This is a genomic window from Chromobacterium sinusclupearum, assembly GCF_002902845.1.
Lineage (GTDB): Bacteria > Pseudomonadota > Gammaproteobacteria > Burkholderiales > Chromobacteriaceae > Chromobacterium > Chromobacterium sinusclupearum.
In genome coordinates, this window is sequence record NZ_PPTF01000019.1 from 171,133 (window position 1) to 219,092 (window position 47,960).

Here is a 47,960-nt window from a genome sequence, read left to right on the forward strand (position 1 = left end):
TGTTGACCAGCGTTTCCGCCGCTACGCGGGCGTGCTTGTCCTCGCGCAGGATGGCGTCGAGGATGGCATCGGAGATCTGGTCGGCGACTTTGTCCGGGTGGCCTTCGGATACGGATTCCGAGGTAAACAGGTATTCACTCATTTATTCTGCGTTCCCAAAAAATACAAAACCCTGTGGTGATAAAATAGGCCGCTTTCAGACCCAGACTGCTGAGCTCATGTCCAAGCTAGTCCATTTACTACTGTCTGTCCTGGCGCACCTCCCCTTATCCTGGCTACAAGGTTTGGGTGCCGCTCTGGGGCGACTGACTTATCTCGCGTCCCCCGGCTTCGCCGCTAGGCTGCGGGAGAATCTAAGTTCTAGTAAAATCTTCGAAAATTATCCGGTTTTACCAGCCAAAGTCAAACAAAGCGCGGCCGAAACCGGCAAGGGGGCGCTGGAGCTGGCCATCGCCTGGTGCCGCAGCCCCGAAGACATCGCCGGCATGGTCAAACGCTGCGAAGGCTGGGAGCATGTGGAGCAGGCGCTGGCGCTCGGCAACGGTATTATATTCGTAACTCCGCACTTGGGCAGCTACGATATCGCCGGGCGTTATATCAGCTCCCTCCTGCCCTTCCCGCTGACCGCCATGTATCGCCCACCGAAGCTGCAGTGGCTGGAGCCAGTGATGCAGGCCGGACGGGCCCGCGGCAAAGGCAAAACCGCTCCGGCCACGGCCTCCGGCGTGCGCGTGCTGATGAAAGCCTTGAAATCCGGCGAAGCCACCATCATTCTGCCCGACCAAGTGCCCGGCAACGGCGAAGGCATCTGGGCGCCGTTTTTCGGCCGGCCGGCCTACACCATGACGCTGGTGCCGCGCCTGGCGCAAATGAGCGGCGTGACCACGCTGTTCTTCGTCGGGGAGCGGCTGCCCGGCGGGGAGGGCTTTGCCGTGCATATCGAGCCATTGGCGCAACCGTTCACCGGCGACAAGGAAACGGATTGCGCGCAGATGAACGCCCAGGTGGAACAACTGATCCGCCGCTTCCCCTGCCAGTACCTGTGGAGCTACAACCGCTATAAATGCCCGCCCGGCGTCAGCCGGCCGGACGCAGAACAAGGATTCGCATGAAACTCGCTTTTGCCCTGCTGTGGCTGATCCGCCTGCTGCCGATGCGCGCGATCGGCCTGCTTGCCGCCGGCCTAGGCAATCTCGCCTACCTGCTGGCTCGCGGCCGCCGCCGCGTCGGTCTGATCAATCTGCGGCTGTGCTTCCCGGACATGCCGCACGCTGAACGCCGTCGGCTGATCCGCAAGAACTGCCAGCACATGATACGGATGGTGCTGGAATATGGCGTGTGCTGGTGGAGTTCGGCCAAGCGCATCGACGATCTGGTCAGCATCAAGAACCTGCATTACGTCACCGATCTTCGCGACAAGGGCGAGGACGTGATCCTGTTCTATCCGCACTTCGTCGGCTTCGAGATGTGCGTCTACGCGCTGAACCAATACATCCCGCTGGTCAGCGTTTACTCGCACCAGAAGAACGAGGCGCTGGACCAGCAAATCTACGCCGGCCGCCAGCGCTACAACAACGCCTACATCGTGTCCCGCCAGGAAGGCCTGCGCCCCATCATCAAAGCCATGCGCAAGGACCATGCGCCTTTCCTGTATTTGCCGGATCAGGACTTCGGCGTGCGCGACTCGCTGTTCGTCGACTTCTTCGGCGTCAAGGCGGCCACCATCACCGGCATGGCGCGCATCGCCAAGCTGGCGCGCGCCAAAGTCGTGCCGGCCATCGCGCGTCGCGTCGGCGACCGTTTCGAACTAGAATTCTACCCGGCCTGGGACAACTACCCGAGCGAAGACATCGAGGCCGACACCCGCCGCATGAACGCCTTCCTGGAAGACCGCATCCGCGAAATCCCGGATCAGTACTTCTGGCTGCACAAGCGCTTCAAGAGCCGTCCGCAGGGCGAGGCGCGCTTTTACTGATCCATAGGGGCTGTTGACGTTTGCCGAGCTGCCGCGCCCAGCCTGGCTGGGCCAGCGCTGTTCAGTTAGGAATCCATATCGGCCCATAGCAGGAATCAGACGCCCCCGCTCCCTCCTGCTGCCACAAGGAAGCCTCAGCCGGAAAAGCATTCACCTTTTGCGCGGATATCTGGATTTCCAGGCTGGTCAAGACATTGCGCTGCTGCGTATCGCGCAGGCAGCGCAAGCTCAACGCCGTTCCGCTGGCTGCGCCAAAAGCCTGGGTAAAGGCCTGCCGCACCGTATTCGGATCGACCATCGACCCTTGCTTATTCTTCAGATAGCTGCCAAACGAGCTATCCAGCACCGACTGCCGCAATTGCAGCGCTTTCGCAAAATAATCATTGCCGGCAAAACCGAAGCATTGGGCATGTTTGACGAACTCGCTGCTGATCAGATCGTCATCCAATAATTTGGGAACCGCCCTGGCAAGTCGAGCCTGCACCTCATCGGAGAGCTGCGGATCATCAATGCTATGGCTGAAGTAGAAACAGCTTTTGACTCGCCAACTCTCCTCGGTGACGCCTTGTTCCCGCAGGCTGGCCGGCAAGGAAGGCCACAGGCCCAGCAGGCCTAGCGCCCCATCAGAATTCAGCGGCATTTGACAGGACTGGCTCAACTTGCAAAAGCCTGGTTGCCAGGCCAGCGCCAATGTGTAATGGGAAAAATCGCCATTCCTGCTGGCCTGCAGATTGCTTGCCATAGCAGGCAATGATGTGATCAAAATGATGAGCACCAGACGGATCCGTGCAAACATTCCCGCTCCCTTTGGACTAGATTGTCAAAAGCTGTTTCGCCAGCGGATGCCGGCAATACGGCACTCAGCTGCTCGAATCTACCTTAAGAAGCGAGAATGCAAGCCACACTCTCAAACTAAATTAATCAATATTTACAAATATTGAATATTTCACGCAAGTAACATCACGCATTAAGAATTTGAAATACAAGGGTTAATGCAGGCCATATGCGTACCCCGCCGCCGGTCTGAGCCAGGCTGACTGGCCGAAAGAACTGTCGTACTCCCAACACAGCCCGGCTGCAGTAACGACGGCCACATGCGAAGCAACATATCGCCTACGTCGCAATGCAATGCCAGATAGCCGCCTACCAGCCAGGCAAAACAAACGGCTCCGCGCAGCTATCCTCGTATTCGCCGTCAGGCGTATCCACAAAGCTCTCCGCGGCGGGAAAGCTCGCCAGCTTGTCGGCCTTGAGCGTGAACCAGAATTGCGTCAAGACATTGCGGCCTTGTTTGTCTTTGCCGCATTGCAATTGCAGCGAGCGCCGCTGATCGGTGCCGAAGGCTTTGGCGAAAGCGTCCTGCAACTCCTGACGCGTGCGCGTCTGCCCCGCTTGCCCCAACAGATAATCGCCGAAGCCGCCATCCACCACGGCCTGGCGCATCTTCAGCGCCGTCTCGAAAAACTGCTGCGCCGGATAGCCAAAGCACTGAGCATGCTTGACGTACTCATGCAGCAGCAGGTCGTCCTTCAGCTGCGGCATCACCACTTTCAATTCGTCACGCGTTTCCGCAGGCAAGGCCGGCACCGCATGCACATGCGGGAAAAAGGCGCAGCCCTTGGCCCACCATTGCTGAACCGGCACATTCTGGGTGATCAGGCTCTGCGGCTCCGACGGCCACAGCCCATGCAAACCGATTTGCACTTCATGCGATTGCTCGGGCAGGCACCCGTCCCCTGTCGAACAGAACCCAGGCTGCCAGGTCAGCGCGTAGGTATAGCGGGGAAAATCGGCATGCTGGGCCGGCTGCAAGTCGGCGGCGTGGGCCGCGCCGGTGAAGGCCAGCGCGGAGATCAGACAAGAGATGGTTTTCTTCATATCGCCTCAGGATAGCGGGATCAAGATCAAGACATGCAAATGTCAATTCTTTATCACCATAAGGCAATCCATGGCAATACAACTTAACAAAAAAGCACTGCCGTGGCAGTGCTTTTGAGCGCGTGTCGGAAGCAGGCTAGTGAGCCGGCCGGTGCCAGAAATAGCGGTAGACGAAACCTGGGAAGGCCGCCACCAGAAACAAGGCAAGCGTCGTCACGTAGAACTGCCAGTGCTGTTCGTGCACCGGCATCTCACGCGCCTCCAGCAGCCGAGCCAGGCCGCCCACCAGGGCGAACAGCACCGCCAACTCCAGCGCATGCCAGCCGAAATGCTTGCGCGCCACCTTGAAGAAGCCGGCGACGCGATCGCTGGCGAACGGCAGGTTGGCGGCCACAACGGCCAACACCAGCAGTATGGTGATGCTGCTATCCATGGCCGCTACCTTAGATCATGCCCAGCGATTGACGCATCGCCTGCACGCACAGTTCCAGCAAGGATTGCGGCAGCACGCCGACAACCAGCAGCGCCAGCGCGTTCAGCGACAGCACCAGCTTCATGTCGGCGCGGACGGCGATCGGAGCCGTATCCTGCGCCTCATCAAAGTAGATGGCCTTGACCACGCGCAGGTAGTAGAAAGCGCCGATCACCGACATCAGTACCGAGAACACGGCCAGCTTGACCATGCCGATGTCCAGAATGGCCTTGATCACCACGAACTTGGCGTAGAAGCCCAGCAGCGGCGGGATGCCGGCCATCGAGAACATGGCCAGCAGCATCAGCAAGGCGTACCAGCTGTTGCGGCTGTTCAGGCCCTTCAGGTCGTCGATGTTCTCGCACTCGAAACCCTTGCGCGACAGCGCCAGGATAATGCCGAAACCAACCATGGACATGGCCACGTACACCACGGCGTAGAACAGCGCCGCGGCGTAGCCCTGCTGGGTGCCCGCCAACACGCCCAGGAGCAGGAAGCCCATGTGCGAGATGGTGGAGTAAGCCAGCATGCGCTTGATGTTGGTCTGCACGATGGCGGTGATGTTGCCGATGGCCATGGACAGCACGGCCACGATCGCCAGCATGGACTGCCAGTCGCCCACCAGCACGTCCAGGCCTTGGGCCAGGATGCGCAGCACAAAGACGAAGGCGGCCAGCTTGGGCGCGGCGCCGACCATCAGCGTGACGGAAGTCGGCGAGCCCTGGTACACATCAGGCACCCACATATGGAACGGCACGGCGCCCAGCTTGAAGCTGAGGCCAGCCACGATGAACACCAGGCCGAAGATCAGCAGCACCGGGTTGGCGGCGTGCGACTTGATGGACTTGGCGACGGTGGCCAGCTCCAGCGAGCCGGTGGCGCCGTAGATCATCGAGATGCCGTACAGCAGCAGGCCGGAAGCCAGCGCGCCCAGCACGAAGTACTTCATCGCCGATTCGGTGGCCGGGATCGAATCGCGCTGCAGCGCGATCAGCGAGTACAAGGCCAACGACAGCAGCTCCAGGCCCATGTACAGGGTCAGGAAGTGCGAGGCGGACACCATCAGGTTCATGCCCAGGAGCGCGAACAGCGACAGCGAGAAGTATTCGCCCTTGAACAAGCCGCGGTCGGCCGTGTACTGGCGGCTATACACCAGCACGATGGCGGTGGCGCCATACATCGCCAGCTTGACCAGGGAGGCCAGCGGGTCGGCCACGTACATGCCCGAGAAGGTATGCACCGGGTATGGGGTAAAGGTGTAGACCTGCGCGACAGCGGTGCCGGCCAGCGTCAGCAGCGTCAAGCCGTAGGTGATGCCGCGCTTTTCATCGGAGATGAAAAGATCCAGCATCAGCACTACCAGCAAGGCGCCGATCAGGAACAGCTCCGGCATCGCGGGTATCAGGTTGAGATCAGCCCAATTCATTTGTATGTATTCCTTCCGCGCTTACAGCTTGCTCTGCGCAACATGCGTGATCAGGTCGTTCACCGCCAGGTGCATCTTGGAGACGAAAGCCTCGGGGTACAGACCCATGCCCAGCACCATGACGGCCAGGATGGCCAGCACCAGGAACTCGCGCTTATTGACGTCGGACAGTTCCGCCACATGACTGTTACCCACATCGCCGAAGATCACGCGCTTGTACATCCACAGGGTGTAGGCGGCGCCGAAGATCAGGGTGGTGGCGGCCAGCGCGGCGTACCAGAAGTTCACCTGCACCGAACCCATGATCACCATGAATTCGCCGACGAAGCCGGAGGTGGCCGGCAGGCCGGAGTTGGCCATGGCGAACAGCATCATGAAGGCGGCGAAGATAGGCATCTTGTTGGCCACGCCGCCGTAGTCGGCGATGTTGCGGCTGTGCACGCGGTCATACATCACGCCAATGCAGAAGAACATCGCGGCGGAGACGAAACCGTGAGACACCATCTGCACCAGCGCGCCTTCCACAGCCCACTGGTTCATTTCGTTGCCGGCGAACAGGAACATGCCCAGCGTCACGAAGCCCATATGGGAGATGGACGAATACGCCACCAGCTTCTTCATGTCCGACTGCACCAGCGCCACCAAGCCGATGTACACCACCGCCACCAGCGACAGGCCGATGATGATGGGCGCCACTTCGCGCGAGGCGTCCGGCAGAATCGGCAGCGCAAACCGCAGGAAGCCGTAAGCGCCGATCTTCAGCGTGATCGCGGCCAGCACCATGGAGCCGCCGGTCGGCGCTTCCACGTGGGCGTCCGGCAACCAGGTGTGCACCGGCCACATCGGTACCTTCACCGCAAACGACAGGAAGAAGGCGACGAACAGCAGTATCTGCACCGTCAGCGGAATCTTGGCGATGGCGTGGAAGGCCAGGATGTCGAAGCTCTTGCCAGCCTGGAAGTACAGGTAGATCAGCGCCACCAGCATCAGCAGCGAGCCGAGCAGCGTGTACAGGAAGAACTTGATCGACGCGTAGACGCGACGCGGACCGCCCCAGACGCCGATGATCAGGTACATCGGAATCAGCATGCCTTCGAAGAAGACATAGAACAGGATGGCGTCCAGCGCGGCAAAGGCGCCGTTGATCAGGCCGGACATGATCAGGAAGGCGGCCATGTACTGCGCCACGCGCTTCTGGATCACTTCCCAGCCGGCGATCACCACCAACAGCGTGGTAAAGCTGTTCAGCACCACGAACAGCATCGAGATGCCGTCCACGCCCAGGTGGTAGTTGATGTTGAGCGCGGCGATCCACGGCTTCAGTTCTTCGAACTGCATGCCGCCGTTGAGGTTGTTGAACTCGGTGAACAGCGGCACCGACAGCAGGAAGCCCGCGAGGGCCCCTGCCAAGGCCAGCCAGCGCGCCAAGGGCGCGCGCTGGTCGCCGCCGGTGGCCAGCACCACGAGGCCGGCCAGGATCGGCGTCCAGATCACCAGACTTAGCAGATTTGTGGACATAATCAAACCTATATTGTTATTTCAATCCCGGAGGCCGGACTCAACGCAAAATCAACGGCAGGAACCACCAGGTCATCAGACCCAGCACGCCGATGATCATGGCGGTGGCGTAGCTGTAGATGAAGCCGGTCTGCATGCGGCGGATCACGCTGGAGAACCAGCCGATCAGCTTGGCCGTGCCATTCACCAGCAGGCCGTCGATCAGCAGCATGTCGCCCACCTTCCAGAAGAAGGTGCCGATGGCGCGGGAACCCTTGGCGAATACGGCGAAGTAGATCTCGTCCAGGTAGTACTTGTTTTCCAGCAGCGCGTTGATCGGCGCGAACTTCTGCTTGATGGCGGCCGGAATGTGCGGCGCCTTCATGTAGAAGTACCAGGCGGTCACCACGCCGGCCAGGGCCAGCAGGAACGGCAGGCTGGTGAACGAGTGCAGACCCATGGCGACAGCGCCGTGGAACTCATGCGCCAGTTCTTCCATTGCCGGGTGCGCTTCGTTATTGACGGCGATCACGCCCTTGAAGAAGTCGCCAAACACCAGCTTGTCGATGCCGAAGTAACCGACCAGCACCGACGGAATCGCCAGCAGCACCAGCGGCAGAGTCACCACCCACGGCGATTCGTGCGGCTTGTCGTTCGGACCCAGGCCATGGTGATGGTCGTGGGACACTTCTTCCTCATCGCTGTCGCCATGGTGCTCGTGGTGCGAGCCATGGTTCTGCATCCAGCGCTCCTTGCCATGGAAGACCAGGAAGTACATTCGGAATGAGTAGAAGGCGGTCACGAACACGCCGGCGATCACCGCGAAGTAGGCGAAACCGGCCGCGGACAGATGCGAGGCGGCGACCGCCTCGATGATCGAGTCCTTGGAGTAGAAACCGGAGAAGAACGGCGTGCCGATCAGCGCCAGCGAACCCAGCAGCGAGGTGATCCAGGTGATGGGCATGTACTTGCGCAGGCCGCCCATATTGCGCATGTCCTGGTCATGGTGCATGCCGATGATCACGGAGCCGGCCGCCAGGAACAGCAGCGCCTTGAAGAAGGCGTGGGTCATCACGTGGAACATCGCCACCGAATAGGCCGACGCGCCCAGCGCCACGGTCATGTAACCCAGCTGCGACAGCGTGGAGTAAGCCACCACGCGCTTGATGTCGTTCTGCACGATGCCGAGGAAGCCCATGAACAGCGCGGTGATCGCGCCAGCCACCATCACCACGTTCAGCGCGGTGTCGGACATCTCGAACAGCGGGCTCATGCGCGACACCATGAAGATGCCGGCCGTCACCATGGTGGCGGCGTGGATCAGCGCGGAGATCGGCGTCGGACCTTCCATCGAGTCCGGCAGCCACACGTGCAGCGGGAACTGCGCCGACTTACCCATCGCGCCGATGAACAGCAGGATGCAGGTGACCGTCATCAGCGACCACTCGTGGCCCGGGATGATCTCGATGGTCTTGTGCGCCAGCGCAGGAGCGGCGGCGAACACGTCGCTGTAGTTCAGCGAGCCGCCGAAATAGGCCAGCACCATGCCGATGCCCAGCAGGAAGCCGAAGTCGCCCACGCGGTTGACCAGGAAAGCCTTCAGGTTGGCGAACACCGCGGTCGGCCGCTTGAACCAGAAGCCGATCAGCAGGTAGGACACCAGACCCACCGCTTCCCAACCGAAGAACAGCTGGACGAAGTTGTTGCTCATCACCAGCATCAGCATCGAGAAGGTAAACAGCGAGATGTAGCTGAAGAAACGCTGGTAGCCCGGATCATCCTGCATGTAGCCGATGGTGTAGATATGCACCATCAGCGACACGCTGGTGACCACCACCAGCATCATCGCGGTCAGCGAGTCGACCAGGAAGCCGACCGCATACTCGTGGCCGCCGACAGTCAGCCAGGTGTAGACCGGTCCATTGAACACTTCCGCGCTTCCGTTGAGGAAACCCAGGAGCACCTTGAACGACAGCGCGGCGGACACCGCCACGCCGGCTATCGTGACGACGTGCGAAGCGCGCCGTCCGATCGCCCATCCAAACAGGCCTGCAATGATGGAACCCGCCAGCGGAGCGAGTGCAATCAGCAGGTATAAGCTCTTCATATCCATGCTTTTGTGCTTTAGTTGTGGTTCCGGTTTGCCTTAGCCCTTGAGGCTGCCCAAGTCTTCAACGTTGATGCTCTGCAGGTTGCGGAACAGCACCACCAGAATCGCCAAACCAATGGCGGACTCTGCGGCGGCAACCGTCAGGATGAAGAACACGAAGATCTGCCCCGCAGAATCCGACAGGTAATGCGAGAACGCGATGAAGTTGAAATTCACCGCCAGCAGCATCAGCTCGATAGCCATCAGCAGGATGATCAGGTTCTTCCGGTTCAGGAAGATGCCCAGCACGCTGATGGCAAACAGGATAGCGGCCAGCACCAGAAAGTGAGTCAGTGTCAGCACGTTTCCTCCCTTGTGGTTGATTGGCCGTCAGGCCTGTTGCTCACCGGAATCGGCCGCTTCGGCCTCTTCCACTTTTTTCACGGCGTCCATCTTGACGATGCGGACGCGGTCTTGGCTGCGCACCTTCACCTGGACGGCCGGATCGATCACCTTGCTGTCCTTGCGCGTACGCATGGTCAGGCCGATGGCGGCGATCATCGCCAACAGCAGCACCACGGCGGCGATTTCGAACGGCAGCAGATAGGTGGTGTACAGCTGGCTACCCAGCAGCTTGACGTTGCTGAAGTCGGCAGCCAGCGGCGCGGCGGCCTTGAACTGGCTGAGGCCGGCCTGCGGGCTGACCAGGATCAGCGCCATCTCGAACACCATGATGGCGCCGACCAGGGCGGCCACCGGCAGGTTCTTCCAGAAACCCGCGCGCAGCTGCTCGATATTGATGTCCAGCATCATCACCACGAACAGGAACAGCACCATCACCGCGCCGACGTAGACCAGCACCAGGGTGATCGCCAGGAACTCCGACTCCATCAGCAGCCAGTGGCCGGCGCTGGTGAAGAAAGCCAGCACCAGATACAGCGCGGCGTGCACCGGGTTCTTGGCCGTCACCACGCGCAGACCGGCGAAGATCAGGATGGCGGACAGAACGTAGAAAATTACCGTAGTTAGGTTCATGGCCTCCCCTTAGCGATACTTGGCGTCAGCCGCCTTGTTGGCGGCGATCTCGGCCTCGTACTTGTCGCCCACAGCCAGCAGCATCGGCTTGGTGTAGTAGAGGTCGCCACGTTTTTCACCGTGGTATTCGAAGATGTGCGTTTCCACGATGGCGTCCACCGGACAGGCTTCCTCGCAGAAGCCGCAGAAGATGCACTTGGTCAGGTCGATGTCGTAGCGCGTGGTGCGGCGGGTGCCGTCGTCGCGCTGTTCGGACTCGATGCTGATGGCCATCGCCGGGCACACCGCCTCGCACAGCTTGCAGGCGATGCAGCGCTCTTCGCCGTTGGCGTAGCGGCGCTGCGCGTGCAGGCCGCGGAAACGCGGCGAAATCGGCGTCTTCTCTTCCGGGAACTGCACCGTGATCTTGCGGGCGAAGAAGTAGCGGCCAGTGACCATCAGGCCCTTGACCAGCTCCACCAGCAGGAAGGTCTTGAAAAAGTTGCGGATCGAATTCATTTTTTCACCTATCCCCTGTCTCAGTGCCAAATCGACAGCGGGGTAAACATCCACACGCCCACCACCAGAATCCACACCAGGGTCACCGGGATGAACACTTTCCAGCCCAGGCGCATGATCTGGTCATAGCGATAGCGCGGGAAGGTGGCGCGGAACCACAGGAAGCAGAACAGCACCATCGACATCTTCACGGCCAGCCAGAAGAAGCCGCCGGCGCCCAGGATGCCCCAGGAAGCCGGGAACGGAGACAGCCAGCCGCCCAGGAACAGCAGGGAGGTCAGCGCCGCCACCAGAATCATGTTGGCGTATTCGGCCAGGAAGAAGATGGCGAAGGCCATGCCCGAGTATTCCACGTGGAAACCGGCCACGATTTCCGACTCGCCTTCCGCCACGTCGAACGGCGCGCGGTTGGTTTCGGCCACGCCGGAGATCAGGTAGACGATGAACAGCGGGAACAGCGGCAGCCAGTTCCAGGAGAACAGCGAACCGCCGGCCATGCCCACTGCCTGCTGCTTGACGATGTCGACCAGATTCAGGCTGCCGGACACCATCAGCACGCCGACCAGGGCGAAGCCCATCGCCAGTTCGTACGAGACGATCTGGGCGGCGGAGCGCATCGCGCCAAGGAAGGAGTACTTCGAGTTGCCCGCCCAGCCGGCGATGATCACGCCGTACACGCCCATCGAGGTCAACGCCAGGATGTAGAGCAGCGAGGCGTTGACGTTGGCCAACACCAGGTGGTCGGTAAACGGAATCACCGCCCAGGCCGCCAGAGCCGGGCCGATGGACAGCACCGGCGCCAGCAGGAACAAGCCCTTGCTGGAGTTGGTGGGCAGGATGATTTCCTTCATCAGCAGCTTGACCGCGTCGGCGATAGGCTGCAGCAGACCGAACGGGCCCACGCGGTTGGGGCCGATCCGGATCTGCATATAACCGATCACCTTGCGCTCGGCCAGCGTCAGATAGGCCACTGCGCCCAGCATCGGCAGAACGATGGCGATGATCTTCAGCAGGGTCCACACCAGGAGCCCCGCGTCAGTGCCAAGAATACCTTGCAAGAACTCCATGGTTTACCCCTGCTTGATCTCGATAGCGTCGAACATGCCGCCCAGCGCCAGCGTTGCTGCGTGCGCGGTGGCGACCCGTACCACGTCGGCCGGCAGGCTGTCGTCGGCCTCGACGCGCAAGCGCGCCTCGCCCGAACCCTGCTTCAGCAGCGCGGTGGAACCGGCGGCGATGCCCAGCTTGGCCAACAGGCTGCCGTGCGCGCGGGCGACGGCGGCGTCCTTGGCTTCGTTGGTTTCCTGCAGCGGCTTGGCGCGGCGGCTGATGGCGTCGGCCTGGTACATCGGCACTTCGCCGACGCGGACGATGCCGGAGGCGACTGCCGGGTTGGCGGCGACCTTGGACAGCGCGTTGTTCAGCTTGGAGGCCAGATCGCCGAACTCGGCGCGCACGTCCTCGGCGCTGTTCTGCTCGAAGCCAGACAGGTTCAGCATATTGCCCAGCACGCGCAGCACCTTCCAGGCCGGACGGGTTTCGCCCAGCGGACGCACCACGCCGTTGAAGGTTTGCAGCTTGCCTTCCATATTGACGAAGGAGCCGGCGGTCTCGGAGAACGGCGCGATCGGCAGCAGCACGTCGGCGTAGTCCAGCAGGCCCTGGCCCTTGTACGCAGTCAGCGCGATCACGGTAGCCGCCTGCTTCATCGCGGCCACGGCGGCCTGCGGATTGTAGCTGTCGAACTCCACTTCGGTGTTCAGCAGGAAGTAGGCCTTCTTCGGCTTGGCGATCATCGCGGCGGCGTTGTCGCCGTTGATCGGCAGCGCGCCCACCAATTCCGCGCCCACGCTGTTGGCGGCTTCGGCCAGGATGCCGAAACGCGCGCCGCTCAAGCGGGCGACTTCCTGGGCCAGCGACAGCAGCTGGCTGTAGGCCGGATGGTGTTGCGCCACGTTGCCCAGCACGATGGACGCGGTTTCCGCGCCAGTCAGGCTGGCGGCGATGCGGCGCGCCTGTTCGGAGACTTCCACGGACGACAGGTCGATCTCAGAGGAACCGGCCTTGATCTCGGCCACGGCCTTCAGCACTTGCGACAAGGCATTGACCAGCGCCTGCGGCGACACGATCAGCTTGCCGTTGATCTTGGTCAGCAAATTGTCGTCGGCGACATGGATAATGTTCAGCTCGCTGCCCTGCTTGACCGAAGCGCGCAGGCGGGCGGCCAGCAGCGGCTGCTCCTTGCGCAGCGACGAGCCGACAACCAGCACGGACTTGGCGTCGCCGAGTTCGACGATGCTGGAACCCAGCCACTCCGCGCCCTGCTTGGCGGCATCGGCGGAGAAGTCGCTGCGGCGCAGGCGGTAGTCGATGGCGTTCACGCCGAAGGCGCGCGCCAGCTTCTGGGCCAGATGCAGTTCTTCGGTGGTGGAGTGCGGGTTCAGCAGGAAGCCGATGGCGTCCTTGCCGTGATCGGCGGATACGCCGTTCAGGCCCTTCACCACGTAGTTCAGCGCGGTTTCCCAGTCGGTTTCATGCCACTTGCCGTCGAACTTGATCATCGGCTTGGTGAGACGCTCGGCGCTGTTCAGGCCTTCGTACGAGAAGCGGTCGCGGTCGGCGATCCAGCATTCGTTGATGGCTTCGTTTTCCAGCGGCAGCACGCGCATCACTTCATTGCTCTTCACCTGGACGATCAGGTTGGAGCCGAGGCCGTCGTGCGGGCTAACCGACTTGCGGCGCGACAGTTCCCAGGCGCGGGTGCTGTAGCGGAACGGCTTGGAGGTCAGCGCGCCCACCGGGCACAAATCGATCACGTTGCCGGAGATTTCCGAATCCACGGTCTTGCCCAGGAACGGCAGGATCTCGGAGAACTCGCTCCGGTTGGCCATGCCGATTTCCTGATAGCCGCCGATTTCCTCGGTGAAGCGGACGCAGCGGGTGCAGTGGATGCAACGGGACATTTCCTCGGCCGAGACCAGCGGGCCCATGTCCTTGCCCACCACCACGCGCTTTTCTTCTTCGTAGCGCGAAGTGGAGTTGCCGTAGCCGACCGCCAGGTCTTGCAGCTGGCATTCGCCGCCCTGGTCGCAGATCGGGCAATCCAGCGGGTGATTGATCAGCAGGAACTCCATTACGCCTGCTTGGGCCTTCTTGGCCAGCGGCGAGGCGGTATGGACTTTCATGCCGTCGGTGACAGGAGTGGCACAGGCCGGCAACGGCTTAGGCGCCTTTTCCACTTCCACCAGACACATGCGGCAGTTGGCCGCGATGGACAGCTTCTTGTGGTAGCAGAAGTGCGGTATGTAGGTCCCAACGGAGTGGGCCGCTTCCATGACGGTGCTGCCCTGCTCCACCGTCAGTTTCTTACCGTCGATTTCGATTTCAAGCATCGCTCAACACCATTTGTGATCCACCAAGGTCTTTCCGTGTTCGATCGCGTACTCGAACTCATTGCGGAAATGCTTGGTGAAACTGCGAACCGGGAACACAGCGGCGTCGGCCAAGGCGCAGATCGTGCGGCCCGCCATGTTGTTGCCCACGGAATCCAGAAGCTCCAGATCGCCCGGACGGCCCTGGCCGTTGGCGATGCGGTGGATGACCTTGTACAGCCAGCCGGTGCCTTCGCGGCACGGCGTGCACTGGCCGCAGGATTCCTCGTGATAGAAATAGGCCAGGCGCTCCAGCGCCTTCACCATGCACACGTCCTCGTTCATCACGATCACGGCGCCGGAACCCAGCATCGAGCCGGCTTTGGCGATGCTGTCGTAGTCCATGGTGCATTGCATCATGATGTCGGCAGGCAGCACCGGCGCGGACGAGCCACCCGGAATCACCGCTTTCAGCTTCTTGCCGCCGCGCATGCCGCCGGCCATTTCCAAGAGCTCGGTGAACGGGGTGCCCAGGGCGACCTCGTAGTTGCCCGGACGATTGACGTGGCCGGAGACCGAGAACAGCTTGGTGCCGCCGTTGTTGGGCTTGCCCTTCTCCAGGAAGGTTTGCGCGCCGTCGCGGATGATGAACGGCACCGAGGCGAAGGACTCGGTGTTGTTGATGGTGGTCGGCTTGCCGTACAGGCCGAAGCTGGCCGGGAACGGCGGCTTGAAGCGCGGCTGGCCCTTCTTGCCTTCCAGCGATTCCAGCAGCGCGGTTTCTTCGCCGCAGATGTAGGCGCCGTAGCCGTGGTGGGCGAACAGGTCGAAGTTGAAGTCGGTGCCCAGAATGTTCTGGCCCAGGAAACCCGCCTTGCGCGCTTCTTCCAGCGCCTCTTCGAAGCGTTGGTAGTCTTCGAAGATTTCGCCGTGGATGTAGTTGTAACCCGCCTTGGTGCCCATCGCGTAACCGGCGATGATCATGCCCTCGATCAGCGAGTGCGGGTTGTAGCGGATGATGTCGCGGTCCTTGAAGGTGCCCGGCTCGCCCTCGTCGGTGTTGCAGACGACGTATTTGTCGCCCGGGAACGAGCGCGGCATGAAGCTCCACTTCAGGCCGGTGGGGAAGCCCGCGCCGCCGCGGCCGCGCAGGCCGGAGTTCTTCACTTCCGCGATGACGTCTTCTTGGGTCATCTTGGAGTCAAGGATGCGACGCAGCGCCTGGTAGCCGCCACGGGCTACGTAAGCGTCCAGACGCCAGCAGTCGGGCTGCGCGGTGTCGACGCCGTCGAAAATCACGCCATTAGCGAAGACAGCCATTATTTCAACTCCGCCAGTTTTTTATCGATTGCTTCGGGCGTCATGAAGCTGCACATCTTGTGGTTGTTCACCAGCAAGACCGGCGCATCGCCGCAAGCGCCCATGCATTCGCCTTCCTGCAGCGTGTACATGCCGTCAGCGCTGGTTTCGCCGATGGCGATGCCCAGCTTCTGCGAGATGTACTCTGCGGCATTGACGCCGCCGGACAGCGCACAGGGCAGGTTGGTGCAGACGGTGATCTTGTATTTGCCCACCGGCTTCATGTCGTACATGTTGTAGAAGGTGGCGACTTCGTAGGCGGCTACCGGAGCGATCTCCAGATAGTTGGCGACGAACTCGATCACGTCCTTATTCAGGCAACGCGCTTCCGGGGTTTCACCGGTGGCGCGCCGCTCTTCCAGCGCGATGCGCAGCGCGCCCATGACGGCGGAGCGCTTCTGGTCGGCCGGGTATTTGGCGACCTCGCGGTCGATCAAGGCTAGCGATTGTGCGGACAGCATCAGCGGTCAATCTCCCCAAACACGATATCCTGCGTACCAATGATCGCCACCACGTCGGCGATCATGTGACCCTTGGCCATCTCGTCCAGCGCGGCCAAGTGGGCATAGCCCGGCGCGCGGATTTTCAGACGGTACGGTTTGTTGGCGCCGTCGGACACCAGGTAGATGCCGAACTCGCCCTTCGGGTGTTCCGTGCCCACGTAAGCCTCGCCTTCCGGCACGTGCATGCCTTCGGTGAACAGCTTGAAGTGGTGGATCAGGTCTTCCATATTGGACTTCATGCCTTCGCGCGAAGGCGGCGCCACTTTATGGTTGTCCGTGATCACCGGGCCAGGATTGGCGCGCAGCCAGGCCACGCACTGCTGGATGATGCGGTTGGACTGGCGCATCTCTTCCACGCGCACCAGATAGCGGTCGTAGCAGTCGCCGCCCACGCCCACCGGCACGTCGAAGTCCATCTTGTCGTACACATCGTACGGCTGGGTCTTGCGCAAGTCCCAGGCGATGCCGGAGCCGCGCAGCATCGGGCCGGTCATGCCCAGATTCAGCGCGCGCTCCGGAGACACCACGCCGATGCCCACGGTACGCTGCTTCCAGATGCGGTTGTCGGTCAGCAGGGTCTCGTATTCGTCGACATAGGTCGGGAAGCGCTTGGTGAAGTCTTCGATGAAGTCCAGCATCGAACCCTTGCGGCCTTCGTTCAGGCGCGCCAGTTCCTTGGCGTTCTTGATCTTGGACACGGTGTACTGCGGCATCGAATCCGGCAGGTCGCGGTAGACGCCGCCCGGACGGAAGTAAGCCGCGTGCATGCGCGCGCCGGACACCGCCTCGTAGCAGTCCATCAGATCCTCGCGTTCGCGGAACGCGTACAGGAACATGGTCATCGCGCCGATGTCCAGCGCGTGGGCGCCGATCCACAGCAGGTGGTTCAGGATGCGGGTGATCTCCGCGAACATCACGCGGATGTATTGCGCGCGCTCGGGCACTTCGATGCCAGCCAGCTTCTCGATAGCCAGGCAATAGGCGTGTTCGTTGCACATCATGGACACGTAGTCGAGACGGTCCATGTAAGGCAGAGACTGGATGTAGGTCTTGCTCTCGGCCAGCTTCTCGGTCCCGCGGTGCAGCAGGCCGATGTGCGGGTCGGCGCGCTGGACGACTTCGCCGTCCAGCTCCAGCACCAGGCGCAGCACGCCGTGTGCTGCCGGGTGTTGCGGGCCGAAGTTCAGGGTGTAGTTGCGGATCTCAGCCACCGTAGCTCTCCTCGCGAATGATGCGCGGAGTGATTTCGCGCGGTTCGATGGTCACCGGCTGGTAGATCACGCGCTGCTGAGTCGGGTCGTAGCGCATTTCCACGTGGCCGGACAGCGGGAAGTCCTTGCGGAACGGGTGGCCGACGAAACCGTAGTCGGTCAGCAGGCGGCGCAGGTCGGGGTGGCCTTCGAACACGATGCCGTACAGGTCGAACGCTTCGCGCTCGAACCAGTTGGCGGCGTTCCAGATGCCGTTGACCGATGGGATAACCGGGAAGGCGTCGTCTTCGGCGAAGACGCGCAGGCGGATGCGGTGGTTCAGCTTGACGGACAGCAGATGGTATACCGCGGCGAAGCGCGGGCCGTCCCACGGCTCATCGCGATAGGCGCTGTAGTCCATGCCGCAGACGTCGATGCACTGCTCGAAGGCGAGATCGGCGTGGTCGCGCAGCGTCTGGGCCACGGACAGCAGATCGGACGCCTTGCAGACGATGGTCAGCTCGTCCAGGGCCAGCGTGCTGCGCACGAGCTTGTCGCCCAGCGCGGCGGCAACGACCGAACCCAACGCTTCCATTTTCTTGGAGGCCATAAGTTTCTACCTTAGCGGGCGATGGTGTTGGTACGTTTGATTTTGTTCTGCAGCTGGATGATGCCGTACAGCAGCGCCTCGGCCGTCGGCGGACAGCCCGGCACGTAGACATCGACCGGCACGATGCGGTCACAGCCTCGAACAACAGAATAGGAATAATGGTAGTACCCGCCGCCATTGGCACAGGACCCCATCGAGATCACCCAGCGCGGCTCGGCCATCTGGTCATACACCTTGCGCAGGGCCGGCGCCATCTTGTTGCACAGCGTGCCGGCGACGATCATCAGGTCGCTTTGCCGCGGGCTGGGGCGGAACACGATGCCGAAACGGTCCAGATCGTAACGCGCCGCGCCGGCGTGCATCATTTCCACCGCGCAACAGGCCAGACCAAAGGTCATCGGCCACAGCGAACCGGTGCGGGTATAGTTGATAAGCTTGTCGGCTGTCGTGGTAACGAAGCCTTTCTCCAGAATCCCTTCTACTCCCATTCCAGAGCTCCCTTCTTCCACATGTAGACGAAGCCGAGCGTCAGCACGGCGAGAAATTCGACCATCACGCCCAGGCCATACACGCCCAAGTCCTTCAGCACCACGGCCCACGGAAACAGGAATGCGATTTCCAGGTCGAACAGGATGAAGAGGATGGCGATCAGGTAGTAACGGACGTCGAACTTCATGCGGGCATCTTCGAAGGCCTCGAAGCCGCATTCGTATGGAGAAAGTTTCTCAGAGTCGGGACGATTGGGCGCGAGCAGTTTGCCCAAGGCAATAGGGCCCACACCGACCAACAGTCCGACAATGACAAACATCAGAATGGGAAAGTAGTTTTGCAGCATTTCCCGTACACCCCCAAAAAAAGAGGGGTCACCCCCTCTTGGCTCCAAATAAAACAGGCCACCGGAGTCCCGGTGGCCTGTTTTTGAATGGTGGTGCCGACAGTGAGACTCGAACTCACACAGCTTTCGCCACTACCCCCTCAAGATAGCGTGTCTACCAATTTCACCATGTCGGCACAGCAAAGCTTTAAATTGTCACTCCGGAATCTTGGAAGCCGTTCCGGAAGCGTTTTTATTAGGCGCGCCTGCCGGGATTTGCGGCGCAACCTGTTCAATCTTTCCACCCATCACACCAAGGTCATGCTTTCCGCCCCCGGAAAGGTATACCAGACCCATGGCTGTACAGAAGAACACTGCCGCGGCGACCGCGGTGGTTCTACTCAGGAAATTCGCAGAGCCAGACGCCCCAAACAGACTGCCGGACGCACCACTACCAAAAGCCGCACCCATATCTGCACCCTTGCCATGCTGCATCAGAACAAGGACGATGATACTCACTGCGGACAGCAGGTTTACAATCCAAATAAGCGTCTTGAGAAGTTCCATACTATATCAATTTTCCTGCGGCTTGGCAAACCACTCTGAATGAATCGGCGTCCAGCGAGGCCCCTCCGACCAATGCGCCGTCGACGTTTTCCGTCGCCAGAATCGCCTCGGCGTTCTCCGCTTTGACACTGCCGCCGTAGAGGACGCGAATCTTATCGGAGCTGCCAATGTTTTGCAAGCACCAGTTTTTGATGAATGCATGAATTTCGGCGATTTGCTCAAGCGTCGCCACCTTGCCGGTGCCAATGGCCCACACCGGTTCGTAGGCGATGACGTAATCACCATCGGTCAATTCCGGCAGGATAGCAAGCTGCGCCGCAATCACCTCCAGATGCTGGCCTGCTTCGCGCTGCTCCAACGTCTCGCCCACGCACAGCACCGGCGTCACGCCGGCGGCGATGGCATTGCGCATTTTTTGCAGCAACGCGGCGTTGTCCTCGCCGAAATACTGGCGGCGCTCGGAGTGGCCGACCAGCACGTAGCGGCAGCCGATGTCGGCCAGCATGGCGGCGCTGGTTTCGCCGGTATAGGCGCCGTCCGCGGCGAAGCGGCTGACATCCTGGGCCGACAAGGCCAGGCGGCTGCCCTTCAGGGATTCGGCCAGGGCGGCCAGATACACCGCGGGCGCAGCGATGCCGACGCCTTCGCGATTGGTCGCGGCATGGTCCAGCAGCGCGGACACCAGGGCCTGCGCGCTGTCGGCGCGCGTATTCATCTTCCAATTGCCAATCACCAGCTTGCCGGACATGCCACTCTCCCCATCATTATTAAAAGAAGATGGCGCGCATTATAGCGCAGCCGGCAAGCGTCTCCAATGAAGCTGGATCAAGCATTTACGACTTGTAATATTACTGAAAGATTTGAGCTATACGATGGCGGCCATTACAACAGCAGCCCATTACACTTCGGGAGTTAAGCATGAAACAGTCCGTACGTCTCGCCGCGGCTCTTGGTTCCGTATTGATCGCCGGTTCGGTATACGCAGCAGACATCACTGGCGCAGGCGCAACCTTTCCCTACCCGCTGTACGCCAAGTGGGCGGCCAATTACAAGGGCGTCTCCGGCAACAATATGAACTACCAGTCCATCGGCTCCGGCGGCGGCATCAAGCAGATCCAGTCCAAGACCGTGGACTTCGGCGCGTCCGACATGCCGCTGAAGCCGGAAGAACTGGAAAAGTCCGGCCTGACTCAATTCCCGACCGTGATGGGCGGCGTGGTGCCGGTGTATAACATCCCGGGCATCGCCGCTGGCCAGATCAAATTCTCCGGACCGTTGCTGGCTGACATCTACATGGGCAAGGTTGCCAAGTGGAACGACCCGGCCATCGCCAAGCTGAACCCGGGCGTCAAGCTGCCTGACCAGCGCATCTCCGTGGTGCGTCGTTCCGACGGCTCCGGCACTACCTTCATCTTCACCAACTACCTGTCCAAGGTCTCGCCGGAGTGGGCGAAGGAAGTCGGGTCCAACACCGCAGTCAGCTGGAAGGGCAGCTCGGTGGGCGGCAAGGGCAACGAAGGCGTGGCCAACTACGTGTCCCGCATCAAGGGCGCCATCGGTTATGTCGAGTACGCCTACGCCAAGCAGAACAAGCTGTCCTATGGCTTGCTGCAAAACCAGGCTGGCAACTTCGTGAAGCCGGACGAGGCTTCCTTCAAAGCCGCAGCCGCCAATGCCGACTGGAAAAAGGCCCCGAACTTCTACCTGCTGCTGACCAACCAGCCGGGCAAAGACAGCTGGCCGATCGCCGGTGCCACCTTTATCCTGATGCACAAGAAGCAGGACAAGCCGGCTCAAGCCACCGAAGTGCTGAAGTATTTCGACTGGGCTTACAAGAACGGCGACAAGACCGCTCAGGAACTGGACTACATCCCGATGCCGGACAGCGTGAAAACCGTGATCCGCACCAGCTGGAAGCAAATCACCGATAATGGCGGCAAAACCGTCTGGAACTGATAGCGCGACACGCTGAGCGTCGCACTCAGGCCGGGGGGAGCAAGCTCTCTCCGGCCTTGTGTCTGAACCACCAAGACAACGACACATGCAAAAACTCAACAATCAACAGCAGCTGGGGTATCAGCTGTTGCTGGATAAAATCTTCCGCGTGACCACCCGCAGCTTCGCCTTCCTGGTGCTGGCGCTGCTGGTGGGCATTCTCATTTCGCTGCTGATCGGCGCGATGCCGACCATCCAACATTTCGGCCTGGGCTTCCTGACCAGCTCGGAATGGGATCCGGTGCAGGAGAAGTTCGGCGCCGTGGTGCCCATCTTCGGCACCCTGGTCACCTCCATCATCGCGCTCCTGATCGGCGTGCCGGTCAGCTTCGGCATCGCCCTGTTCCTGACCGAGCTGTGCCCGGCCTGGCTGAAACGCCCGCTGGGCATCGCCATCGAGCTCTTGGCCGGCATTCCGTCCATCATCTACGGCATGTGGGGCCTGTTCGTGTTTGCGCCGTTCTTCGCCGACCACATCCAGCCGTGGTTCATCGAACATCTGGGCGACGCGCCGCTGGTCGGCTTCCTGTTCCAGGGCGCGCCGATGGGCATCGGCCTGTTCACCGCCGGCCTGATCCTGGCCATCATGGTGATTCCGTTCATCGCCTCGGTCATGCGCGACGTGTTCGAAGTGGTGCCCACCATGCTGAAGGAATCGGCCTATGGCCTAGGTTCCACCACCTGGGAAGTCGTGCGCCACATCGTGCTGCCCTACACCAAGACCGGCGTCGTCGGCGGCGTCATGCTGGGCCTGGGACGGGCGCTGGGCGAAACGATGGCGGTCACCTTCGTCATCGGCAACTCTTCGCGCTTCACGACCAGCCTGTTCGAGCCGGGCAACTCCATCGCCTCCTCGCTGGCCAACGAGTTCGCCGAGGCCAACGGCGATTTGTACATCGGCTCGCTGATCGAGCTGGGCCTGATCCTGTTCTTCATCACCTTTGTGGTGCTGGCCTGTTCCAAGCTGCTGCTGCTGCGCCTGAAGAAGCAGGAAGGCAAGCCTTCCTGATATGAAAGACGTCACAACGATGAGCCAAGCGACAATGAACGACGCCTTGCCTACCGCTGCCGCCGCATCCGGCCTGAAGATGGATAGCGCCATCTATCGGCGCCGCCGGCTGACCCATAAGCTGACCATGACCATATCGATGCTGACCATGGTCTTCGGTCTGTTCTGGCTGTTCTGGATCCTGATCACGCTGCTGCAGCACGGCCTGTCCGGCATCAACTGGCAGGTGTTCACCGAAAGCACGCCGCCGCCCGGCAGCACCGGCGGCCTGGCCAACGCCATTTACGGCAGCCTGGTGATGACCGCCTTCGGCACGCTGTTCGGCACGCCGATCGGCATCCTGGCCGGCATCTATCTGGCCGAATTCGGCCAGCGCGGCTGGCTGGCGCCGGCCACCCGCTTCATCAACGATATTCTGCTGTCCGCGCCGTCCATCGTGATCGGCCTGTTCGTGTACGAAGTCTACGTGGTGTCGGTGGGCCACTTCTCCGGTTGGGCCGGCTCCTGCGCGCTGGCCATTCTGGTGATTCCGGTGGTGGTGCGCACCACCGAGAACATGCTGCGCCTGGTGCCGAACAGCCTGCGCGAAGCGGCCGCCGCGCTGGGCGCGCCGCAATGGAAAGTGACGATGCAAGTGACGCTGCGCTCGGCCAAGGCCGGCGTGATGACCGGCATCCTGCTGGCCGTGGCGCGCATTTCCGGCGAAACCGCGCCGCTGCTGTTCACCGCGCTGAACAACCAGTTCTTCAACAGCAATATGAACCAACCGATGGCCAACCTGCCTATCGTGATCTTCCAGTTCGCGATGAGTCCGTACGAAGACTGGCACGCCCTGGCCTGGGCCGGCTCGCTGTTGATCACCTTCAGCGTCCTCACCCTGAATATCGTCGCCCGCTGGATGGGCGGTCGCAAGAATCAATCGAATTAAGGCATGACAACCATGACCACCCCTAGCTCCAAGCTCGAGGTTCGCAACCTTAACTTCTTTTACGGCAACTTCCATGCGCTGAAGAACATCCAGCTGGAAATCGCGCCGCGCAAGGTTACCGCCTTCATCGGCCCGTCCGGCTGCGGCAAATCCACGCTGCTGCGCACCTTCAATCGCATGTATGAGCTGTACCCCGGCCTGCGCGCCGAGGGCGAGATCCTGCTGGACGGCCAGAACGTCCTGGGCCGCGACATCGACGTCAACCTGCTGCGCGCCAAGGTCGGCATGGTGTTCCAGAAGCCGACGCCGTTTCCGATGTCGATCTACGACAACATCACCTTCGGCGTGAAGCTGTACGAGAAGCTGTCCAAGGGCGAGATGGAAGACCGCGTCGAATGGGCGCTGCGCAAGGCCGCGCTGTGGGACGAAGTGAAGGACAAGCTGAAGCAGTCCGGCCACTCGCTGTCCGGCGGCCAGCAGCAGCGTCTGTGCATCGCCCGCGCGGTGGCGTCCAAGCCGGAAGTGCTACTGCTGGACGAGCCGACCTCGGCCCTGGACCCGATCTCCACCGCCCACATCGAAGAGCTGATTCATGAGCTGAAAGAGGACTACACCATCGCCATCGTCACGCACAATATGCAGCAGGCGGCGCGGGTGTCCGACTTCACGGCCTATATGTATCTGGGCGAAATGATCGAGTTCGGCAAGACCGACAATATCTTCACCGCGCCGCAGGTCAAGGCCACCGAAGACTACATCACCGGCAAGTTCGGCTGATTGCCAAGCTGTCGAACAATCGGCCCCAGCCCATGCTGGGGCCTTTTGTTTCTTCACCCATCAATGATGATGACATCGACAGAAATCAAGGACTTACCCTGCCAGCCAGGCGGTGCTGTCAAGCGGATTCTGTCGATTGGGTCGGCAAAACCACACGCTTTATATTTTTTTTATTTAAACTTGACGGCTCCCCCGCAGACCCCAACAATCCCGCCTTTACGATAAACACTGACTCGCCATGCTGGACCTGTTTTCCGGGCTCGACACCCATGTAGTCATCACCCTGGTGCTCTCTCTGGGCTTCGTGCTCGCTTTTGAGTTCATCAACGGTTTCCACGACACCGCCAACGCGGTGGCGACCGTCATCTATACCCAATCGATGAAGCCGCGCCTCGCCGTGTTCTACTCCGGGGTATGCAACTTCCTCGGCGTGATGAGCGGCGGCCTGGCCGTGGCCTATGCCATCGTCCACCTGCTGCCGGTGGACCTCTTGATCTCGGTGAACACCAGCCGCGGCATGGCCATGGTGTTCGCGCTGCTGGCCGCTGCCATCCTGTGGAATCTGGGCACCTGGTACCTGGGCCTGCCGGCCTCGTCCAGCCATACCCTGATCGGCGCCATCCTTGGCGTCGGCGTGGCCAACAGCCTGATCAACCACACAGCGCTGTCCCATGGCGTCAATTGGGGCAAGGCCATCGACGTCGGCGCCTCGCTGCTGGTCTCGCCAGTGGTCGGCGCCGTCACGGCGGGTTTGATCGTCATCCTGCTGCGTCGTTACCGGCCGCACAGCAATGTGCACAAGACGCCGTACCAGCGCCAGCAGGTGGAAGGCCGCAAGCACCCCCCGTTCTGGACCCGCTTCATGCTGATCGTATCGGCGATGGGCGTCAGCTTCGCCCACGGCTCCAACGACGGCCAGAAGGGCGTCGGCCTGATCATGCTGGTGCTGATCGGCATCGTGCCGGCCAAGTTCGTGCTGAACCTGGACAGCACGCCGTACCAGCTGGATCGCACTCGCGATGCCGCCGTGCATCTGCAGCAGTTCTACCAGCGCCATGAGATGGAGCTGTCCAAGATCATGGTCAAGACCAATGGCACAAGCCAGTACGAGTGCCATCCGCAGCAGACTGTGGCCACTGCCGGCCAATTGATCAAGCTGATGGGGGATAGCACCGACTATCACCATCTGAGCGCCTCGCAGCGTTGGGATGTGCGCACCCAGCTGCTATGCCTGGACGATGCGGCCAAGAATGCCGCGGCGCTGCCCAATCTGTCCTCCGACGAAAAGCAGCTGCTGAGCAATCTGCGCAAGGACCTGACCACCACCACCGAATACGCGCCGACCTGGGTGATCGTGGCGGTGGCGCTGTCGCTGGGCATCGGCACCATGATAGGTTGGAGACGCGTGGTGAAAACCGTGGGCGAAGGCATAGGCAAGAAGGACATGACCTATGCCCAAGGCGTGGCTGCGCAAACCACAGCCGCGGTGTCCATTGGCCTGGCCAGCTGGTTTGGCTTCCCGGTGTCCACCACCCATGTGCTGTCCAGCGGCGTGGCCGGCACCATGGTCGCCGACAAGGCCGGTCTGCAAATGAGCACCGTGCGTTCTATCGCCCTGGCCTGGCTCTTCACCCTGCCCGCGGCGATGCTGCTGGCCGGCGGCATGTACTACCTGGCGGCGCAGTGGTTCTGATCCAAGCCGCCGCCTCTGTCAAAAAGCCGCTCCTTGAGCGGCTTTTTTCATGCTTGATCCAAGTCAACGGCTTGTTTGTCTGCGCTTGAACCATTAATTAATGAATTGCTAATATGAACGCGCTTCATCAATGGTTTCTTTTGTTTGCAGCAATCCTCCCTCGCCGCCGCGATGCCCCCAATCGCGGCGGATTTTTTTTACGCCTTCAAGAATTGCTCCCGCCCCGCCAACCAGCGCTCCAGATGCGCCTCCGCCGCCTGCGGCCAGCGCTCCAGCAGAATAGGAGCCAGATCGCGCGCCGCCTCCAGCAGGGCTTGATCCTGCTCCAGATCGGCAAAGCGCAGCATGGGCAAACCGCTCTGCCGCGCGCCCAGAAACTCGCCCGGCCCGCGTATCTGCAAGTCCTGCCGAGCGATCTCGAAGCCGTCGGTATTCTCGTAGATCACTTTCAGCCGCGCCTTGGCCAGGTCAGACAGCGGGTTCTCGAACAGCAGCACGCACACGCTGCGCGCGCTGCCCCGCCCTACCCGCCCGCGCAGCTGGTGCAGCTGCGCCAGGCCCATGCGCTCGGCGTGTTCGATCACCATCAGGCTGGCATTGGGCACGTCCACACCGACCTCAATCACCGTGGTGGCCACCAGCACGTCCAGTTGGCCGGCGGCGAAGGCCGCCATCACCTCGGCCTTTTCCGCCGCCTTCAAGCGGCCATGGACCAGCCCGATGCGCCGCCCCGGCAAATCCTGCAGCAGCTGTTGATGGCAATCCACCGCCGTCTGCAGTTGCAAGGCTTCCGATTCTTCGATCAGCGGGCATACCCAATAGGCCTGATTGCCCTCGGCGCAAGTTTTTTCGACGAATTGCACCACCTCGGCGCGGCGCGGGCTGCCGATCAGCTTGGTGACGATGGGCGTGCGCCCCGGCGGCAGCTCATCGATCACCGACACGTCCAGATCGGCGTAGAAACTCATCGCCAGCGTGCGCGGAATGGGCGTGGCCGACATCATCAGCTGGTGCGGCTCCTCGCCCTTGTCCTGCAGCGCCAGCCGCTGGCCGACGCCGAAACGGTGCTGTTCGTCGACGATAGCCAAACCCAGCTTGTTGAAGGCCACATCATCCTGAAACAGCGCATGGGTGCCGACCGCCAGCCGCGACTGGCCGGAGGCGATCTCATCCAGCGCCAGTTGCTTGGCCTTTTTGCGCAGGCTGCCGGACAGCCAGGATACCTTGATGCCCAGCGGTTCCAGCCAGCCGGACAGTTTCAGATAATGCTGCTCGGCCAGGATCTCCGTCGGCGCCATCAGCGCCACCTGATAACCGGCCTCGATCGCCGCCAGCGCCGCCAACGCGGCGACGATGGTCTTGCCGCTGCCGACATCTCCCTGCAGCAGCCTGTGCATGGGATGGGGCTGTTTCAGATCGGCGCGGATCTCGTCCAACACCCGCCGCTGCGCGCCGGTCAGGCTGAATGGCAGCTGGGTCAGCAGTTTTTCGGTCAGCCGGCCATCGCCGACAATGCGCGGCGCCTGGCCCAGCCGCCGCGCGCGATAGGCTAGACGCATCGACAGCTGCTGCGCCAGCAATTCGTCAAATTTCAGGCGCTGCCAGGCAGGCAGCTGCGGATCGGCCAGTTGCTGCGCCGACCACTCCGGCGGCGGCTGATGCAACAGGCGGATGGCCTCCGAAAACGGCTGCAGCGCCAGCGGCGACAGCAGCGGCGCCGGCAACAGCTCGTCCAGCTTTTGCGACTTCAGCTCGGCATGCACCAGCTTGCGCAGCACCGGCTGAGTCAGACCGTTGACGGTGGGATAGACCGGGGTCAGGCTTTCCGCCAATGGCGCACCCTCGCGGACTTCGCGCGTCTTGGGATGCACCATCTCATCGCCGACAAAACCGCGGCGGATCTCGCCCAGCGCGCGGATGCGGTTGCCCTCGACAAACTGCTTGAGCTGGCTGGGATAGAAATGAATGAAACGCAGCATCAGCGTGCCGCTGCCATCCTCGATCTGCACCCGTAGCTGCTTGCGCGGCTTGTAGCTGACCTCATGCGCGGTGACGGTGCCCTCCACCAGCACCGGCTGGCCATAGGGCGCGTCGGCAATCGGGTAAAGGTGGGTTTCATCCTCGTAGCGCAGCGGCAGATGCAGCACCAGATCGAAGCGGCGGCGGATGCCCAGCTTTTCCAGTTTTTTGACCAGCGCGGCCGGCGCGGCCGGCGGCTGATTGGCGAGATCGAGCGGCGAATTCATGTAGGCGATTGTACCCAACAATGACAAAGGCGGAAGCGGCTTGCGCCGGCTTCCGCCTCTTCGTGCCGATCAGCCGGCAATGATTATTGCTGGCGTTCCCACACTTGGCTGCGGAAGAACGGGCCGATGTAGCCGCGCACGCGCAGCTTCTTACCGTCTTCGATCAGCTTGGCGCCGGAGGTGTAGATCTTGCCGGATTTCGGATCAAGAATCTTGCCATCGCTCCATTCTTCGCCATCCTTCTTCAGGCCCCACAGGATCTGCATGCCGTTGACCGGCTTGTCCTTGTTGGCGCCGTCGCACTTGTCGCACACCGCGTCCGGGTGTTGATACAGCTTGATGACTTTGCCGTTCAACTCGCCGTTCGGGCCTTCGTTGATCTGCACCAGCGCCTTGGCCTGATGGGTTTCGTCGTCGATGGTCTTCCACAGGCCGGCGGCGCTGCCAGCCAGAGCCATCTGGCTGGCCAGGCCGAACACGGCGGCCACGCAAGCGGCTTTGGCGATTCGAATCATGATGTTTTCCTCGTTCGTTTATTATGAAACAACAGTTTGGAGTAGCGGCTCTAGGATGCCAATTGGCGGGCCAACCGTCAAGTCAGCCTCACAGTTGCAACACCCCTTCCCCCATCGCCATGACGCGGCCGCCGACCAGCACAGAGCCATCCATTCCTACTTCCAGATACAGAACATTAGGCCGCTGGATAGCCTCGCCCTGCTCAACGCGCCAGGCCAATGGCGCCAGGCCGTTCAGCGCGCACCAGCCGCCCAAGTTGGCGCAGGCGCTGCCGGTGCCCGGGTCCTCGATCACCGCGCCCAGCTGCTCGAAGAACAGCCGCACCGTGGCTACGCCGTCCTGCTGGTGCCAGAGATAGGCAATCGCCTTGCCCGGCGTCTTGGCCGCGTTGCGCTTGAAGTGTTCCGACTCCGGCTTGGCCCGCAGCACCGCCTCGCGGCTGGCCAGCGGAATCAATAATTGCTCGGCGCCGGCATCAACCCACTCGGCGGGACCGGCCAGATCGGCCTGATCCAGGTTTAACATCGCGGCGACAGTCGCGGGCGACAAACCCGATGGCGAAGCCTGGGCGCTCAGCGCCCGCAGCTGGAACACGCCATCGCCGCGTGTGATGGGAATCAGGCCAGATCGTGTGCGCAGCGTGAACGCGTCGCCGCACTCGCCCATGTCATGCAGCACAGCCGCCGCGCCTAAGGTGGGATGGCCGGCAAAGGGCAATTCATAACCCGGCGTGAAGATGCGCAGGCTGGCGGCGCATTCGGCGTCGCCGGGAAACAGAAACACCGTTTCCGACAGATTGAACTGCCGGGCGATCAGCTGCATGTCCCGCTCCGACAAGCCGCCGGCATCGGTGAACACGGCCAAGGGATTGCCGCCGAAACGCTGCTCGGCAAACACATTGACGATGCGGTATCGGTAAACGCTCATCAGTCCTCCTTATATAGATGGCATGCCCGATCCTGCATCTGATCCTCCACCCTGGCAAGACGCATTTGTACCCGATCCGCCGCCTTGCGCGAGGCCGCTTGCCGCATCTGTTCGCTCAACGCCCGCTGTTTGTCGCCCAGGCGACGGCAACGCTCCCGTTCCGCCAGCCATTTCTTGCGCGCCTCGCGACGCTCGCGCTCTGCAGCGGCTTCGGCTTTTTGCTGCGCCTTCTCCCGCTTGCCCAGCCAGTCCGCCAAGTCGCGCCGATAACGCTGCGTGGCGGCGCGGTCACGCTCATCCTGCTCCACCACGCTGAACGGCTGAGCATTCATTTCGATGCGCTGGCTACCCAAGGGACAAGCCTGCTGGCTGTAAGCGATTCGCCCATCGGCCTCGCGGCACTTATAAACCTGCGCGGCCCACGCTTGATCGGCCAAAATCATTCCCAGCAGCATCAGGATCCGCATCACCCACTCCGCTTGGCATCATGTCGTCACCATGCCAAGGCAGGAGCATTTGACGCTACTGGCCACAAGTCGTGCCGCCTCGTCGTGGCGAGTTGGCACAAACACTGCGCCTTGCTGATCTGATTGCACCAGGCTGTCTCAATTTAGAGACGCGACGAGTAGCGCAATAGTTCAGATCGAAACAATATTGCCTCCCTCAAAAATCACATGAAATTGGCATCTATACCAAAGCAAGTTCTTGCTGCGCCTGAAAATATTTCAAACCGTATGAAATCGACGACCCATTCAGCTATTTCCTAGCTCTTCCTGCACAAAGCCTCCTCATCCCCTTCATCAAGCAAGGTCAAGCGTTCTGATGCAATACCATAAGCATAAGAGTAGACTCTGCGCGGCAATAAAAAATAACAATTCTGCATCTTGGCTCGATGGACACATCTAGACTAAGGATTTCGTGATGAATACAACGATGAAACTCCTGCCCCTCGCCGTGGGCAGCGCTCTGCTTTTGGCCGCCTGCGGTGGCGGCAGTGACTCCAACACCAGCAGCAATGCCAACAATGGCGGCACCACCCCCGTCGCTCAGGGCGTTGGCCCCGTCAGCGGCACGGTCGCGACTGGCGCGCCGCTGGAGAATGCTCAGTTGACATTCAAAGACGTCAACGGCAAAACCCTCACCGCTTCGACGGGCGACGATGGCAGCTACAAAGCCGACCTAAGTTCCTTGAAAGCCCCTGTTTTAATAGAAGCGAGCGGCACCGCGGGCGGCCAAAACCTTGTATTGCATTCCGTGGTGACCCAAGCCGGCACCACCAATGTCACGCCGCTGACAGATGCCATCGTGGCAATGAGTATCGATGGCGATGCGTCAGCCTGCTTCGCAGACAATAGCTGCGCCGCCAAGCTCACCAGCGACAAACTTAGCGCCAGCAGCGCCAATCTCCAGGCAGCGTTGGCTCCGATGCTGAGTGCTCACGGACTGGACAGCAAACTGGATATGCTGCATTCGGCGTTCAAGGCTGACAAGACCGGTCAGGATAAGCTGTTGGAAACCGTCAAGGTAGCAGCAGGGGATAATCCGGGTGAAGTTGCCATCCACAGCGCTTTTGGCGGTGACGAAGTAATTGTAAATCGTTCTCAGAAACCCAAAACTCAAGTGGCTGCTCCCGCGAAATTACCAGACTTCAAAGGCCTAGATGATTTAGCCAAGCAATTGACCGCAGCCTACCAAAAGGCAGATGGTCTCAGTGATCGCTTGAAGCTCCTCTTGAGCAAGGACTTCAACTCCTTTGGTGATAATGCGGCCCAATACATTACCGCCGAACAAACTGATGCTAACGATCCGCAAAACTCATACAATACAGTCGGCACACATTATGGCCGTCCTCAGATCGTACGCTGCGATAATGCGGAACGTTGCGAAGTCAGGATGACAATTACACCGAGCAAAAAACCACCCTATAATTTTTACGCCATAGTTAAATACGAAAACAGTGTCTGGAAACTAGCAGGCAATGATGCTCCGGTTAGCTATGATCTGGAAACCCGCGCGCAACAGCTGATCGATGTTAATAAAAAAAGCACCAAGCGCATGGGTGAACTTTACGTTTCAATTCAACGATATGGCGCATCAGCCCTGCAGCAACAATTTAGTGAAAATCCGCCTGCAGAACAAGTACATAGCGCTCAACTACTAGTTGGCGACAAGGTATTCAAATCCTTTTCCACTCAAACTGGTTGTGGCTTTACAGATGAGCCGGTATTTGGATACGAAGATCCCAGCAGCCATACCATTGCTTGCGGCCCCGCATTTGAATTAAATGATCAAGAAATTCAAAATTATAATGTGGCGCTCCGCCGAGGAACATTGAAGTTGCGCTTCTTCTCCGACGCAGGTTTCAAACAGCAGACAGGCAGGGATGTTTTTATACATACTGCGCTATTTACTTCCAATGACCTCAAAAAAATCAACTTCCCCACTATGGATGATGCTTCTATCGACAGAGCCAATAAAGCAAATGGCAGCACGGAGTTGAGTGTAAGTTGGCAAATTCCATCTTCGCTGAAATTTAATTTCATTGCCTTAAGAATGGTTCAACACACCACGCCAGATCAACCTTGGGGCATTCGTCGTAGTGAAAGCGCAGATGACACCACAACACATTCGGCAATCTTAAAAAATAATCTGGTTACCAAACTGACTCAACCAGATGCCTATCGCATTAGCCTCTATGCAAACGATGCAACGGATCGAGCTGTATTCACCCGCTATCTGTTTCGCTAGGCGCACGCCATAAAGCAAAACCCCGCGCCAAAACGCGGGGTTTTCTTTCCAGCCAGAACAAAAAGCTTACAGCACCATCACCGCTTCCGCCTCCACCAGCACGCCCTTGGGCAGGCTGGCCACGCCGACGGCGGCGCGCGCCGGGAACGGCTGGCTGAAGTACTGGCCCATGATTTCGTTGAAGGTGGCGAAGTTGGACAGATCGGTCAGGTAGGCATTCAGCTTGACGATCTGGTCCAGGCTGCCGCCGGCGGCTTCGCATACGGCCTTCATGTTCTTGAACACCTGGTGGGTTTCGGCGGCAAAGCCGCCTTCCACCACGACCATGGTGGCCGGATCCAGCGGGATCTGGCCGGACAGGTATACGGTGTTGCCGGCCTTGACGGCTTGCGAGTAAGCGCCGATGGCGGCCGGGGCCTTGTCGGTGTGGATGATTTCCTTAGCCATTATTCATCTCCTTCTTTCAGGAACAGGGTGAGCAAATCGTTGAGGAAGCGCTGGCCTTTCAGCGTCGGGCGCAAGATCGCGCCATCGCCGTCCAGCAGGCCTTGCGCCTGGGCGTGGTCCAGCTGGCGGCGGATCAGCGCCAGCGGCAGGCCGGTGCGTTCCTGGAACAGGCGGCTCTCAAAGCCGCCGGTCAGGCGCAGCAAATTCATCATGAATTCAAACGGCAGATCAGTGCGGGCGATCTTCTGATTGCTGAACAGCGGATTGCCGTCCGCCACCGCCTTCAGATAGGCCGCCGGCTGCTTGTGCCGCATCTGGCGGACGATGCCGGCGTGGCTGCTGATCTTGCCATGCGCGCCGGCGCCGATGCCGATATAGTCGCCAAACTGCCAGTAATTGAGGTTGTGCCGGCTGTGGCGGCCCGGTTTGGCGAAGGCCGAGGTTTCGTAATGATCGAAACCGGCGGCGTCCAAGCGGGATTCTATCGCCTCCTGCATGTCGGCCGACACCTCGTCGTCCGGCAGGTTTTGCGGCGTTTGCACGGCAAACAGCGTATTCGGCTCAATCGTCAGGTGATAGGCCGACAAATGCGTGATGCCGTAGGACAGCGCAGTGTTCAGGTCGGACAGCGCCTCGTCCAGCGTCTGCCCCGGCAAGGCATACATCAGGTCCAGGTTGACGTTGTCGAAGTGGGTGAGCGCGATCTCGACCGCCCGCTTGGCCTCGTCGCCGTCATGGATGCGGCCTAGCGCCTTCAGGTGCTTGGGATCGAAGCTCTGGATGCCGATGGACAGGCGATTGATGCCGGCCTCGCGGTAGCCGCGGAAGCGTTCGATCTCGAAAGTGCCGGGATTGGCCTCCATGGTGATCTCGGCGTCCGGATGCAGCTTCATCCGCGCGCGCACCCCGGCCAGCAGCGCGTCCATCGCCTGCGGGCTGAACAGGCTGGGCGTGCCGCCGCCCATGAAAATGCTGGTCAGCGGCCGGCCCCATACTTCCGGCAAGCTGTATTCCAGATCGCGCAGCAACGCGTCTACATAGGCCATCTCGTCGAAGCCGTTTTTCGGCTCGTGCGAGTTGAAGTCGCAATACGGGCACTTGCGGATGCACCACGGGAAGTGGATGTACAGCGACAGCGGCGGCAACTCGCGCAGACCGCCCGTCAGCGCCGAGACGTCGATCACGCTCATGCCAGCGCCTTGAGCTTGGCCATCAGTGCGGCCAGCGCCTGGCCGCGGTGGCTGACGCGGTTCTTCTCGGCTGCGTCCAGTTCGGCCACCGACACGCCATAGCTGGGCAGGTAGAAATGCGGGTCGTAGCCGAAGCCGCCCGCGCCCGCGGCCTGGTCGCGCACTTCGCCCAACCAGATGCCGTCGGCCACCAGTGGCTGCGGATCGTCGGCGTGGCGCACCAGCACCAGCACGCAGTAATACCAGGCGCGGCGGTTGGCCTCGCCCTGCAGCTTTTCCACCAGCAGCGCGTTGTTGCGCGCGTCGGACTTGGGCTCGCCGGCGAAGCGGGCCGAATACACGCCCGGCGCGCCGCCCAGCGCCTCCACGCAGATGCCGGAATCGTCGGCCAACGCCGGCAGGCCGGTCAGCCGGCTGGCGTGACGCGCCTTCTCCAGCGCGTTTTCCAGAAAGGTGTGGTGCGGCTCCGGGCATTCCGGCACGTCGAAATCGCGCTGCGGGCGCACAGTGACGCCCAGCTCGGCAAACAGCGCGCCGAATTCCTTCAGCTTGCCGGCGTTATTGCTGGCGAGAACCAGTTGGTCGAACATCTTTCGCTCTTTCTATCTTGTAAGCGGCCGGACCATCGTTCATGGCGTCCGGCCAGGCCGCCAGCTTAGCGGCTGACCTTCACTTCCGTCCACATCCGCGCCAGCACGCGGCGCTCGGCCGGCGTCAATTCTCGCAGCACGGTCCATTTTCCGGCCTGTTCCGGCGTCGGATTGATCACGGGGTGGGATTTCAGATCAACGCGGAAATACGCGCTGGCGCCGGCCACCGGATTGGTGGCGCCGTTGAGGTTGGTCAGCTGGGCGGCATTCTTGCCATCCAGCATGAAATTGATGAACTGGTGCGCCAGGTCTGGCCGCTTGGCGCTGGCGGTGATGGCCATGGTGTCCACGCCCAGCTCATTGCCCTCGCGCTGCGATACATTGCCGATGTGGAAACGCCGTTTGCTCAGACGGGCATCCTCGCTGGCTTGGAAGAATTCCGTGGAATAGCCCAGCGCCACCCAGATATTGCCGATGGCCAGCTGCTTCAGATAGCTGGCATTGGAGAACGCCGCCCAGTAAGGCTTGGCCTGCTTGATCACGTCGCGCGCGGCGCGCATGTCGGCTTCGGTGGCCTTGTTCGGGTCCTTGCCCAGGTAGAACAGCGCGGCGGTGAATACCTCGCGCGAGCTGTCCAGCACCGTCACCTTGCCCTTGATCTTCTGCAGCACCTTGGGATCGAAAATCACCGACCAACTGGTCGGATCGATGCCCAGCTGCTTCAGTTTCTCCACGTTGTAGCCCACCGAAGTCAGCGACAGCACAGTGGGGATGGTGTAGCGGTTGCCCGGATCGTAGCTTTGCGACAGATACGCCGGCGCCACATTCTTCAGATTGGGAATCTGCCGGTGATCCAATGGTTGCAAAAGCTTCTGCTTGGTCATGGCCTGCACCACGAAACTGGACGGAAACACCATGTCGTAGCCCTTGGCCCCGGCGGCCAGCTTGGCCAGCATTTCCTCGTTGTCGCCATAGTAGTCCTGCACCACCTTGCAACCGCAACTGCGCTCAAACTGCTTGACGATGTTGTCGGACAACGAGCCGCTCCAGTTGTAGATGTGCAGCACGTCATTGGGACCGGCCCAAGCCAGGCCGGAAGACAGCGACAGGGCGAGCATCAACTTCTGCAACTTTTTCAATTGGGATTCACCTCCAGACGGTCATGCCAGGCATGACAATGACAAAAGGCGGCACTAGGCCGCCCGGATCGACAACCGCCAGTTGGGCGGTCATCGCGGTATTCAGGCGCGGCGGCCTTGCAGCGTCGCTTCGTAGGCTTGGCGCAGCAGGCCGGCGTCGGCGCCGTCCAGCAGCTTGGCGTCGGACAGCATGCGCCGCCAGTTGCGCGCGCCAGGCAGCCCCTGGAACAGGCCCAGGATGTGGCGGGCGATGTGGCGGACATTGCTGCCATCGCCTAATCGCGCCGTGACGTAAGGCATCATCGCCTCCACCACCGCCGCGCGTTCCGGGCGAGCGGTTTCGTCACCATAGAACAGCGCGTCCCATTCGGCCATCAGCCAGGGATTGTGATAAGCCTCGCGGCCCACCATCACGCCGTCCACATGCTTCAAATGCTCGGCGATCTCGGCATTGGTTTTCACGCCGCCGTTGATCAGGATTTCCAGGTCCGGCCGCTCCCGCTTCAGACGATAGACATAGTCGTATTTCAGCGGCGGAATCTCGCGATTTTCCTTAGGACTCAGGCCTTTTAGGATGGCGTTGCGCGCGTGGACGATGAAGGTGCGGCATCCGGCCTCGGCCACGGTGTCTACAAACTCGCGCAGGTAATCGTAATGCTCGATCTGATCGATGCCGATGCGGTGCTTGACGGTAACATCGATATCTACGGCATCTCGCATCGCCTTGACGCAGTCGGACACCAGCTGCGGCTCCGCCATCAAACAGGCGCCGAAAGCGCCCTTCTGCACTCTCTCGGACGGGCAGCCGACGTTAAGGTTCACCTCGTCATAGCCCCATTGCTCCGCCAGCTTGGCGCAGGCGGCCAATTCCGCCGGTTCGCTGCCGCCCAATTGCAGCGCCAACGGATGCTCAGCCTCATCGAAACGCAGATGCCGCTCCACATCGCCATGCAGCAGCGCGCCGGTGGTGACCATCTCGGTGTACAACCAGCTGTGACGCGTGATTTGGCGGGCAAAATAGCGGTAGTGGCGATCCGTCCAGTCCAGCATGGGAGCGACGGACAATCTACGTTGCGGTAATGAACGGCTGGGGGCAAGCGTTTGATTCATGCGGGGAAACCAATTCTTCGCAGCGGCAGACAAGCGGCCGGGCTTGCCCGACACCCCGACCCAGGCTCGCTGCGATGCATAAGCGTTTGATCAAACGAGAAATTATCCTACTTACTGCAAGGCAGGGTCAAGGCAAAATGTCTCTCGCCTTACTCAATCAAGCGCATATGGGCGCGTACCCAATCGCGGTCTTCCGCTTCGAAATGCCACCACTCGGTGGCGATGGCGCGGAAGCCGGCCGTCTCCATGCAGTCTCGCAGCAGCAGGCGGTTGGCCAATTGCGCCGCGCTCAAGCGCCCGGCGGCGCGCATCGCCGCTTCGTGTCGCGGCTGGGCTAGCTCGGTGAAATCGTCGAAGCCGGTGCCCATGTCGAGTTCGCGTCCGGCTTCGTCCTCCACGGTGAGGTCCACCGCCATGCCGAAGCTATGGATGGAGCCGCGCGCCGGATCGGCCACGTACACCCGTTGCGGCGTATCCTTGACGATGTCCCATAGCACGCGCTGCACCCGCCCGGGACGCAGCGCGTCGAAAATCCGCAGACGGTATCCTGCCTGCCGCCGCGCAAGCTCCACGGCGGCCTGCGCCAGCTTGGCAGCGGCGTCGCGGTGCAGCCGCGCCGGCGGGGCCGCGCCGTACAAATCGCGCCCGACAAAGTTGTCGACGCCGGCGTAGCGCAGATCGAGGCGGACGCCGGGCAGCCCGTCTATCGGAACATATTCCGGAAAGCTATCCAGCGCTTCCAGTTTGATGGTCGCCGACATGGCGTCTCCTCTCTCCGATGATCCATCGCAAACCTGCGGTTGGACGCGATATGCGATACTCGAATGACAATCCGATACCGGCTTGAACTGACATGATAGCCCGGACCGATAAAACCAGAACAGGAAAGCGGACATGCTTCTTCCCGGCCCTTTGCGTCCATTCTTGCTTGCCGCGCTGCTGGGCAGCGCCTTGCCTGGCTCCGCCCTGGCTGCCAAGCCTCTGGTCTTCTGCGCCGAGGCCTCGCCCGAGGGGTTCGACCCCGCGCTATGGGACAGCGCCACCACTTACAACATCACCAAGCCGGTGTTCCAGGGGCTAGTGGAGTTCCAGCGCGGCGGCGTGACGCTGCGCCCCGGCCTCGCCGAGCGTTGGACCGTATCGGTCGACGGCCTGGAATACACCTTCAAGCTGCGCCGCGGCGTGCATTTCCACCAGACCGACTATTTCACACCGCAGCGCGACTTCTCCGCCGATGACGTGGTGTTCACCGTCAACCGTTGGATTCGGCCGGAGCTGCCATTCAACCAGGCTTTCAAAACGCCGCTGACCGGCCCGGACGGTTATGGCTTGGCCAAGATGATCGAATCGGTGCAAAAGCTGGACCAGCATACGGTGAAAATCCGGCTGAGGGAGCGCAACGCCACCTTCCTCACCTTCTTTGCGATGGGCTTCGCCGGCATGCAGTCGTCAGAATACGCCGAGCAATTGCTGAAAGCCGGCAAGCCGCAACAGATCAACCAGTTGCCCATCGGCACCGGCCCTTACCGCTTCAAGAGCTATGCCAAAGACTCCACCATACGCTATGAGGCCAATCCGCAATACTGGGGCCATGCGCAGAAAACCCGCAGCCTGGTGTTCGCCATCGTCGCGGATCCCCAGGTTCGCATCCAGAAACTAAAGGCCGGCGAATGCCAGGTGGCGGCCGCAGTGCGCGAGTCGGACCTCGACACGCTGGCGGCGGACAAGCGCATCAAGATCGCCTCCACCGGTGCCAGCAACATCTCTTATCTCGCCTACAACCTGAAGCGGCCGCAGTTCGCCAAACGCGAGGTGCGGGTGGCGCTGGACATGGCCATCAACCGCAACGCCTTGTTCAAGGCCATGTTCCCCAAGGGCGGCGCGATCCAGGCTATCAATCCGTATCCGCCATCGATCTGGAGCTGGAACCCGAAAACCCGCAACGAATACAACCCGGCCAAAGCCAAGGCCTTGCTGGCCCAGGCCGGCTATCCCAACGGCTTCACGGTGAATCTGTGGGCGCTGCCGGTCCAGCGCCCCACCAACCCCAACGGCAAGCTGATGGCGCAGATGATCCAACAAGACTGGGCCAAGATAGGCGTCAAAACCAATATCCAGAGCTATGAATGGGGCGAGTACCTGAAGCGCGCCGCAGCCGGCGAACACGATGTCTATATGTCCGGCCTGACCAGCAATTCCGGCGACCCGGACGACTTCCTGTGGAACAGCCTGTCCTGCAGCGTCAGCAAGGGCGGCCAGCGCTTTTGCAATACCGAGTTCGACAACTTGCTGCAGCTGGGCCGCCAGACCACCGATCAAAAGCAGCGCACGCGCTACTATCTGAAGGCGCAGGAAATCTTCAAGTACCAGCGGCCATGGATCACCATCGCCCATTCGCGCATCTATATTCCGCTGCGCAACAATGTGCAGGGCTTCATCATGAATCCGAACGGTTCTTTTGATTTCGAGGACGTATGGCTCAAATGAATCCCGCCTGGCCGTCCAGCTTCAGCAGCCATCGCTACCAGGCGCTGACGGACGGCCCGCGCTTGATCGTCACCGGCGCGGTGCACGGCAATGAAGTGTGCGGCGCCATCGCCATCCGCCGCCTCATGGCGGAGCTGGAACAGGGCGCGCGATCACTCGTCCGCGGCATGCTGACTCTGGTGCCGGTAGCCAATCCGCTGGCCTACCGGCTGGGCCAACGCGGCGGCGAGCGCAATCTGAACCGCAACCTCGCGCCCCAGCCCAGCCCGCAAGACTACGAAGACCATGTCGCCAACTGGCTATGCCCGCTGCTGGCCGAACATGAAGCGCTGCTCGATCTGCATTCGTTCCAGTCGCCAGGCCAGCCCTTCGTTTTTCTGGGGCCGCCGGATAACGCAGGCACGCTGGAGCCGTTTTCGCATGCGGCAAAAGAGGAAGCGTTGGCGCGATGTTTGGGGGTTAGCCGCGCCATGGATGGCTGGCTCAGCACCTATGCATTGGGTGTGGAGAGACGCCAATCGGCAGCGCTGGGCGACGCGCGGCAACACGCGCTGAACAGCGATGTCCGCTACGGCGTGGGCACCACCGAATACATGCGCAGCCAGGGCGGCTGGGCGCTGACGCTGGAGTGCGGCCAGCACGACGATCCGGCCGCGCCGGAAGTAGCGTATCGCGCCATTCTCAACACGCTGGCGCATCTGGGCATGATCCGCTCGCCGGCGCCGGCGCGGCAAACGCTGCAAGGGCTGAGCCTGTATGAGGTAGTGGACAAACAGCACGACGCCGACCGTTTCGTCCGCAACTGGGCCAGCTTCGATCCCGTGCGGCGCGGCGAAACCATCGCCGTGCGCGCCGATGGCAAGGCCTTGCTGGCGCCGGATGATGGCTGCATCGTATTTCCCAGCCCAGGCGTGCCGCCAGGGCAAGAATGGTTCTACCTGGCGCGGCCTTCGGCCAGATGGTGAGCGCCAAGGGCGCGAGACTTACGCGACAAACAAGCTGCCGCGCTCCGACACAATGGTATGCACCTCAGCTCCGGCGCAGCGGAAGCGGACGCGAAAAGGACGCATGCGGCCCAGCAATCCGCTTTTCTCGGTAGGCGCCAGCGTCAAGCGGCCGGCTTGCCAGTCCAGCGCCTGCACCTCGAATTCGGAGAAATCGACAAAGCGGCCCAACAAGGGGTAAATCGCTTTATAGCCGGCTTCTTTCGCCGAAAAAATCAGCGTCTCCGCCACGGTATCGTCCCGTGGCCCCAGCCAGGCCTGAATTTCTCGCTCCGTGCAGCAAAGCGACCGTATGCTCTGCGCCGCGCTCGGCCTGGCCAGCCGCTCGCTATCGATGCCCAAGGCCGCATAGCCGCTGGCAAATGCCGCCACCGCATAAGCCGCCTCGCCATGATGCGTGATGGAGCCGACCAAGCCATCAGGCCACTGCGGCACGCCCGACTCCGTGCGGCCGACAGCGCCGTTTGAATAGCCCAATTCCGCCAAGGCGCGCTCAGCGCACAGCCGCCCGGCCAGGAAGGACAACTGCCGCTTGCGCACGGCGCGGGCCAGCGCGGCCGGCAGGATCTCCGCCAGATCCAGCCCCGCCAGCGCCCGATCCAGCGCGGCCAGGGAGATGCCGCAACCCGCGCCCCCAGCCAGCTCATGCGGCGCGTCCAGCCAGCAGGCAGCCAGCTTATGCTGGGCATCCGGCAGCCATCGCCGCAAAGTTTGGTCCATGCGTAATACCATCTCCTGCCCCACCGCCGCCTGCATCACTTCATTCCTCCCGGCAACTGTCTGGCCTGCCGCCCCAGACTTCGCAAAATGGCCACCGCTTTTTCCGACAAGGCACAATAATTGCCGCGGCAGTAAGCGACGATTTCCTGTTCGCGCGGCAGTTCCGCCAGCCGCTGCTCCAGCTCGCTCAATGGGATATTGATGGCGCCCGGCAGATGGCCATCGGCGAACTCGGCAGCCGAACGGACATCCAGCAACACGATCTCCGGCATGCGCCGCAGCAGTTCCTCCCGCGAGATTGCCTCCAGCTTGTCTCGCTGCCACACGCTATCCGCCTGCAACGCTCGCATCTCGGAACGGTTGTGTTCGGCGCAAGCATGCAGTGCAAGCATCAGCGGCACGATAGGCCCGTTTCCCAAGCGGTACAGCACGTTTTTACCCTCGCGCCGCGACTGGGCAAAGCCGGCGCGTTTCAATAACTGCAGATGCTGCGAGGCATTCGCCACTGACAAACTTGCCAGCGCAGACAAGGCCTCGACGGTTTTCTCGCCATCGGCCATCTGTTCCAACAGCAGCAGACGATGGCTGTTGCCCAGTGTCTTGGCTAAATCCGCCATCGCATGCGGCATTCCATCTTCGTCATTTATTTTTGACATTGACATGACCTTGCCATTTACTTAATCATTCAATAGATTTATTGAATGATTGCCGATATTAACAGACGAGGCTCAGCCCGCTCAAGGGCATCCTCCAGCCTCGCGACACACTGAAAATGGAACCATCATGACCCTTGAATACCTCTGCTACACGCTGGCGCTCGGTGTCGGCGCGACGCTGATCATGGACCTGTGGGCGTGGGTGCTGCGCCGTTTCTTCCATATCCCATCGTTGAATTACGCCATGGTGGGACGCTGGGGCGGTCATCTGCTGCGCGGCCGATTCCATCATGACAATATCGCCCAAGCGGAGCCCATTTCCGGCGAAGCGCCGCTAGGCTGGCTGCTGCACTACGGCATTGGCGTTGTTTTCGGCGCCATACTGCTTGCGCTATGCGGGCCGGAATGGCGGCATACCCCGACGTTGCCGCCGGCGCTGGCTTTCGGCCTTGCCAGCGTGGCCGCGCCGTTCTTGATCCTGCAGCCCGGCCTCGGCGCCGGCATCGCCGCCAGCAAAACGTCGCATCCCAACGCCGCCCGCTTGCGCAGCTTGGCCGCGCACGGCGCTTTTGGTCTCGGCCTCTACGTGTCCGCCCTGTTGCTCGCGCGCTGATCGAGTCTATCGATGACAAAACGGGGAGCCGCTTGCGCGACTCCCCGTTTGCGAAGATCAGACTCGAACCAGACTTAACGGTACGCGCTGGCGTCCGCAGTCAGGATAGGCCGATGGCCATCGGCCGGCGTCTTGCCATCCACCGCCATCATCACCGACAAGGCGGTGATGGTGATGATGGAGAAGAAAAACACCTGGCGCGCCCAGGCCCGGTCGTCGGTTTCCCGCTTGTAGCCGGACAAGGCCATCTTCAGCCACCACAGGCTGGTGGCGCAGGCCACCGCCAGATAGCCGTAGCCGGCGTAGCCGCCGAGCACCAGCATCACCGTCGCCACCGCAAAGGCAAGGATGTACAGCACGATCTGCTGCTTGGCGCTGGAAATGCCGCGCACCACCGGCAGCACCGGGATGCCCGCCGCCTCGTAATCCTTGAAGCGGAAGATCGCGATCGCGTAGGAGTGCGGCATCTGCCACAGGCTGAACATCAACAGCAGGATAGCCGCGCCCATGTCGAAGCGGCCGGTGACGGCGCAGTAGCCGGCCACCGGCGGCACCGCGCCGGACAGGCTGCCCACTACGGTGCCGTACACCGAGTTGCGCTTCATGTACAGGCTGTACACGCCGACATAGATCACGAAGCCGAACAGCACGCAGCCGAAGGCCAGCGGATTGGTCCAACGCCACAGAATGGCGAAACCGGCCAGCCCCAGCACGATGCCGTGGGCCAGCGCCGCCTTGGTGCTCATCGCGCCGGTGACCAGCACCCGTTTCTGGGTGCGGGTCATCTTGGCGTCGATGTCCTGGTCGATGCAGTTGTTGATGGCGCAGCCGGAGGCCACGACCAGCACCAGACCGCTTACCGTGGCCAGCAGCAGCCACCAGTCAACCGGCCCCTGCGCCGCCAGCAGAAAACCGCCGACGGCCGAGATCAGGTTGCCGAAGATGATGCCCGGCTTGGTGACTTGGAGATAGCGTTTGAGCTTCAAATCGGCTTTCCTCAACCCTGCCTCAGCGCATCATCAGCGCGTCGGCGGAGTAGATGATCCAGATCGACAGGCCGACCAGCAGCACGATCACCATGCCGGTGAACAGGAAGGAGAAGGTATTGAGCTTGCCTTCCTTGCTGAAGTCCAGGTGCAGGAAATACTTCAGCTGCACCACGATCTGCACCACTGCCAGGGCGAAGATGCCGATCAGGGTCGCCTGCTTGGTGAAGGCGCCGCCCATCACCATCCAGAACGGGATGACGGTCAGGATCACGGACAGGACGAAGCCGACCAGATAGCCCTTTACGCTGATATGGCTGGCGTTGTCATGCGAATGGCTGTGGCTCATCACATGGCTCCTTTCAGGTAGACGACGGTGAACACGCAGATCCACACGATGTCGAGGAAGTGCCAGAACAGCGACAGGCAGTTCAGGCGGGTCATGGCGCGGCTGGTCAGGCCAGTCTTCACCACTTCCATCATCATCACGCCCATCCAGATCAGGCCGGCGGTCACGTGCAGGCCGTGCAGGCCCACCAGGCCGAAGAAGGCCGACAGGAAGGCGCTCTTCTGCGGGCCGTGGCCCTCGGCGATCAGGTGATGGAATTCATTGATTTCCAGACCGATAAACGCCGCGCCGAACAGGAAGGTCACCGCCAGCCAGCCCAACACGGCCGGTTTGTTGCCCTTGTGGCCGGCGATCATGGCAAAGCCGTAAGTGATGGAAGACAGCAGCAGGGCCGCGGTTTCCACCAGCACGTATTGCAGATCGAAGATCTCCTTGCCGGTCACGCCTTCCGCCACATTGCGGAACAACACCGCATAGCCCGCGAACGCCGTCGCGAACAGGATGCAGTCGGTCATCAGGTAGAACCAGAAGCCCAGGACAGTCTGTTCGCTGCTGTCGTGGTGGCCGTGGTCCTCATGCGCGCCATGCGCTTGGTTTACATAAGTCGTCATGTCAGATCCAGCCTGTTACGCGGTCGTGGTCGGACGGGCAGCCTTTTTCGGCTTGGCCTGATCACGCTCGGTATAGTTGTCCACATCGATGCCCAGCTGTTCGAAGCGGGCGCGCTCGATGGCTTCCACTTCGTCCGGCTGCACGTAGTAGTCCAGGTCGTTGTCGTAAGCGCGGGCCAGCATGCTGCCGATGATGCCCACCAGGCCAACGATGGCCAGCCACCAGATGTGCCAGATCATCGCGAAACCGAACACGGTGGCGAAGGCGCCGATGAAGACGCCGACCGAGGTGTTCTTCGGCATGTGGATAGGCTCGTACGACTTCGGCACAACGTAGGCCACGCCCTTTTCCTTCATATCGGTGAAGGCGTCGATGTCATGCACCTGCGGCAGCTTGGCGAAGTTGTAGAACGGCGCCGGGGAGGAGGTGGACCACTCCAGGGTGTGGCCGTTCCACGGGTCGCCGGTTTCGTCCTTCAGTTCCTTGCGCTTGATGACGCTGACCACGATCTGCAGCAGTTGGCAGCCAATGCCGCAAGCGATCAGCAGCGCGCCGAACAAGGCGATGTTCAGCCACGGCTCAAACGCCGGATTGGTGGTGTAGTTCAGGCGACGGGTCATGCCCATGAAGCCCAGCACGTACAGCGGCATGAAGGCGAAGAAGAAGCCGATCTGCCAGAACCAGAACGATGCCTTGCCCAGCTTCGGCTCCAGCTTGAAGCCGAACACCTTGGGGAACCAGAAGGTCATGCCGGCCAGGTAGCCGAACACGGCGCCGCCGATGATGGTGTTGTGGAAGTGGGCGATCAGGAACAGGCTGTTGTGCAGCACGAAGTCCGCGCCCGGCACCGCCAGCAGCACGCCGGTCATGCCGCCGATGGAGAAGGTCACCATGAAGCCCAGCGTCCACAGGATCGGGGTTTCAAAGCGCAGGCGGCCCTTGTAGATGGTGAACAGCCAGTTGAACAGCTTCACGCCGGTCGGGATCGAGATGATCATGGTCGCGATGCCGAAGAAGGCGTTCACGTTGGCGCCGGAGCCCATCGTGAAGAAGTGGTGCAGCCAGACCATGAAGCCCAGGATGGAGATCGCGCCGCTGGCGTAGATCATGGACTTGTGGCCAAACAGGCGCTTGCCGGCAAAGGTAGACACCACTTCGGAGAAGATGCCGAACGCCGGCAGCACCAGGATGTACACCTCGGGGTGACCCCAGGCCCAGAACAGGTTCAGGTACATCATGGCGTTGCCGCCCGCTTCCGCGGTGAAGAAGTGGAAGTCCAGGTAGCGGTCCAGCGTCAGCATGGCCAAGGCGCCGGTCAGGATCGGGAAGGAGGTGGCGATCAGCACGTTGGCCCAGGTGCAGGTCCAGGTGAAGATCGGCATTTCCATCAGCTTCATGCCCGGAGCGCGCATCTTGATCACGGTCACCAGGAAGTTGATGGCCGTCAGCGTCGTCCCTAAGCCTGACAACTGCAAGGCCCAGATGTAGTAATCCACCCCCACGTCCGGGCTGAAGCCCAGCTCGGCCAGCGGCGGATAGGCCACCCAGCCGGTGCGGGCGAAGTTGCCCACGCCCAGCGACAGGTTGACCAGGATCACGGCGGACACCAGCAGCCAGAAGCTCAGCGAGTTCAGGAAGGGGAAGGCCACGTCGCGCGCGCCGATTTGCAGCGGCACCACGATGTTCATCAGGCCGGTCATGAACGGCATCGCCATGAAGATGATCATGATCACGCCGTGGGCGGTGAAGATCTGATCGTAGTGTTCCGGCGGGAAGATGCCGTGGCTGCCGCCGGTGGCGACGGCCAGCTGGGTACGCATCATCAGCGCGTCGGCGAAGCCGCGCAGCAGCATGATCATGGCGACGATGATGTACATCACGCCGATTTTCTTGTGATCGACCGAAGTCAGCCACTCATTCCAGAGATAGCCCCACTTGCCGAACTTGGTGATGAGCGCGAACAGCATCAGCCCGATCAGGCCGGCGCCGCCCAGCGCCCCCATGATGATGGGCTCATGGTACGGAATCGCGTCCAGAGTCAGTTTACCTAACCACATTAATCGTTACTCCTTGACGACCGGCGGGGTGATCGCGGCGCACAGTTCTTTGGTCATCCTGGCCAGCTTGATAGCGTCGTCGCTATCGGCCAGCGAGGGGCGCGCAGCCATGTACTTGTGCTGCACCGCTTCGAACAGGTACGGCGTGCTGGACGAGTAGTAAGCCACCGGATTGTTCTCGCTCGGCTTCAGCAGCTGCAGGTAGGCCTGGGGATCCAGCGCCTTGCCGGAAGCCTTGACCTTGGCGACCCAGGCGTCGAACTCAGCCGGCGTCTTGGTGGCGATCGCGTTGAACTTCATGCCGGTAAAGCCCGCGCCGCTGTAGTTGGCGGAGAAGCCCTTGTAGATGCCCGGCTCGTTCGCCAACAGATGCAGTTGGGTCTGCATGCCCGCCATGGCGTAGATCTGGCCGCCCAGTTGCGGGATGAAGAAGGAGTTCATCGCCGCGTCGGAGGTGATCCTGAAGCTCACCGGCACATTGGCCGGGAACGCCAGTTCGTTGACGGTAGCGATTTGCTGCTCGGGATAGATGAACAACCACTTCCAGTTCAGCGCCACCACCTGCACCTGGATCGGCTTCTGGTCGGAGTCCAGCGGACGATACGGGTCCAGCTTATGGGTGGTGTGCCAAGTCAGCGTCGCCAGGAAGGCGATGATGATGCAGGGGATCAGCCAGACTACCAGCTCGATCTTGGTCGAGTGCGACCACTTCGGCTCGTAAGCGGCGTCCTTATTGCTGGCGCGATATTTCCAGGCAAAAACCAGGGTCATCACGATCACCGGAATGACGACCAGCAGCATCAGCGCGGTTGCCGTGATGATCAGGGACTTCTGCTCGGCAGCGACCGGGCCCTTGGGGTCAAGGATACCGCCTTGACATCCCGAGAGCAGCAGAGCGACGAGCGGAGAAAGCCCCCACAACAGGCGGGAGGGTCTATGGTTTCTCATCTTACGACTTTACGGGTTAAAAATCCTTCAACGCGCCGATGCGCAACAGGCGTTGTGAGCCATGCTCCAACGCCAGCGAAATGTTCAGCAGGCGGGTTCCGCCCTCCTTTCGGGGATCAGCAACGCCGCCAAGCGAAACAACAGACTTTCAGGGCTCGCGGATTCCGCGAATCACCGGCGCGCATCCGTTTCCACGGCGGAAGCGGGCCGGAGGAAGCCGCTCAAGAAGCGCTTCCCGTGATGAGGTGACAGCTGAAAACCCACTGTCCGGGTGAACGCCGGGATACGGCGCGGGAAGACAGGCATTCGGCAAACACAAACATCGAGTCCGACCCGGCCCTGCTGCGGCAAATCGTCGCAGGACGCGCGTCGAGCGGGCGTATTAGAAACAGTTTTGCCTGATATTTCAAGGGGATTGACTCAGATCAATGGCCGCAGCCGGCAAGATATGCAATTCGGTTGATTCCGATCAATATCTGCTGCGGGGAAAAACTATAGCGGAGACAATGGTTTAGGACATCGTACTTGACGGAACCAGGCGACGCCCAGCGTTGCAATCTGTTACAAAATTATTTTGCCGAATATAGCGCGCTGCAGCATGGCTGGGCTGGCGCCACACAATGAAACCATGGGTCGATGGAAATGCAAAAAGCCGAATCGGAAGGATTCGGCTTTTTCGTATTTGGTTGCGGGGGCAGGATTCGAACCTACGACCTTCGGGTTATGAGCCCGACGAGCTACCAGACTGCTCCACCCCGCGTCAGGAGAGAACGCATCATAATCCGCCTGTAGATTGGCGTCAAGACATTTTTATCTCAATGTATAAAATCAGCGGCGGAATAACTAGGGGCTGTTGACGTTTGGTGGGCGGTCGCGCCGGGATGCATTTTGCGCCGAATCGAGGCGTTTCGCGCGCCGCATAGTCATTC

The 47,960-nt window shown here is 61.2% G+C and carries 48 protein-coding genes and 2 tRNA genes (1 of these 50 running past the window's edge); 11 read left to right on the plus strand and 39 right to left on the minus strand.

Translation table 11 applies throughout. The features are described from left to right. On the minus strand, positions 1 to 142 hold the beginning of the coding sequence (metK, locus tag C2134_RS06010; protein ID WP_043623605.1) for a methionine adenosyltransferase. The gene continues 1,028 nt to the left of window position 1, outside the view; the window shows 142 of its 1,170 coding nt (coding positions 1-142); it begins with the start codon at positions 140 to 142; its stop codon lies beyond the left edge, outside the window. 76 nt (positions 143 to 218) lie between these two features. Here metK and C2134_RS06015 point away from each other — a divergent pair, with 76 nt between their 5' ends. Continuing rightward, positions 219 to 1,112, plus strand: a complete 894-nt coding sequence (locus tag C2134_RS06015; protein ID WP_103318332.1) for a lysophospholipid acyltransferase family protein — start codon at positions 219 to 221, stop codon at positions 1,110 to 1,112. Beyond that, positions 1,109 to 1,975: a lipid A biosynthesis lauroyl acyltransferase gene (locus tag C2134_RS06020; RefSeq protein ID WP_103318334.1), complete on the plus strand. Its 867-nt coding sequence runs from the start codon at positions 1,109 to 1,111 to the stop codon at positions 1,973 to 1,975. Before C2134_RS06015 ends, C2134_RS06020 begins: the two co-directional genes overlap by 4 nt. Positions 1,976 to 2,036: 61 nt before the next feature. On the opposite strand, the gene C2134_RS06025 is transcribed toward C2134_RS06020, so the two are convergent. From C2134_RS06025 to tpiA, 20 genes are all read right to left on the minus strand, one after another. Further along, entirely contained in the window at positions 2,037 to 2,771 is a 735-nt protein-coding gene (locus tag C2134_RS06025; RefSeq protein ID WP_103318335.1) for a ribonuclease T2 family protein, read from the minus strand. A 347-nt stretch (positions 2,772 to 3,118) separates the two neighbouring features. Further along, the gene (locus C2134_RS06030) at positions 3,119 to 3,853 is read right to left on the minus strand and encodes a ribonuclease T2 family protein (protein ID WP_103318337.1); all 735 of its coding nucleotides are present in this window, start codon (positions 3,851 to 3,853) and stop codon (positions 3,119 to 3,121) included. 136 nt (positions 3,854 to 3,989) lie between these two features. Further along, positions 3,990 to 4,286: a DUF2818 family protein gene (locus C2134_RS06035; RefSeq protein ID WP_103318339.1), complete on the minus strand. Its 297-nt coding sequence runs from the start codon at positions 4,284 to 4,286 to the stop codon at positions 3,990 to 3,992. Positions 4,287 to 4,296: 10 nt separating this feature from the next. Then, positions 4,297 to 5,751: an NADH-quinone oxidoreductase subunit NuoN gene (gene nuoN, locus C2134_RS06040; RefSeq protein WP_103318341.1), complete on the minus strand. Its 1,455-nt coding sequence runs from the start codon at positions 5,749 to 5,751 to the stop codon at positions 4,297 to 4,299. Between the two features lie 21 nt (positions 5,752 to 5,772). Continuing rightward, the gene (locus C2134_RS06045) at positions 5,773 to 7,272 is read right to left on the minus strand and encodes an NADH-quinone oxidoreductase subunit M (protein WP_084201635.1); all 1,500 of its coding nucleotides are present in this window, start codon (positions 7,270 to 7,272) and stop codon (positions 5,773 to 5,775) included. A gap of 37 nt (positions 7,273 to 7,309) precedes the next feature. Beyond that, positions 7,310 to 9,361, minus strand: a complete 2,052-nt coding sequence (nuoL, locus tag C2134_RS06050) for an NADH-quinone oxidoreductase subunit L (protein ID WP_103318343.1) — start codon at positions 9,359 to 9,361, stop codon at positions 7,310 to 7,312. A gap of 33 nt (positions 9,362 to 9,394) precedes the next feature. Next, positions 9,395 to 9,700, minus strand: coding sequence for an NADH-quinone oxidoreductase subunit NuoK (nuoK, locus tag C2134_RS06055; protein WP_011134506.1), 306 nt, complete (start codon positions 9,698 to 9,700; stop codon positions 9,395 to 9,397). Between the two features lie 27 nt (positions 9,701 to 9,727). Next, the gene (locus C2134_RS06060) at positions 9,728 to 10,372 is read right to left on the minus strand and encodes an NADH-quinone oxidoreductase subunit J (RefSeq protein WP_103318345.1); all 645 of its coding nucleotides are present in this window, start codon (positions 10,370 to 10,372) and stop codon (positions 9,728 to 9,730) included. Positions 10,373 to 10,381: 9 nt separating this feature from the next. After that, positions 10,382 to 10,861 carry an NADH-quinone oxidoreductase subunit NuoI gene (nuoI, locus tag C2134_RS06065; protein ID WP_199153626.1) on the minus strand — a complete coding sequence of 160 codons (480 nt, stop codon included), beginning with the start codon at positions 10,859 to 10,861 and terminating at the stop codon, positions 10,382 to 10,384. Positions 10,862 to 10,890: 29 nt separating this feature from the next. After that, positions 10,891 to 11,937 carry an NADH-quinone oxidoreductase subunit NuoH gene (gene nuoH / locus C2134_RS06070; RefSeq protein WP_103318347.1) on the minus strand — a complete coding sequence of 349 codons (1,047 nt, stop codon included), beginning with the start codon at positions 11,935 to 11,937 and terminating at the stop codon, positions 10,891 to 10,893. A 3-nt stretch (positions 11,938 to 11,940) separates the two neighbouring features. After that, a complete protein-coding gene (nuoG, locus tag C2134_RS06075) occupies positions 11,941 to 14,262 on the minus strand; it encodes an NADH-quinone oxidoreductase subunit NuoG (protein ID WP_103318349.1) in 2,322 nt (773 codons plus the stop codon). Between the two features lie 3 nt (positions 14,263 to 14,265). Continuing rightward, a complete protein-coding gene (gene nuoF, locus C2134_RS06080) occupies positions 14,266 to 15,561 on the minus strand; it encodes an NADH-quinone oxidoreductase subunit NuoF (protein WP_103318350.1) in 1,296 nt (431 codons plus the stop codon). Continuing rightward, complete coding sequence (gene nuoE, locus C2134_RS06085) at positions 15,561 to 16,061, minus strand: NADH-quinone oxidoreductase subunit NuoE (RefSeq protein ID WP_103318352.1); 501 nt, start codon at positions 16,059 to 16,061, stop codon at positions 15,561 to 15,563. Before nuoE ends, nuoF begins: the two co-directional genes overlap by 1 nt. Beyond that, positions 16,061 to 17,314, minus strand: coding sequence for an NADH-quinone oxidoreductase subunit D (locus C2134_RS06090; RefSeq protein ID WP_103318354.1), 1,254 nt, complete (start codon positions 17,312 to 17,314; stop codon positions 16,061 to 16,063). The genes nuoE and C2134_RS06090 overlap by 1 nt, the downstream gene beginning before the upstream one ends. After that, positions 17,307 to 17,903 carry an NADH-quinone oxidoreductase subunit C gene (locus C2134_RS06095; RefSeq protein ID WP_103318356.1) on the minus strand — a complete coding sequence of 199 codons (597 nt, stop codon included), beginning with the start codon at positions 17,901 to 17,903 and terminating at the stop codon, positions 17,307 to 17,309. The genes C2134_RS06090 and C2134_RS06095 overlap by 8 nt, the downstream gene beginning before the upstream one ends. Before the next feature lie 11 nt (positions 17,904 to 17,914). Next, a complete protein-coding gene (locus tag C2134_RS06100) occupies positions 17,915 to 18,391 on the minus strand; it encodes a NuoB/complex I 20 kDa subunit family protein (protein WP_019103471.1) in 477 nt (158 codons plus the stop codon). Beyond that, a complete protein-coding gene (locus tag C2134_RS06105) occupies positions 18,382 to 18,738 on the minus strand; it encodes an NADH-quinone oxidoreductase subunit A (RefSeq protein ID WP_043580265.1) in 357 nt (118 codons plus the stop codon). Before C2134_RS06105 ends, C2134_RS06100 begins: the two co-directional genes overlap by 10 nt. Before the next feature lie 91 nt (positions 18,739 to 18,829). Continuing rightward, positions 18,830 to 18,914: transfer RNA gene (locus C2134_RS06110), tRNA-Leu, on the minus strand. Between the two features lie 19 nt (positions 18,915 to 18,933). Then, positions 18,934 to 19,284, minus strand: a complete 351-nt coding sequence (secG, locus tag C2134_RS06115) for a preprotein translocase subunit SecG (RefSeq protein ID WP_043623651.1) — start codon at positions 19,282 to 19,284, stop codon at positions 18,934 to 18,936. Position 19,285: 1 nt separating this feature from the next. Next, positions 19,286 to 20,032, minus strand: a complete 747-nt coding sequence (tpiA, locus tag C2134_RS06120) for a triose-phosphate isomerase (RefSeq protein WP_103318359.1) — start codon at positions 20,030 to 20,032, stop codon at positions 19,286 to 19,288. Between the two features lie 170 nt (positions 20,033 to 20,202). Here tpiA and pstS point away from each other — a divergent pair, with 170 nt between their 5' ends. The 5 genes from pstS (at position 20,203) to C2134_RS06145 (ending at position 25,686) form a co-directional block, all read left to right on the plus strand. After that, a complete protein-coding gene (pstS, locus tag C2134_RS06125; RefSeq protein WP_103318361.1) occupies positions 20,203 to 21,240 on the plus strand; it encodes a phosphate ABC transporter substrate-binding protein PstS in 1,038 nt (345 codons plus the stop codon). Positions 21,241 to 21,325: 85 nt separating this feature from the next. Continuing rightward, on the plus strand, positions 21,326 to 22,288 hold the full coding sequence (gene pstC / locus C2134_RS06130; RefSeq protein ID WP_103318363.1) for a phosphate ABC transporter permease subunit PstC: 963 nt from the start codon (positions 21,326 to 21,328) through the stop codon (positions 22,286 to 22,288). Between the two features lie 19 nt (positions 22,289 to 22,307). Further along, positions 22,308 to 23,216 (plus strand): phosphate ABC transporter permease PstA, encoded by a 909-nt coding sequence (gene pstA, locus C2134_RS06135; protein WP_369406776.1) that lies wholly within the window; start codon positions 22,308 to 22,310, stop codon positions 23,214 to 23,216. Between the two features lie 3 nt (positions 23,217 to 23,219). Next, the gene (gene pstB / locus C2134_RS06140; protein ID WP_199153594.1) at positions 23,220 to 23,993 is read left to right on the plus strand and encodes a phosphate ABC transporter ATP-binding protein PstB; all 774 of its coding nucleotides are present in this window, start codon (positions 23,220 to 23,222) and stop codon (positions 23,991 to 23,993) included. 238 nt (positions 23,994 to 24,231) lie between these two features. Beyond that, positions 24,232 to 25,686: an inorganic phosphate transporter gene (locus C2134_RS06145; RefSeq protein ID WP_103318368.1), complete on the plus strand. Its 1,455-nt coding sequence runs from the start codon at positions 24,232 to 24,234 to the stop codon at positions 25,684 to 25,686. A gap of 197 nt (positions 25,687 to 25,883) precedes the next feature. Here C2134_RS06145 and recG read toward each other — a convergent pair whose 3' ends face one another. From recG to C2134_RS06165, 4 genes are all read right to left on the minus strand, one after another. Beyond that, positions 25,884 to 27,932, minus strand: coding sequence for an ATP-dependent DNA helicase RecG (gene recG / locus C2134_RS06150; protein ID WP_103318370.1), 2,049 nt, complete (start codon positions 27,930 to 27,932; stop codon positions 25,884 to 25,886). Between the two features lie 83 nt (positions 27,933 to 28,015). Further along, positions 28,016 to 28,447: a DUF2147 domain-containing protein gene (locus tag C2134_RS06155; RefSeq protein WP_103318371.1), complete on the minus strand. Its 432-nt coding sequence runs from the start codon at positions 28,445 to 28,447 to the stop codon at positions 28,016 to 28,018. 88 nt (positions 28,448 to 28,535) lie between these two features. After that, entirely contained in the window at positions 28,536 to 29,375 is an 840-nt protein-coding gene (locus C2134_RS06160) for a PhzF family phenazine biosynthesis protein (RefSeq protein ID WP_103318374.1), read from the minus strand. Then, the gene (locus C2134_RS06165) at positions 29,375 to 29,842 is read right to left on the minus strand and encodes a DUF4124 domain-containing protein (RefSeq protein ID WP_103318376.1); all 468 of its coding nucleotides are present in this window, start codon (positions 29,840 to 29,842) and stop codon (positions 29,375 to 29,377) included. Before C2134_RS06165 ends, C2134_RS06160 begins: the two co-directional genes overlap by 1 nt. Before the next feature lie 454 nt (positions 29,843 to 30,296). Between C2134_RS06165 and C2134_RS06170 the strand changes: the two genes are divergently transcribed. After that, entirely contained in the window at positions 30,297 to 32,123 is a 1,827-nt protein-coding gene (locus tag C2134_RS06170; RefSeq protein ID WP_103318378.1) for a carboxypeptidase-like regulatory domain-containing protein, read from the plus strand. Positions 32,124 to 32,189: 66 nt separating this feature from the next. Here the strand turns inward: C2134_RS06170 and C2134_RS06175 are convergent, their stop codons facing one another. The 6 genes from C2134_RS06175 to C2134_RS06200 form a co-directional block, all read right to left on the minus strand. Then, positions 32,190 to 32,570: a RidA family protein gene (locus C2134_RS06175; RefSeq protein ID WP_103318380.1), complete on the minus strand. Its 381-nt coding sequence runs from the start codon at positions 32,568 to 32,570 to the stop codon at positions 32,190 to 32,192. After that, on the minus strand, positions 32,570 to 33,760 hold the full coding sequence (gene hemW / locus C2134_RS06180; protein WP_103318382.1) for a radical SAM family heme chaperone HemW: 1,191 nt from the start codon (positions 33,758 to 33,760) through the stop codon (positions 32,570 to 32,572). Before hemW ends, C2134_RS06175 begins: the two co-directional genes overlap by 1 nt. Continuing rightward, the gene (rdgB, locus tag C2134_RS06185; protein ID WP_103318384.1) at positions 33,757 to 34,350 is read right to left on the minus strand and encodes an RdgB/HAM1 family non-canonical purine NTP pyrophosphatase; all 594 of its coding nucleotides are present in this window, start codon (positions 34,348 to 34,350) and stop codon (positions 33,757 to 33,759) included. Before rdgB ends, hemW begins: the two co-directional genes overlap by 4 nt. Positions 34,351 to 34,415: 65 nt before the next feature. Then, positions 34,416 to 35,489 (minus strand): ABC transporter substrate-binding protein, encoded by a 1,074-nt coding sequence (locus tag C2134_RS06190; RefSeq protein WP_103318386.1) that lies wholly within the window; start codon positions 35,487 to 35,489, stop codon positions 34,416 to 34,418. 102 nt (positions 35,490 to 35,591) lie between these two features. Further along, positions 35,592 to 36,599, minus strand: a complete 1,008-nt coding sequence (gene dusA, locus C2134_RS06195) for a tRNA dihydrouridine(20/20a) synthase DusA (RefSeq protein WP_103318390.1) — start codon at positions 36,597 to 36,599, stop codon at positions 35,592 to 35,594. Between the two features lie 149 nt (positions 36,600 to 36,748). After that, positions 36,749 to 37,360: a M15 family metallopeptidase gene (locus tag C2134_RS06200; protein ID WP_103318393.1), complete on the minus strand. Its 612-nt coding sequence runs from the start codon at positions 37,358 to 37,360 to the stop codon at positions 36,749 to 36,751. 133 nt (positions 37,361 to 37,493) lie between these two features. Between C2134_RS06200 and C2134_RS06205 the strand changes: the two genes are divergently transcribed. Next, positions 37,494 to 39,086: an ABC transporter substrate-binding protein gene (locus tag C2134_RS06205; protein WP_103318395.1), complete on the plus strand. Its 1,593-nt coding sequence runs from the start codon at positions 37,494 to 37,496 to the stop codon at positions 39,084 to 39,086. Continuing rightward, positions 39,083 to 40,051: a M14 family metallopeptidase gene (locus tag C2134_RS06210; protein ID WP_103318397.1), complete on the plus strand. Its 969-nt coding sequence runs from the start codon at positions 39,083 to 39,085 to the stop codon at positions 40,049 to 40,051. The genes C2134_RS06205 and C2134_RS06210 overlap by 4 nt, the downstream gene beginning before the upstream one ends. An 18-nt stretch (positions 40,052 to 40,069) precedes the next feature. On the opposite strand, the gene C2134_RS06215 is transcribed toward C2134_RS06210, so the two are convergent. Both C2134_RS06215 and C2134_RS06220 read right to left on the minus strand, forming a co-directional pair. Continuing rightward, entirely contained in the window at positions 40,070 to 40,810 is a 741-nt protein-coding gene (locus C2134_RS06215) for a 4'-phosphopantetheinyl transferase family protein (RefSeq protein WP_146042101.1), read from the minus strand. A gap of 35 nt (positions 40,811 to 40,845) precedes the next feature. Beyond that, the gene (locus C2134_RS06220; RefSeq protein ID WP_233164251.1) at positions 40,846 to 41,427 is read right to left on the minus strand and encodes an ArsR/SmtB family transcription factor; all 582 of its coding nucleotides are present in this window, start codon (positions 41,425 to 41,427) and stop codon (positions 40,846 to 40,848) included. 166 nt (positions 41,428 to 41,593) lie between these two features. Here C2134_RS06220 and C2134_RS06225 point away from each other — a divergent pair, with 166 nt between their 5' ends. Beyond that, positions 41,594 to 42,079 carry a DUF2938 domain-containing protein gene (locus C2134_RS06225; RefSeq protein ID WP_103318403.1) on the plus strand — a complete coding sequence of 162 codons (486 nt, stop codon included), beginning with the start codon at positions 41,594 to 41,596 and terminating at the stop codon, positions 42,077 to 42,079. A gap of 74 nt (positions 42,080 to 42,153) precedes the next feature. Here the strand turns inward: C2134_RS06225 and cyoE are convergent, their stop codons facing one another. From cyoE to C2134_RS06255, 6 genes are all read right to left on the minus strand, one after another. Beyond that, the gene (gene cyoE, locus C2134_RS06230; RefSeq protein WP_103318405.1) at positions 42,154 to 43,065 is read right to left on the minus strand and encodes a heme o synthase; all 912 of its coding nucleotides are present in this window, start codon (positions 43,063 to 43,065) and stop codon (positions 42,154 to 42,156) included. A 22-nt stretch (positions 43,066 to 43,087) separates the two neighbouring features. Beyond that, a complete protein-coding gene (gene cyoD, locus C2134_RS06235) occupies positions 43,088 to 43,414 on the minus strand; it encodes a cytochrome o ubiquinol oxidase subunit IV (RefSeq protein ID WP_071108963.1) in 327 nt (108 codons plus the stop codon). Next, on the minus strand, positions 43,414 to 44,025 hold the full coding sequence (gene cyoC / locus C2134_RS06240; protein WP_103318407.1) for a cytochrome o ubiquinol oxidase subunit III: 612 nt from the start codon (positions 44,023 to 44,025) through the stop codon (positions 43,414 to 43,416). The genes cyoD and cyoC overlap by 1 nt, the downstream gene beginning before the upstream one ends. A 15-nt stretch (positions 44,026 to 44,040) precedes the next feature. Next, positions 44,041 to 46,083, minus strand: coding sequence for a cytochrome o ubiquinol oxidase subunit I (cyoB, locus tag C2134_RS06245; RefSeq protein WP_103318409.1), 2,043 nt, complete (start codon positions 46,081 to 46,083; stop codon positions 44,041 to 44,043). Positions 46,084 to 46,089: 6 nt separating this feature from the next. Continuing rightward, positions 46,090 to 47,031 carry a ubiquinol oxidase subunit II gene (cyoA, locus tag C2134_RS06250; protein ID WP_103318412.1) on the minus strand — a complete coding sequence of 314 codons (942 nt, stop codon included), beginning with the start codon at positions 47,029 to 47,031 and terminating at the stop codon, positions 46,090 to 46,092. Between the two features lie 683 nt (positions 47,032 to 47,714). After that, positions 47,715 to 47,791: transfer RNA gene (locus tag C2134_RS06255), tRNA-Met, on the minus strand. Positions 47,792 to 47,960 lie beyond the last annotated feature (169 nt).

What these genes read in the sequence shown, in the direction of transcription:
- cyoD (WP_071108963.1), bottom strand. Translation starts at nt 43,414, where the DNA reads ATGAGCCACAGCCATTCGCATGACAACGCCAGCCATATCAGCGTAAAG.
- secG (WP_043623651.1), bottom strand. Translation starts at nt 19,284, where the DNA reads ATGGAACTTCTCAAGACGCTTATTTGGATTGTAAACCTGCTGTCCGCA.
- hemW (WP_103318382.1), bottom strand. Translation starts at nt 33,760, where the DNA reads ATGAGCGTGATCGACGTCTCGGCGCTGACGGGCGGTCTGCGCGAGTTG.
- cyoC (WP_103318407.1), bottom strand. Translation starts at nt 44,025, where the DNA reads ATGACGACTTATGTAAACCAAGCGCATGGCGCGCATGAGGACCACGGC.
- C2134_RS06225 (WP_103318403.1), top strand. Translation starts at nt 41,594, where the DNA reads ATGACCCTTGAATACCTCTGCTACACGCTGGCGCTCGGTGTCGGCGCG.
- C2134_RS06205 (WP_103318395.1), top strand. Translation starts at nt 37,494, where the DNA reads ATGCTTCTTCCCGGCCCTTTGCGTCCATTCTTGCTTGCCGCGCTGCTG.
- C2134_RS06210 (WP_103318397.1), top strand. Translation starts at nt 39,083, where the DNA reads ATGAATCCCGCCTGGCCGTCCAGCTTCAGCAGCCATCGCTACCAGGCG.
- C2134_RS06015 (WP_103318332.1), top strand. Translation starts at nt 219, where the DNA reads ATGTCCAAGCTAGTCCATTTACTACTGTCTGTCCTGGCGCACCTCCCC.
- C2134_RS06175 (WP_103318380.1), bottom strand. Translation starts at nt 32,570, where the DNA reads ATGGCTAAGGAAATCATCCACACCGACAAGGCCCCGGCCGCCATCGGC.
- C2134_RS06200 (WP_103318393.1), bottom strand. Translation starts at nt 37,360, where the DNA reads ATGTCGGCGACCATCAAACTGGAAGCGCTGGATAGCTTTCCGGAATAT.
- pstA (WP_369406776.1), top strand. Translation starts at nt 22,308, where the DNA reads ATGAGCCAAGCGACAATGAACGACGCCTTGCCTACCGCTGCCGCCGCA.
- C2134_RS06220 (WP_233164251.1), bottom strand. Translation starts at nt 41,427, where the DNA reads ATGGCGGATTTAGCCAAGACACTGGGCAACAGCCATCGTCTGCTGCTG.
- nuoH (WP_103318347.1), bottom strand. Translation starts at nt 11,937, where the DNA reads ATGGAGTTCTTGCAAGGTATTCTTGGCACTGACGCGGGGCTCCTGGTG.
- recG (WP_103318370.1), bottom strand. Translation starts at nt 27,932, where the DNA reads ATGAATTCGCCGCTCGATCTCGCCAATCAGCCGCCGGCCGCGCCGGCC.
- C2134_RS06105 (WP_043580265.1), bottom strand. Translation starts at nt 18,738, where the DNA reads ATGCTGCAAAACTACTTTCCCATTCTGATGTTTGTCATTGTCGGACTG.
- pstB (WP_199153594.1), top strand. Translation starts at nt 23,220, where the DNA reads ATGACAACCATGACCACCCCTAGCTCCAAGCTCGAGGTTCGCAACCTT.
- nuoE (WP_103318352.1), bottom strand. Translation starts at nt 16,061, where the DNA reads ATGCTGTCCGCACAATCGCTAGCCTTGATCGACCGCGAGGTCGCCAAA.
- pstS (WP_103318361.1), top strand. Translation starts at nt 20,203, where the DNA reads ATGAAACAGTCCGTACGTCTCGCCGCGGCTCTTGGTTCCGTATTGATC.
- pstC (WP_103318363.1), top strand. Translation starts at nt 21,326, where the DNA reads ATGCAAAAACTCAACAATCAACAGCAGCTGGGGTATCAGCTGTTGCTG.
- C2134_RS06215 (WP_146042101.1), bottom strand. Translation starts at nt 40,810, where the DNA reads ATGGACCAAACTTTGCGGCGATGGCTGCCGGATGCCCAGCATAAGCTG.
- C2134_RS06020 (WP_103318334.1), top strand. Translation starts at nt 1,109, where the DNA reads ATGAAACTCGCTTTTGCCCTGCTGTGGCTGATCCGCCTGCTGCCGATG.
- cyoA (WP_103318412.1), bottom strand. Translation starts at nt 47,031, where the DNA reads ATGAGAAACCATAGACCCTCCCGCCTGTTGTGGGGGCTTTCTCCGCTC.
- C2134_RS06030 (WP_103318337.1), bottom strand. Translation starts at nt 3,853, where the DNA reads ATGAAGAAAACCATCTCTTGTCTGATCTCCGCGCTGGCCTTCACCGGC.
- rdgB (WP_103318384.1), bottom strand. Translation starts at nt 34,350, where the DNA reads ATGTTCGACCAACTGGTTCTCGCCAGCAATAACGCCGGCAAGCTGAAG.
- nuoF (WP_103318350.1), bottom strand. Translation starts at nt 15,561, where the DNA reads ATGGCTGTCTTCGCTAATGGCGTGATTTTCGACGGCGTCGACACCGCG.
- C2134_RS06165 (WP_103318376.1), bottom strand. Translation starts at nt 29,842, where the DNA reads ATGCGGATCCTGATGCTGCTGGGAATGATTTTGGCCGATCAAGCGTGG.
- C2134_RS06025 (WP_103318335.1), bottom strand. Translation starts at nt 2,771, where the DNA reads ATGTTTGCACGGATCCGTCTGGTGCTCATCATTTTGATCACATCATTG.
- C2134_RS06095 (WP_103318356.1), bottom strand. Translation starts at nt 17,903, where the DNA reads ATGGCCTCCAAGAAAATGGAAGCGTTGGGTTCGGTCGTTGCCGCCGCG.
- tpiA (WP_103318359.1), bottom strand. Translation starts at nt 20,032, where the DNA reads ATGTCCGGCAAGCTGGTGATTGGCAATTGGAAGATGAATACGCGCGCC.
- C2134_RS06060 (WP_103318345.1), bottom strand. Translation starts at nt 10,372, where the DNA reads ATGAACCTAACTACGGTAATTTTCTACGTTCTGTCCGCCATCCTGATC.
- C2134_RS06155 (WP_103318371.1), bottom strand. Translation starts at nt 28,447, where the DNA reads ATGATTCGAATCGCCAAAGCCGCTTGCGTGGCCGCCGTGTTCGGCCTG.
- nuoN (WP_103318341.1), bottom strand. Translation starts at nt 5,751, where the DNA reads ATGAATTGGGCTGATCTCAACCTGATACCCGCGATGCCGGAGCTGTTC.
- cyoB (WP_103318409.1), bottom strand. Translation starts at nt 46,083, where the DNA reads ATGTGGTTAGGTAAACTGACTCTGGACGCGATTCCGTACCATGAGCCC.
- C2134_RS06100 (WP_019103471.1), bottom strand. Translation starts at nt 18,391, where the DNA reads ATGGGAGTAGAAGGGATTCTGGAGAAAGGCTTCGTTACCACGACAGCC.
- C2134_RS06160 (WP_103318374.1), bottom strand. Translation starts at nt 29,375, where the DNA reads ATGAGCGTTTACCGATACCGCATCGTCAATGTGTTTGCCGAGCAGCGT.
- nuoG (WP_103318349.1), bottom strand. Translation starts at nt 14,262, where the DNA reads ATGCTTGAAATCGAAATCGACGGTAAGAAACTGACGGTGGAGCAGGGC.
- C2134_RS06170 (WP_103318378.1), top strand. Translation starts at nt 30,297, where the DNA reads ATGAATACAACGATGAAACTCCTGCCCCTCGCCGTGGGCAGCGCTCTG.
- C2134_RS06035 (WP_103318339.1), bottom strand. Translation starts at nt 4,286, where the DNA reads ATGGATAGCAGCATCACCATACTGCTGGTGTTGGCCGTTGTGGCCGCC.
- dusA (WP_103318390.1), bottom strand. Translation starts at nt 36,599, where the DNA reads ATGAATCAAACGCTTGCCCCCAGCCGTTCATTACCGCAACGTAGATTG.
- C2134_RS06145 (WP_103318368.1), top strand. Translation starts at nt 24,232, where the DNA reads ATGCTGGACCTGTTTTCCGGGCTCGACACCCATGTAGTCATCACCCTG.
- nuoL (WP_103318343.1), bottom strand. Translation starts at nt 9,361, where the DNA reads ATGGATATGAAGAGCTTATACCTGCTGATTGCACTCGCTCCGCTGGCG.